Annotated in this window: 56 protein-coding genes and 4 pseudogenes (1 of these 60 cut by a window edge); 27 read left to right on the plus strand and 33 right to left on the minus strand. The window is 61.4% G+C overall.

What is annotated here, in order from left to right; all coding sequences use genetic code 11:
- Positions 1–210: 210 nt before the first annotated feature.
- The 15 genes from LB551_RS18165 to LB551_RS18235 form a co-directional block, all read right to left on the minus strand.
- Positions 211–471: a hypothetical protein gene (locus LB551_RS18165; protein ID WP_140551946.1), complete on the minus strand. Its 261-nt coding sequence runs from the start codon at positions 469–471 to the stop codon at positions 211–213.
- Between the two features lie 85 nt (positions 472–556).
- Positions 557–1,597: a CobW family GTP-binding protein gene (locus LB551_RS18170; protein WP_140551945.1), complete on the minus strand. Its 1,041-nt coding sequence runs from the start codon at positions 1,595–1,597 to the stop codon at positions 557–559.
- Positions 1,590–1,922: a hypothetical protein gene (locus LB551_RS18175; RefSeq protein ID WP_140551944.1), complete on the minus strand. Its 333-nt coding sequence runs from the start codon at positions 1,920–1,922 to the stop codon at positions 1,590–1,592. Before LB551_RS18175 ends, LB551_RS18170 begins: the two co-directional genes overlap by 8 nt.
- Before the next feature lie 175 nt (positions 1,923–2,097).
- Positions 2,098–3,312 carry a sugar ABC transporter substrate-binding protein gene (locus tag LB551_RS18180; protein WP_224660037.1) on the minus strand — a complete coding sequence of 405 codons (1,215 nt, stop codon included), beginning with the start codon at positions 3,310–3,312 and terminating at the stop codon, positions 2,098–2,100.
- Between the two features lie 30 nt (positions 3,313–3,342).
- Positions 3,343–4,353, minus strand: coding sequence for an ABC transporter permease (locus LB551_RS18185; protein WP_140551942.1), 1,011 nt, complete (start codon positions 4,351–4,353; stop codon positions 3,343–3,345).
- The gene (locus LB551_RS18190) at positions 4,353–5,327 is read right to left on the minus strand and encodes an ABC transporter permease (RefSeq protein ID WP_140551941.1); all 975 of its coding nucleotides are present in this window, start codon (positions 5,325–5,327) and stop codon (positions 4,353–4,355) included. Before LB551_RS18190 ends, LB551_RS18185 begins: the two co-directional genes overlap by 1 nt.
- A 2-nt stretch (positions 5,328–5,329) precedes the next feature.
- Positions 5,330–6,865 carry a sugar ABC transporter ATP-binding protein gene (locus LB551_RS18195; RefSeq protein ID WP_140551940.1) on the minus strand — a complete coding sequence of 512 codons (1,536 nt, stop codon included), beginning with the start codon at positions 6,863–6,865 and terminating at the stop codon, positions 5,330–5,332.
- A 318-nt stretch (positions 6,866–7,183) separates the two neighbouring features.
- Positions 7,184–8,083, minus strand: a complete 900-nt coding sequence (locus LB551_RS18200) for a polysaccharide deacetylase family protein (RefSeq protein ID WP_140551939.1) — start codon at positions 8,081–8,083, stop codon at positions 7,184–7,186.
- A gap of 41 nt (positions 8,084–8,124) precedes the next feature.
- Positions 8,125–8,889, minus strand: coding sequence for a FadR/GntR family transcriptional regulator (locus tag LB551_RS18205; RefSeq protein ID WP_224626960.1), 765 nt, complete (start codon positions 8,887–8,889; stop codon positions 8,125–8,127).
- A gap of 84 nt (positions 8,890–8,973) precedes the next feature.
- The gene (locus LB551_RS18210; protein ID WP_140551938.1) at positions 8,974–9,723 is read right to left on the minus strand and encodes an SDR family NAD(P)-dependent oxidoreductase; all 750 of its coding nucleotides are present in this window, start codon (positions 9,721–9,723) and stop codon (positions 8,974–8,976) included.
- A gap of 30 nt (positions 9,724–9,753) precedes the next feature.
- Positions 9,754–10,809, minus strand: a complete 1,056-nt coding sequence (locus LB551_RS18215; RefSeq protein ID WP_140551937.1) for an ABC transporter ATP-binding protein — start codon at positions 10,807–10,809, stop codon at positions 9,754–9,756.
- Positions 10,806–11,825 carry an ABC transporter ATP-binding protein gene (locus tag LB551_RS18220; protein ID WP_181172538.1) on the minus strand — a complete coding sequence of 340 codons (1,020 nt, stop codon included), beginning with the start codon at positions 11,823–11,825 and terminating at the stop codon, positions 10,806–10,808. The genes LB551_RS18215 and LB551_RS18220 overlap by 4 nt, the downstream gene beginning before the upstream one ends.
- A 13-nt stretch (positions 11,826–11,838) precedes the next feature.
- Entirely contained in the window at positions 11,839–12,849 is a 1,011-nt protein-coding gene (locus LB551_RS18225; RefSeq protein ID WP_210243375.1) for an ABC transporter permease, read from the minus strand.
- Positions 12,849–13,772 carry an ABC transporter permease gene (locus tag LB551_RS18230; RefSeq protein ID WP_140551935.1) on the minus strand — a complete coding sequence of 308 codons (924 nt, stop codon included), beginning with the start codon at positions 13,770–13,772 and terminating at the stop codon, positions 12,849–12,851. The genes LB551_RS18225 and LB551_RS18230 overlap by 1 nt, the downstream gene beginning before the upstream one ends.
- A 63-nt stretch (positions 13,773–13,835) precedes the next feature.
- A complete protein-coding gene (locus LB551_RS18235) occupies positions 13,836–15,497 on the minus strand; it encodes an ABC transporter substrate-binding protein (protein WP_181172537.1) in 1,662 nt (553 codons plus the stop codon).
- A 212-nt stretch (positions 15,498–15,709) separates the two neighbouring features.
- Here LB551_RS18235 and LB551_RS18240 point away from each other — a divergent pair, with 212 nt between their 5' ends.
- From LB551_RS18240 to LB551_RS18250, 3 genes are all read left to right on the plus strand, one after another.
- On the plus strand, positions 15,710–16,687 hold the full coding sequence (locus tag LB551_RS18240) for an asparaginase (RefSeq protein WP_140551933.1): 978 nt from the start codon (positions 15,710–15,712) through the stop codon (positions 16,685–16,687).
- 79 nt (positions 16,688–16,766) lie between these two features.
- A complete protein-coding gene (locus LB551_RS18245; protein WP_140551932.1) occupies positions 16,767–17,843 on the plus strand; it encodes a tartrate dehydrogenase in 1,077 nt (358 codons plus the stop codon).
- Between the two features lie 8 nt (positions 17,844–17,851).
- Positions 17,852–19,021, plus strand: coding sequence for a mandelate racemase/muconate lactonizing enzyme family protein (locus LB551_RS18250; RefSeq protein WP_140551931.1), 1,170 nt, complete (start codon positions 17,852–17,854; stop codon positions 19,019–19,021).
- Positions 19,022–19,053: 32 nt separating this feature from the next.
- Here LB551_RS18250 and LB551_RS18255 read toward each other — a convergent pair whose 3' ends face one another.
- A complete protein-coding gene (locus LB551_RS18255; RefSeq protein WP_140551930.1) occupies positions 19,054–20,136 on the minus strand; it encodes a tartrate dehydrogenase in 1,083 nt (360 codons plus the stop codon).
- 192 nt (positions 20,137–20,328) lie between these two features.
- Here LB551_RS18255 and LB551_RS18260 point away from each other — a divergent pair, with 192 nt between their 5' ends.
- The 6 genes from LB551_RS18260 to LB551_RS18285 all read left to right on the plus strand — a co-directional run bounded on the left by LB551_RS18260 (position 20,329) and on the right by LB551_RS18285 (position 27,093).
- A complete protein-coding gene (locus LB551_RS18260) occupies positions 20,329–21,243 on the plus strand; it encodes a LysR family transcriptional regulator (RefSeq protein ID WP_140551929.1) in 915 nt (304 codons plus the stop codon).
- Between the two features lie 182 nt (positions 21,244–21,425).
- Complete coding sequence (locus LB551_RS18265) at positions 21,426–22,463, plus strand: sugar ABC transporter substrate-binding protein (protein ID WP_224626954.1); 1,038 nt, start codon at positions 21,426–21,428, stop codon at positions 22,461–22,463.
- A 138-nt stretch (positions 22,464–22,601) separates the two neighbouring features.
- Positions 22,602–24,101, plus strand: a complete 1,500-nt coding sequence (locus LB551_RS18270; RefSeq protein ID WP_181172536.1) for a sugar ABC transporter ATP-binding protein — start codon at positions 22,602–22,604, stop codon at positions 24,099–24,101.
- Positions 24,102–24,137: 36 nt separating this feature from the next.
- Entirely contained in the window at positions 24,138–25,112 is a 975-nt protein-coding gene (locus LB551_RS18275) for an ABC transporter permease (RefSeq protein WP_140551926.1), read from the plus strand.
- A gap of 52 nt (positions 25,113–25,164) precedes the next feature.
- Entirely contained in the window at positions 25,165–25,923 is a 759-nt protein-coding gene (locus tag LB551_RS18280; RefSeq protein WP_140551925.1) for an SDR family NAD(P)-dependent oxidoreductase, read from the plus strand.
- Positions 25,924–26,148: 225 nt separating this feature from the next.
- Positions 26,149–27,093 (plus strand): polysaccharide deacetylase family protein, encoded by a 945-nt coding sequence (locus LB551_RS18285; protein ID WP_140551924.1) that lies wholly within the window; start codon positions 26,149–26,151, stop codon positions 27,091–27,093.
- A gap of 590 nt (positions 27,094–27,683) precedes the next feature.
- Here LB551_RS18285 and LB551_RS18290 read toward each other — a convergent pair.
- Entirely contained in the window at positions 27,684–28,301 is a 618-nt protein-coding gene (locus LB551_RS18290; RefSeq protein WP_140551923.1) for a TetR/AcrR family transcriptional regulator, read from the minus strand.
- Between the two features lie 123 nt (positions 28,302–28,424).
- Between LB551_RS18290 and LB551_RS18295 the strand changes: the two genes are divergently transcribed.
- Both LB551_RS18295 and LB551_RS18300 read left to right on the plus strand, forming a co-directional pair.
- Positions 28,425–29,624 carry a RidA family protein gene (locus tag LB551_RS18295; protein WP_224626952.1) on the plus strand — a complete coding sequence of 400 codons (1,200 nt, stop codon included), beginning with the start codon at positions 28,425–28,427 and terminating at the stop codon, positions 29,622–29,624.
- The gene (locus LB551_RS18300; RefSeq protein WP_140551921.1) at positions 29,624–30,781 is read left to right on the plus strand and encodes a M24 family metallopeptidase; all 1,158 of its coding nucleotides are present in this window, start codon (positions 29,624–29,626) and stop codon (positions 30,779–30,781) included. Before LB551_RS18295 ends, LB551_RS18300 begins: the two co-directional genes overlap by 1 nt.
- 6 nt (positions 30,782–30,787) lie before the next feature.
- Here LB551_RS18300 and LB551_RS18305 read toward each other — a convergent pair whose 3' ends face one another.
- Entirely contained in the window at positions 30,788–31,549 is a 762-nt protein-coding gene (locus LB551_RS18305; protein WP_181172535.1) for an IclR family transcriptional regulator, read from the minus strand.
- 122 nt (positions 31,550–31,671) lie between these two features.
- Between LB551_RS18305 and LB551_RS18310 the strand changes: the two genes are divergently transcribed.
- The 6 genes from LB551_RS18310 (at position 31,672) to LB551_RS18335 (ending at position 36,576) form a co-directional block, all read left to right on the plus strand.
- Positions 31,672–32,343 (plus strand): amino acid ABC transporter permease, encoded by a 672-nt coding sequence (locus LB551_RS18310; RefSeq protein WP_140551919.1) that lies wholly within the window; start codon positions 31,672–31,674, stop codon positions 32,341–32,343.
- Positions 32,340–32,990, plus strand: coding sequence for an amino acid ABC transporter permease (locus LB551_RS18315; RefSeq protein ID WP_140551918.1), 651 nt, complete (start codon positions 32,340–32,342; stop codon positions 32,988–32,990). Before LB551_RS18310 ends, LB551_RS18315 begins: the two co-directional genes overlap by 4 nt.
- Positions 32,977–33,708 (plus strand): amino acid ABC transporter ATP-binding protein, encoded by a 732-nt coding sequence (locus LB551_RS18320; RefSeq protein ID WP_140551917.1) that lies wholly within the window; start codon positions 32,977–32,979, stop codon positions 33,706–33,708. Before LB551_RS18315 ends, LB551_RS18320 begins: the two co-directional genes overlap by 14 nt.
- A 35-nt stretch (positions 33,709–33,743) precedes the next feature.
- Positions 33,744–34,532: a transporter substrate-binding domain-containing protein gene (locus tag LB551_RS18325; protein ID WP_224660038.1), complete on the plus strand. Its 789-nt coding sequence runs from the start codon at positions 33,744–33,746 to the stop codon at positions 34,530–34,532.
- A gap of 80 nt (positions 34,533–34,612) precedes the next feature.
- Positions 34,613–35,629: a succinylglutamate desuccinylase/aspartoacylase family protein gene (locus LB551_RS18330; RefSeq protein ID WP_140551915.1), complete on the plus strand. Its 1,017-nt coding sequence runs from the start codon at positions 34,613–34,615 to the stop codon at positions 35,627–35,629.
- On the plus strand, positions 35,626–36,576 hold the full coding sequence (locus LB551_RS18335) for a threonine/serine dehydratase (protein WP_224660039.1): 951 nt from the start codon (positions 35,626–35,628) through the stop codon (positions 36,574–36,576). Before LB551_RS18330 ends, LB551_RS18335 begins: the two co-directional genes overlap by 4 nt.
- A gap of 300 nt (positions 36,577–36,876) precedes the next feature.
- Here the strand turns inward: LB551_RS18335 and LB551_RS18340 are convergent, their stop codons facing one another.
- Positions 36,877–37,908, minus strand: a complete 1,032-nt coding sequence (locus LB551_RS18340) for a LacI family DNA-binding transcriptional regulator (RefSeq protein ID WP_140551913.1) — start codon at positions 37,906–37,908, stop codon at positions 36,877–36,879.
- A gap of 178 nt (positions 37,909–38,086) precedes the next feature.
- Here LB551_RS18340 and LB551_RS18345 point away from each other — a divergent pair, with 178 nt between their 5' ends.
- The 4 genes from LB551_RS18345 to LB551_RS18360 all read left to right on the plus strand — a co-directional run bounded on the left by LB551_RS18345 (position 38,087) and on the right by LB551_RS18360 (position 42,461).
- Complete coding sequence (locus tag LB551_RS18345; protein ID WP_140551912.1) at positions 38,087–39,028, plus strand: sugar ABC transporter substrate-binding protein; 942 nt, start codon at positions 38,087–38,089, stop codon at positions 39,026–39,028.
- A gap of 61 nt (positions 39,029–39,089) precedes the next feature.
- Entirely contained in the window at positions 39,090–40,622 is a 1,533-nt protein-coding gene (locus LB551_RS18350; RefSeq protein ID WP_224626950.1) for a sugar ABC transporter ATP-binding protein, read from the plus strand.
- A complete protein-coding gene (locus tag LB551_RS18355) occupies positions 40,619–41,614 on the plus strand; it encodes an ABC transporter permease (protein WP_140551910.1) in 996 nt (331 codons plus the stop codon). The genes LB551_RS18350 and LB551_RS18355 overlap by 4 nt, the downstream gene beginning before the upstream one ends.
- A gap of 10 nt (positions 41,615–41,624) precedes the next feature.
- Positions 41,625–42,461, plus strand: coding sequence for an N-acyl homoserine lactonase family protein (locus LB551_RS18360; protein WP_140551909.1), 837 nt, complete (start codon positions 41,625–41,627; stop codon positions 42,459–42,461).
- A 344-nt stretch (positions 42,462–42,805) separates the two neighbouring features.
- Here the strand turns inward: LB551_RS18360 and LB551_RS18365 are convergent, their stop codons facing one another.
- The 6 genes from LB551_RS18365 to LB551_RS18390 form a co-directional block, all read right to left on the minus strand.
- Positions 42,806–43,141, minus strand: a complete 336-nt coding sequence (locus LB551_RS18365; protein ID WP_181172534.1) for a hypothetical protein — start codon at positions 43,139–43,141, stop codon at positions 42,806–42,808.
- Positions 43,142–43,331: 190 nt separating this feature from the next.
- The gene (locus LB551_RS18370) at positions 43,332–44,216 is read right to left on the minus strand and encodes a sensor histidine kinase (protein WP_140551908.1); all 885 of its coding nucleotides are present in this window, start codon (positions 44,214–44,216) and stop codon (positions 43,332–43,334) included.
- A 431-nt stretch (positions 44,217–44,647) separates the two neighbouring features.
- Entirely contained in the window at positions 44,648–44,893 is a 246-nt protein-coding gene (locus tag LB551_RS18375; protein WP_140551907.1) for a hypothetical protein, read from the minus strand.
- Between the two features lie 119 nt (positions 44,894–45,012).
- Positions 45,013–45,498 (minus strand): cold-shock protein, encoded by a 486-nt coding sequence (locus LB551_RS18380; RefSeq protein ID WP_224626935.1) that lies wholly within the window; start codon positions 45,496–45,498, stop codon positions 45,013–45,015.
- 475 nt (positions 45,499–45,973) lie between these two features.
- Positions 45,974–46,249 carry a hypothetical protein gene (locus tag LB551_RS18385; RefSeq protein ID WP_140551905.1) on the minus strand — a complete coding sequence of 92 codons (276 nt, stop codon included), beginning with the start codon at positions 46,247–46,249 and terminating at the stop codon, positions 45,974–45,976.
- A 170-nt stretch (positions 46,250–46,419) separates the two neighbouring features.
- Positions 46,420–46,629: a cold-shock protein gene (locus LB551_RS18390; protein WP_027145347.1), complete on the minus strand. Its 210-nt coding sequence runs from the start codon at positions 46,627–46,629 to the stop codon at positions 46,420–46,422.
- 273 nt (positions 46,630–46,902) lie between these two features.
- On the opposite strand from LB551_RS18390, the pseudogene LB551_RS18395 reads away from it, so the two are divergent.
- A pseudogene (locus LB551_RS18395) lies at positions 46,903–47,040 on the plus strand (IS91 family transposase); the annotation flags it as partial.
- A 119-nt stretch (positions 47,041–47,159) separates the two neighbouring features.
- Here the strand turns inward: LB551_RS18395 and LB551_RS18400 are convergent.
- The 3 genes and pseudogenes from LB551_RS18400 to LB551_RS18410 form a co-directional block, all read right to left on the minus strand.
- Positions 47,160–47,504 (minus strand): annotated as a pseudogene (locus tag LB551_RS18400) (transposase zinc-binding domain-containing protein); the annotation flags it as partial.
- A gap of 13 nt (positions 47,505–47,517) precedes the next feature.
- Positions 47,518–47,919, minus strand: coding sequence for a tyrosine-type recombinase/integrase (locus tag LB551_RS29940; protein WP_140551904.1), 402 nt, complete (start codon positions 47,917–47,919; stop codon positions 47,518–47,520).
- 24 nt (positions 47,920–47,943) lie between these two features.
- A pseudogene (locus LB551_RS18410) lies at positions 47,944–48,725 on the minus strand (SDR family oxidoreductase).
- Positions 48,726–48,895: 170 nt separating this feature from the next.
- Between LB551_RS18410 and LB551_RS18415 the strand changes: the two are divergent.
- From LB551_RS18415 to LB551_RS18435, 5 genes are read left to right on the plus strand one after another with little or no spacing between them, the layout of a single operon-like run.
- Positions 48,896–49,402 carry a ferritin-like domain-containing protein gene (locus LB551_RS18415; RefSeq protein ID WP_140551903.1) on the plus strand — a complete coding sequence of 169 codons (507 nt, stop codon included), beginning with the start codon at positions 48,896–48,898 and terminating at the stop codon, positions 49,400–49,402.
- A gap of 25 nt (positions 49,403–49,427) precedes the next feature.
- The gene (locus tag LB551_RS18420) at positions 49,428–50,981 is read left to right on the plus strand and encodes an FAD-dependent oxidoreductase (RefSeq protein WP_224660040.1); all 1,554 of its coding nucleotides are present in this window, start codon (positions 49,428–49,430) and stop codon (positions 50,979–50,981) included.
- A complete protein-coding gene (locus LB551_RS18425; RefSeq protein ID WP_140551901.1) occupies positions 50,981–51,586 on the plus strand; it encodes a cupin in 606 nt (201 codons plus the stop codon). Before LB551_RS18420 ends, LB551_RS18425 begins: the two co-directional genes overlap by 1 nt.
- A gap of 13 nt (positions 51,587–51,599) precedes the next feature.
- Positions 51,600–52,514, plus strand: a complete 915-nt coding sequence (locus LB551_RS18430; RefSeq protein ID WP_224660041.1) for an ATP-dependent DNA ligase — start codon at positions 51,600–51,602, stop codon at positions 52,512–52,514.
- Positions 52,515–52,567: 53 nt separating this feature from the next.
- Positions 52,568–53,518, plus strand: a complete 951-nt coding sequence (locus LB551_RS18435) for a DUF72 domain-containing protein (protein ID WP_224626917.1) — start codon at positions 52,568–52,570, stop codon at positions 53,516–53,518.
- 290 nt (positions 53,519–53,808) lie between these two features.
- Here LB551_RS18435 and LB551_RS18440 read toward each other — a convergent pair.
- From LB551_RS18440 to LB551_RS18460, 5 genes and pseudogenes are all read right to left on the minus strand, one after another.
- Positions 53,809–54,327, minus strand: a pseudogene (locus LB551_RS18440) (alcohol dehydrogenase catalytic domain-containing protein); the annotation flags it as partial.
- A 30-nt stretch (positions 54,328–54,357) separates the two neighbouring features.
- On the minus strand, positions 54,358–54,825 hold the full coding sequence (locus LB551_RS18445; protein ID WP_140551899.1) for a DUF3788 domain-containing protein: 468 nt from the start codon (positions 54,823–54,825) through the stop codon (positions 54,358–54,360).
- A 71-nt stretch (positions 54,826–54,896) separates the two neighbouring features.
- Positions 54,897–55,607: an FMN-dependent NADH-azoreductase gene (locus tag LB551_RS18450; RefSeq protein WP_224660042.1), complete on the minus strand. Its 711-nt coding sequence runs from the start codon at positions 55,605–55,607 to the stop codon at positions 54,897–54,899.
- A gap of 43 nt (positions 55,608–55,650) precedes the next feature.
- Positions 55,651–56,196 carry a carboxymuconolactone decarboxylase family protein gene (locus tag LB551_RS18455; protein WP_140551897.1) on the minus strand — a complete coding sequence of 182 codons (546 nt, stop codon included), beginning with the start codon at positions 56,194–56,196 and terminating at the stop codon, positions 55,651–55,653.
- Positions 56,197–56,230: 34 nt separating this feature from the next.
- On the minus strand, positions 56,231–56,559 hold the final stretch of the coding sequence (locus LB551_RS18460; RefSeq protein WP_224660043.1) for a nitroreductase family protein. 412 nt of this gene lie beyond the right edge of the window; the window shows 329 of its 741 coding nt (coding positions 413–741); the start codon falls outside the window, past its right edge — the gene reads right to left on this strand; its stop codon occupies positions 56,231–56,233.

The raw sequence follows: 56,559 nt of genomic DNA on the forward strand, positions 1-56,559 counted from the left end.
AATATACTCGCGCATGCCGCGGTGCCACCGATGACGCTGAAGATCTGGAGCAAGCTCCCCTCCAGTAGCTAGGCGGCCTAACATTGCAGAGAACTTCGCTGCAATGTTAGACCTTTTCTGGCTTCAGCAATATGATCGCCCTGCTGGCTCCGGCCGGCGGGGCTTTTTGCGTTTCAGGCAAGCCGCGCTCGATCTCCCGCTATCCGTTGACTACCATTTCATGCTGACGCCGAGCTTGGCGCCTACGGTGTTGCTGTCGCCGAATTCATCCAGGCTGGTCCGTGCCATCGCCTCGCTGAAGACGGCATAGCGGCCGTCCGCCCCGGCATTCATGATACTGCCCCCGACACCAACGCCAAAATAGATATAGACGAAATCCCGATACTTGCGCCCCTCGCCATAGAAACTCGCCCTTGTAGTCGGCGCACCATAGATCGATGGGCCGCATCGCCTGTGACAGCTGCGTGCCACGGCCTTGTTCCAAGGGGAGTCCCTGGCCGGCGAGAATTCCCTTGCCGAAGAACTTGGCACGGGAAGCGGAGGACATTGACTTCGACTACGCGCCGGCAATCGCCATGACTTTGGGCTTGCTGGCCAAGGCGAATGCAGCGAATGAGCGCTGCACCCGTTCCAAATCGAGTCCGTCGGCAATGATGACCAGCTGCGATCTGCGGTCTTCGCTCGGCCACGCCTTCATATGTACAGGAGGATGAACGAGATGCTGCACACCGTGGATCGCGACCGGACGGTCTTCACCTGCGATGTTCAGGATGCCCTTTACTCGAAGGACGCGCTCTCCATGTCTGTTGAGCAGCATGGTGAGCCATAGGCCGAACGCAGTCCAGTCGACTTGCTCGTCCCAGATCAGGACGCAGGATACGATCGCCGCCTGATGCGCTTGTCCGTCGGCGGTCGCCAATACGGCGGCCTCCTCACAGAAGAAACCCGACTGCGACTGCAATTGGCTTGCACGGGCCACAGTGTCCTGCTCGAACAAATCTTGCGCACGAAACCCGCACCGAACATCCAGCATCGCGGCATCCGGATTGATACGCCTCAGCCGGTCGGCAAGTCGCCCGATTTCGGCGCCGTCGGCGAGATCGGTCTTGGTCATGACCAGCCTGTCGGCAATGGCCACCTGGCGATTGGATTCGATGTATCGGTCGAGGTTGCCAATCCCGTTCATCACGTCGACGGTGGTCACCACGTTTCCTGCGGTGAAATGGTGCTTCAGCATCGGATGGGATTTCAGCGTCGAAAGGACCGGAAATGGGTCAGCCAGCCCCGTACTCTCGACCACCACCTGCCGGAACGGGGATATCTGGCCGCGCTCCCGCTTCGAATATAGATCGCAGATCGCGTCGGCCAGTTCACCGCGCACTGTGCAGCACACGCAGCCGGACTGAAGCAGCACCATCGTTTCGTCAATTCGCTCCACCAGGTGGTGGTCGAGCCCGACTTGGCCGAACTCATTGATGAGCACGGCCGCGTCCGACAGATCGGGGTCATCCAGCAGCCGCTTCAGAAGCGTGGTTTTGCCCGAGCCGAGAAAACCTGTCAGCAGGTGGACTGGCGTGAACGGCGGTAGTTCAGCCATCGCGACCGGCTTCGAAGCTTGCGATGACATCGGCCTCCAACGGATCGCAAGTCCTGCCCGAAAGACGCTCCGCAGCCTGCCATAGGTGTCCGAGATCGTTGATGATCTCGGTCTTGCCCGTTCGCGTTGAAATGACAAAGGACGTGCCTTGCCAGTCCGCCAGCCGCATGCCGAAGTAGGCTAGGATGAGGTTAGCAATCCTGACGCGATTGGCGCGCTCACGGCGCCGGTCAACGTTTTCGACGTTGCGCGTGTAAACGCCGGGCCGGGCCACGGCATCGGTCCAATGTTCGTTGCTGCCTAGAACGCCGCATAGCGAGCACATGATCTGCTCCTTGGATGACCGTCTTCGGAGACCGTTTGACCCCGACAGGCATTATAGTTCCTCTGTAGGTGGTTGCCCTGCCTGGCAATGCCAAGTCCCCCTGCCTGGTCTAACGCAGGCTTCGACCAGAAGAAGAACGCGGCCCCGGAAATGCCGCGTTCTTCTGTCGAGGAACTCAAGGGGCAGGAATCGGCTTAACGTTGTTTGGCTCCAGCCAGTCCTTGGTTGGCTCACATTTGCCGCAGTTGATGCCGGGTAAATTGTCGGCGTAGGTCACGTCAGGCAGATCCTTGATGGTTGCGCCCGGCGTGGGCGTACCATCTTGCACCGACTTCAAGCTGAGTTCGGGCAGCAGATCGCCGTTCAGGGAGGTGTCGATGAAGAGCGGTGGCACCTTGTCGGCAGGGAAAGTGTTGCAGCCGTCAACGAAGGTCTCGCCCTGGCAGAGCTTCACGTCCTGCGGCTCAACCCATGGCAGCGGATATTCGATGTTGTTGGCGGTTAGCTTCTTCTTGCCGGTCACGACTTCCATCATGAGCTTGAAGGCGTAGCCGCCAACCGCCGGACCCGCGCTCGAGGAGACGCCTTTCAGGCCCTTGGCCTGCATGGCCGGATCCGCCATCGCCAGGCGATAGCCGTTGTTGGACTGGCCGGCAATCACGACCAGCTTGTCGGGACGACTGTTGATGACAGCCTGCAAAGAGCCAAAGGTGCCGTCGACCGTCCAGATGCCGTCGACGTTGGGGTGCGCGGCCAGGATCTTGGCAACCTCCTCCTGCGAGGTCGCGTCGTTCCAGTTGCCATAGAAATCGCCGACGATCTTGATGTCGGGATATTTCTTGAACACGCCATAGGCCTGTTCGTCATAGGTCTTGGTCACGGTCGTGCCGGCGACGCCGTGGTTGAAGATCAGCTCTCCCTTGCCGCCCATCTGATTCACCATCCACTGTGCCGTGTTGGCGCCGTAGCGGGCGGTGATGTTGGAGACGTTGTGCGCGCAGGACTCCGTAACCGTACTGTCGTAGGTGAACACCACGACGCCTTGATCGCAGGCCTGCTTGATGGTGCGGTTGAGCGCAGTCGGCGAGAGCGGATACAGAAGAATGGCGTTGGCGCCTGCCGCGATCATGCTCTGGAGGTCGGATATCTGCTTCTGCACGTCGGTGCCGGAGATAATGGTCTTGAACTCTACCTGCTTGTCGTAAGGCGGGGTCGAAGCCAGTGCCTTGATGCCATTGGCGGCGCTCGCCTGCCAGGTGTTGCCGCTGTAGCTCATATTCAGGAACACCTTGTAGGTATCCTGGGCATTCGCGCTGGATGTCCCCAGACCAAGCAACGTCGCGGCCACGGCTGCCCAGCCGTAAGTCAGTCTACGCGAAGCGTTCTTCATGTTCTTTCTCCCATTTGAAGCGACCGCCGACTAACGGCTTCGCAGATTGAGCCGCCCACGCTGGAGCAGCAAAGCGATGATGATGATCCCGCCCTGCACGAGATCGCGGAATCCCTGCGAGAGGCTGAGCGTGGTGATGACGGTGGACAACGTGCTGAGGAAGAGCGCGCCGGCAAGAGTTCCGAGATAGATGCCGGAGCCACCGGTGACCCGTGCGCCGCCGATGACGACGGCGGCGATGGAGGGCATCAGCAGCGCATCGCCCATGTCAAGCGTCGCGCTCGAGGAATAGCCGGCCAAGAGGATGCCGGTCATTCCGGCACAAAGGCCGCTGATGGCATAAACTGCGACGGTGAGCGCGGCGATCGGCAGGCCCAGCACGTTGGCCGCGCCAGGGCTGCTGCCAATGGCGTAGAGCTTGCGGCCTTCCGCGCTCTTGTTCTGGAAGAGCCAGGCGAACACCGCAAAGACGATTATGAAATAGACGGGATAGGGTACACCGAGCCAGCGGGAGCTCATGAACTGTTGGACCGCCGGAGCGACCGATTGTTGCGAATTGCCCGCGGTGAAACCCAGCGCCACCCCGAAGAATGTGATGCCGGACGCCAGCGTCACGATGAAGGGGGGGATTTTGGCAATCGCCACACCGATGCCGTTGATGAGACCGATGCCAAGACAGCACAAGAGGGTAAGCGGAATGGCGTACAGCAGCGCGTCGTTGCTGCCGCGCGTAAGTTCCGCGATCATCATGCCGCCGACACCGATGACCACGCCCAGTGACAAGTCGATGCCGCCCAGAAGGATCACCAGCCCCTGCCCGAACGAAGCGACCACCAGGAAGATGGCGGTAACCAGTATGGCGGTGAGCTGGTCGAACGAACCGAAATTGGGACTGACGATCTTCGTGCCGATGACCAGCAGCGCCGTGGCGGCGAACACGGCGATCGCCGGCACAAGGTCCGATGAGACAAGTGCGCGGCGCGCGCTCTGCGCTCCGTGCTCGGACGTCTGTGCCGGGGTCGTAATGTCCTTGTCGGTCATCAGGCTTCCCTTCTCGCGGAACGGCGCGCCAAATAGGCGGAGGCTTGGCCGAAAAGGATTGCCAAGATCATGATAAGTCCGTTGAAGATGTTGGTGTAAAAGTCAGCCACGCCGAGCGCGAACAGCATTTTTTGCAGCACCGTCAAAATACCTGCACCGGCCAGCGTGCCGACCACCCCGCCGCGCCCGCCGAACAGGGACGTGCCGCCGATCGCGACCGCCGCGAACATGAACAGCAAGAAGGAATCGCTGATGCGTGGATCGCCCGAACCGATCTCGGCGCTGAAAACGAAGCCGGCTATGGCATAGAACAGGCCGGCGGCCACGAAAGCCAATAGCCTGGTGGCGCGGATGTTGAGCCCGGAGAGCCGCGCGGCCGCCTGATCCGTGCCGACCGCGTACATTGCGATGCCCATGCGCGAATGCTTGAGCAGAAACCAAAAGACGAGCACCAGCACCAACAGGATCGCCGGCACGGGAATGCGCAGAATGTCGCCGGTGATGCCATAGGCGATGGATTCCACCACCTCGCCGCCAGGAGCCGGAAGGATGAGGAGCGCGATGCCCTGGCATGCGATCAGCGAACCGAGCGTGACGGCGAGCGACTGCAGTCCAAAATAGGCGACCAGTATGCCGTTGAGACCACCGACCATGAGGCCCACCAACAGAACCAGGCCGAAGCTGCCAAGGGCGCCCGCATCGCCGCCACTCACCGTCGCCACCACCACATTCGCGATGGCGATCACGCCGGGACCCGAAAGGTCCAGCTCGCCGCATAACACGACGAGCGTCAGTCCCGTGGCGGCGAGGGCGAGTACGATGGCGTTGTTGAGGAGGTTGCCGATGCCGAATAGCGAGAGTGCCGAAGGCTCGTGCGCGGCATAGACGGCGAACATGACGGCAAGCAGGCCGATGGCGGCGACCGCTCCGTTGCCCAGAATTGCCAAGCGGTCGCGAAGCGTATCGGATGCCATCGTTACGCCCCTGGCGCGGCAGGCTGCCGCGACCCGTCGCGATAACCGGATGCCAGCGACAGCATACGGTCCTGTGAGAGATGGTCGTGACCGAGCTCGCCGGCAATCGAATTGCGGTAGAGAACGAGGCAGCGATCACAGAGCTGAACGAGTTCGTCCAGTTCAGTCGAATAGAACAGGATCGAGCCGCCATCGCGCACGAACGCGCGCATCATGGCGTATATGTTGCGCTTGGCGCCGACATCGACACCGCGCGTGGGATCGAACAACAGCAGGCACCGCGCGCCCGTTATCAGCGCCCGCGCCAGCACCGCCTTCTGCTGGTTGCCGCCCGAAAGCGCGCCGATGTTGAGGGGCAGGAGCCGCTTCGAAAGGTTCACTGCCGGGGTTACCTGCTCGACCAGCCGCAACTCGGAAGATCTGTTTACAAGCCTGAATGGGCTCACCTTGTCTATCATCGGCAACGAGATATTCGCCTGCGTGGTGAGATCGTGGAACAGTCCTTCGGACTTTCGTTCCTCCGGCACCAGCACCATGCCGAGCCTGCGCGCCGCGCGAGGCGAGCCGACCGATGTCGCCTTGCCTCCGACCGAGATCGTGCCCTGCCGCAGCGTCGACAGGCCCACCAGCGACTTGAAGAGACTGGACTGCCCGTGACCCTCCAGACCCGCCACACCAAGAATCTCGCCGGGAGCCAGCGAGAAGCTGATATCATTGACGCCAGGGCCGACCAGGTGACCGACCTCCAACGCCGGCGTGGCCCCGACGCGAACCGCCGACGGCGCCTTCTCCGCGGCTTCAACCACGGAGCGACCGGCCATACTGCTGAATATCGCTTCGTCGCTCATGGATTCGACATCGCTTTCCAGCACCTTGCGGCCGTTACGCAGGATAACGCAGCGCTGGCACAGGCGGCGGATCTCGTCGAGCTTGTGGCTTATGTAGAGCACTGACGTGCCGCCACGAACAGCGGCATCGACCAGTTTGAAAAGCCATTCACGGTCGGAGAGCGCGGCGGTCGCTTCGTCGAGCACCAGCACCGCCGGGCGGTGCCGCAGCGCACGCACGATCTCGACCTTCTGGCGCATGCCGAGCGGCAGATCCTCGACCAGCCGCCGGGGCGCGATATCCGTCACGTCATGGGCTTGAAGAATCTCACCCGCCTCGCGCTCGATGTTGCGCGCCGAGACCAGACCAAGGCGGTTGAGTGCCGGGCGCGGCAGGAACAGGTTCGCTGCCACCGACAATGTCGGGATCAGGCTGAGTTCCTGGAAGGCGGTTGCTATGCCGGCCGAGCGGGCGTCCACAATGCCCTGCGGCTTGAAAGGAGCGCCGCGCAATTCGATGGAGCCGGTATCAGGTGTGACGACGCCACTCAGTATCTTTACGAGTGTCGATTTGCCGGCGCCATTTTCGCCGAGCAGACCGCACACTTCGCCGGAGCGCATTTCAAACGAAATGTCCTCAAGCGCAATCGTGGCACCGTAGCGCTTGGACACGGATCGGAAATCAAGGACGTTGTGCGTTCTATCCTTCATTCCACCTCTTCCCCAGTCTTCCCTATTTGGTCAGACCAAGATTGGAGCTAGCACGCCTTACCCGCCATGACAATTAAGAAAGCCTGCAAGAAAGCTTAAATTTTCAGCACACTTGGTCTGACCGGAAATGAATGGTCGAAAAGTGGTGCGAAGGCACCAAATCCGCCATAAATTCTGCTGTTTCCAGCAGAATTGATGGGCGCTGCCATCGGCGAGATGACACAGAAAGTATAATCAATCCGATCTATCCGGTCTGACCACTCAAGCGAACCAGGCCGAGACCGTGCGGCGGTCCCGGCATAGTGCGCCGAAGCCGCTTCAGGATTTCGGACGTGCCTTGCCGCTGCGCGGGAAGCGCTTGCCGAAATCGGCCGCGATCTCTTCCATCTTGACGAACTTCACGCCCTCGAAGCCCTTCATGTAGTCATGGAGCCGTTCGTGCATCTTCAGCACATGCGGCTTGCCCGACACGTCGGGATGGATCGTCAGCGGGAACACGGCATAGTCGTAGTTCTCGTAGACCCAGTCGAACTGGTCGCGCCACATCTGCTCGATATCGCGCGGGTTGACGAAGCCGTGGCTGTTGGGCGAGGCCTTGATGAACATCATCGGCGGCAGGTCGTCGAGATACCAGGATGCCGGTATCTCGATGAGATCGGTCTCTTCGCCTTGCGAATACGGCTTCATCCAGTTGGATGGATGCTTGGAATAGTCGATCTTCGTCCACTGGTCGCCGACCGTCACATAGTAGGGGTGATGGTCGTTGTGCATCAGGGAGTGGTCGTAGAGCAGCCCCTTCTGCTTCAACAGCTCATTTGTTTTCGAGCCGAACTCCCACCAGGGAGCGACATAGCCGCGAGGCGCCTTGCCGCAAAGCTTGGTGATCAGGTCGACGCACTTGTTGAAGATGGCCTCTTCCTGCTCGGGCGACATGGCGATCGGGTTCTCGTGGCTGTAGCCATGCATGCCGATCTCGTGGCCAGCGTCGGCCACTTCCTTCATTTCGTCCCAAAAGCTCTCGATGGAATGACCGGGGATGAACCATGTGGTCTTGATCCCCCATTTTTCGAACATGCGAAGCAGCCGAAGGCTGCCGACCTTGCCTGCGAAGGCGCCGCGAGAGATGTCGCAAGGGCTGTCCTCACCGCCGTAAGAACCCAACCAGCCGGCGACAGCGTCAACGTCCACTCCGTAGGATACAAACATTTCTTTCGGCATCTCTCTTCCTTTCGTTGTTCATGTCCCCGGCCGAAGGGCGTCTATGGTAGTTGCGAGGGTGGAAGACCGGCCCGGCTTCCCGCCATGCTGATATGTTTGCGCATGTAGTAGTTGGCGCCATCGGGATCGCCCATGGCAACCGCCTCCAGGATGCGGTCATGCTCCTGCACTGCGAACAGCAGATTGCCCCGCCGCTCGGTGGGCAGGCGCTGGCTTTCCAACAGCACGCTCGCGAATGTCTGGTGCATGTCCACCAGGAGTTTGTTGCGCGAGATGCGCATGATGAGGTTGTGGAAATCGAAGTCCGCTTGCGCGTAGGCATTAAGGTCCTTCTCGCGCGCCGCGTTGCGAAAGGCGGTCGTGCATCCCTTCAGGTCGGCGATCTCCTGATCGGTATGGGTCAGCGCCGCGAGCTCGGCCGCGTAGGATTCGACGATGTAGCGGAACTGAAAGACCTCGCTCAGCGAATAGCGCGCCGCGAAGCGCCAGGACGGAGTTGCCGGTGCGCCGGAAGGGTCGGCACAAACGAAGCCGCGCCCTCCCTCGCGCGCAACAATCTCCCCGATGGTGGCGAGGATCGACAGAGCCTCGCGCAGGGTGGCGCGGCTCACATTGAGGTCGCGTGCCAGGTCGCGCTGCGGCGGCAATGTATCGCCTGGTTGCAACCTGCCGTCCCGGATCATCGACTGCAGGGCGGCCACCGTTGCCTGGGCCACACCGCCGCTGGGTTCCCGGCGCTCGCGCCGCAGGTCGGGCGGCTGTGAAGCCGCCGTCTTTCCGTCATCATTGAGATTGAGTTTCATCATGGCTAGGCCCCAGCGTGAGCAAGAATTGTCGCCACATAGCTAGAACAAGATACATTTGGATGGAACCATTCAGCCCGCGGTTGATCAGAGCATGACATCGCCGCCGTTCGGATTCATGGTTGCGCCGATGTAGTAAGCGCCCTCCTCCGACGCCAGCAACACGGCGGTGGGAGCGATTTCGTCGACATGGCCGGCGCGGCCGATCGGCAATTCGCCGAGCTTGCGCTTCTTCCATTCCTCCGGCAGCGCCCTGAACAACTCCGTCTCGATGGGGCCGGGACAGATGGCATTCACAGTTATGCCGTCGCGTGCCACCTCGTAGGCGAGCGAGCGGGTGAAGCCGATGACGCCGGCCTTGGCGGCCGCATAGTGCGCCATTTCCGGCGCGCCCTTGTGACCGAGTTGCGAGGCGATATTGATGATGCGGCCGAACTTGCGGGAAATCATCGGCTTCAGCACAGCGCGCGTGCAAAGAAAGACGCTGCGCAGGTTCACGGCCATCATCTGGTCCCACATGCCGGTGCTCATTTCGGCGACAACGGACGTCGTGTCGATGCCGGCGTTGTTGACCAGGATGTCGATCTGGCCGAGCGCCGCCTCCACCTTCTTGACGGCTGCTTCGACCTGCGCCTCGTCGCTGACATCGGCCGCGACGGCAAAGGTCTTCACACCGAAATCAGCAAGGGCGGAGGTGCGCGCCTCGGCGGCCTCGAGTTTCAGGTCGAGAACGGCCACGTCGGCGCCCTCGCGCGCGAACGCCGTGGCAATCGCGCCACCGATGCCGCGTGCGCCTCCTGTGACCAGTGCTTTCTTCCCCGCGAGACGTCCTGACATGCTTGGTTTTCCATTTCGTGGTTGACTTGACTATTGAAGCGAAGACGCGAGATCACCGGGCGCCGGCCGGCCGAGGATGCGCTCGGCCTCCTTCATGAACACGTTGAAGGTGTCGGAAGCCGGCACCGAAGCGGCGACGTCCTTGTGGCGGAAGCAATGGACCGTGTGCCGCTCGCCGACCGCCTCGGCCGGCGGCATCTCACGGCGGCAGCGATCGATGACGAACGGGCAGCGCGATGCCAGGAAGCAGCCCTGGGGCAGATTGATCGGGCTCGGGATCTCGCCCTTGAGGCTGACGCTGCTTTCGATCTTAAGATGCGGATGCGGCAGCATGACCGACGACAGCAAGCCACTGGAATAGGGATGTTGCGGGCGGTTGAAGACCGTTTCGGCGCTGCCCTGCTCAACGATCATGCCGAGATACATCACCGCGACGCGGTGGCTGATGAAGCGCACTGTGGAAAGGTCGTGGGAGATGAACAGATAGGCGGTGTTACGTTCACTCTGGATACGCCGCAGCAAATCGATGATCTCGGCGCGGGCAGTCGGGTCGAGCGCCGAGGTCGGTTCGTCGAGGACGACGAGTTCGGGCTCCGTGACCATGGCGCGCGCGATGCCGACGCGCTGCTGTTGCCCGGAAGGCAGCTCGGAAGGATAGGCGTCGAGCAAATCGGTATCCAGCCGTACCAGACGCAAGGCGTCGGCGGTGCGGCGGCGCCTCGTTTCGCGGTCGAGCTTGAGCGGCAGGAGCGGCTCGCTGATCGTGTCGCCGATCTTCATGCGCGGGTCGAGCGACTCGTTCGGCTCCTGGAATACGAGCTGAATCTTACCAGCCAGCATGCTCTTGTGTTGGTGGCGCTGGGCTAGGTCGGTGCCGCGGAAGTGGATGTTTCCGGCGGTCGGCTCGATCAGGCCGACGATGCAGCGGCCGACCGTGGTCTTGCCTGAGCCGCTCTCGCCCACGAGCCCCAGTGTCTCACCCGGCTCGATGGTCAGGCTAACGCCGTTGATCGCCTGCACCACCTGCTTGGAGCCGGCAATGGGGAAGCGCTTGTAGAGGTTGTCGATCGTCAGGACGGCGTTCATGCGTGCCTCACGGGGAAATGGCAGCGGACGAAATGTCCTGGGCTGATCTCGGCGAAAGGTGGCCGCTGTGCGCGGCAAACCGGCTGAGAGAGGGGACAACGGTCGGCATACTGGCAGCCGGTGGTCGGTTCGAGCCGCCGGCCAGTGTCCGGCACGCTCCAGCTGTCGCGCAGCCTGGGGCTATGGGAGAAGGCTGCAAGCAGCATCAGCGTGTAGGGATGCGCCGGCGCGAGGAAGAGCGCCTCGCGCGGCGCGATTTCGACGATTTCGCCCGAGAACAGCACAGCGATGCGATTGCAGAAATGCGCGGTGATGCCGACGTCGCGGGTGATGAACAGCATGGCGCTGCCATGCTCCGCGGCAAGCTTGGTCAGCAGGGCCAGGATTTGCGCCTGCACTGTGACGTCAAGTCCGCTGGTGGCGTCATCCGAGATGATAAAGGCCGGGCTGCAGATCAGCGCCATGGCGATGACGACGCGTTGCGCCATGCCGCCGGACAGTTCGTGAGGGTAGGCATCCATGCGCCGTTCCGGGTCCGGTATCTGCACGTCGTACAGGATCTTCAGCGCCATGCGCCGCGCCTCCTTGCCGCCGACGCCGAGATGGATCTTCGCCATCGCGGCGATCTGATCACCGACCTTGAGCAGCGGATTGAGCTCGGCGCGGGGATTAGGCACCACGACCGAGAGACGGCGGCCGCGAAGACGGCGGAGTTCGGATTCGGACAGGCTGAGAATCTGGCGGCCCTCGAAGTGGACTTCGCCGCCGGCGATGCGGCCCGGCGATGGCGGCAGCCCGAGGATGGAGCGGGCGAGCGTCGTCTTGCCCGCGCCACTCTCGCCGACCAGGCCAACGATCTCGCCCGGCTGTACTGCAAGGTCAATGCACTTGAGCACCGTCTTAGGTTCGGCGCTTCCCGACGGGAACGTCACGCGCAAGTTCCTGATGTCGATCAACGGCGGCTTGTTGCCGCCGTAGGCGTTGCGCGTTTTGCTTATGATTTCTGCTGCGCCCAATGACATTCTCACGTTAATTGCTGATCCGCGGGTCGAGCAGGAAATAGATGAGGTCGACCGCGATGTAGACGATGAGGGAGAAGATGGCGGAGAAGAGTACAAAGCCCAGAACCGGATAGATGTCCGAATTCAGCACACCTTGCACCGCGTATTGCCCCGCCCCTCCCCACGAGAACACGATCTCGACGAGCACCGCGCCGCCGATCAGGAAGCCGTAGAGCACGCTGATGATGGTGACGATTGATGGCAATGCATTGCGCAGCGCATGGCGCACGACAAGGTTCTGCGGCACCCCACACAAAACTTCAAAGCGGCTGAAATCAGATTCCAGCATCTTCTCCATCGTGGCCTGCGTCATCTTCAGTATGGGACCGGCATTCAGGAGCCCGAGCGTCAGCACAGGCAGCACAAGATGCGCGCAGGCAGACCAGAAGGCCTGCAGGTCGCCGGCGAGAAGCGCGTCGATGGTGAGGGCTCCGGTGACCGGCGCCGGCGGTATGACGATCATGTCGATACGGCCGAGCGGCGCAGGCGCCCAGCCGAGCACGGTATAGAAGATGAAGATCAGCACGAGGGCGAACCAGAAGTCTGGTAGCGCACCGGCACTCAAGCCATAGAGATCGGACAGGCGCGCGATCCAGCCATTTGGCTTACGCGCTGCATAGACGCCCAGCGTTACCCCAACGATGATGGCCAGGAGGAGCGAAAGCGTGACGAGTTCGAGGGTCGCCGGGAAGCGCTGAAGCAGATCCTCAAGCACCGGCCGCGTCGTCTGCCAGGAGGTTCCCAGGTCGCCATGCAGGAGATTGCGCACATAGATCAGGAACTGCATGTAGAGAGGCTGGTCGAGCCCGAGCTGCTGGCGCAGTGAGGCGATGGCCGAAGGCGTAGCTGTGGGGCCAAGCATCAGCACAGCGGGGTCACCCGGAATGCTCTTCACCAGCAGGAAGCTCACGAGCACGATGCCCAGCAATTGCGGGATCACGAAAATCAGGCGCTTGGCGAGATAAGCCAGGATGCGCATCAGGCGCCCTCCGCCGGCAGGTCGGCGCGACGGCGATGCTCGCGTGCATCGCTCAGCAGCTGCCGGCGCTTGGACGGATCGGCCAGGACCTCGATGGACGCGCCGACCAGCGAGAAGCCGAATACGGTGATCGCGAGCATCGCGCCGGGGAACATGGACGGCCACCACTGGCCGGTCACCACGTTCTGAAAGCCCATGGCGATCATGCTGCCCCATTCAGGTGTCGGCGCACGCACGCCGGCACCAACGAAGGACAGCGCCGAGGTCAGCAGGATGCCCCAGCCGACATTGACCGACAGCTGCGCCAGCACCGGTGCCATCGCATTGGGGATGATGTGGCGCCGAATGGTCTGCATGTCCGACAGGCCGTTTACCTGCGAAGCCTCGACATAGCGCATGGAACGGATGCTCAGCACCTGCGAGCGCATGAGACGCAAATAGATCGGCGCATTGACGAAGGCGATGGCCAGAACCACCGTCTGGATGCTTTGACCGAGGCTGGCAACCAGGGCGATAGCGAAAACGAAAATGGGAAATGCCTGCAATACGTCGGCCGCGCGCATGACAGCGAAGGACAGCCATACGCGAATGCCGCGCCCGCTGCTGTAGAAGCCAACAACAGCACCAATCGAGCCGCCGATTAGCGCCGACAGGAGCGTGCCCAGTATGGCGATCGTCAGGTCAATGCGCGGCGCGTATATGGAACGACTGAAAATATCCATGCCGACATTATCGGTGCCAAAGAGATGGGCGGTATCCGGCGGCTGCAGGAAGCTGGCCGAATCCGCCTCGGTCGGCGAATAGGGTGCGATGGCCGGCGCGAAGATCGCCAACAGAGTGATCGCGATGACGATCAGATAGCCGATCGCAAATCTCGGCCGGATGACCGCCAGCCTCAGGAGAAGGCTAAGCTTCGATGACATCTAAGATCTTTCCGATACTCTAACTTGTCCCCGGAGGCGGCCGCCTCCGGGGACAAGACCTCATCAGCCGCGGCTGAAATCCTGGAACCGAAGGTTATTGGACGTGTAGTAGGTATAACCCTTGAGGTTCGCCTTACGTGCCAGCGTGTATTTCGGGTAGGCAATGAAGCCCCAGGGCGCTTCGTCCATCAACGTCTTCTGGACCTGCGAATATTTTTGCTTGCGTACATTGTCATCGAGCGTAGCAAGACCGTCCTTGATCATCTGATCGACGTTCTTGTTGTCGTAGTTGGAATAGTTCACATAGCTTTCGGAGTTGAAGTAGAGGTAGGTCGAGTAGCCCGGATCCGGCGTCCACGGAGAGTCCAGATAGAAGATCATCGGCTTGGCGCGCTTGGTGACGTTCTCGTAAAACACGCCAGCCGGCAGCTTCTCCAGCGTCAGCTCCACGCCGATCTGCTTCAGCGCGGTCTGGATCAGCAATGCGATCGGCTCCTGCGTCGGGTCGCCGGCGTTGTAGGACAAGGTTGTCGCCAGGTTCTTGGCGCCAGCCTTGTCAAGAAGCTCCTTGGCCTTGGCAAGATCATAGGCATAGGTGAAGAAGCTTTCGTCTGCCATCGGGTAGATATAGGGCATCGGCGCTTTCTGCTCGTCGGCATAGCCGTAGTAGATCGTGCGGATGATCTCGTCGCGGGGGATAGCGAGGTTGATGGCGCGGCGCACATCGACATTATCGAATGGAGCGATCTTGGAGTTGAGCTCCAGCCAGATCATGTAGGACGAATTGACGGCATCCACGGCCACGTTCTGCTGCTTCTTCAGCGCCTCCAACTCGCGCGGCTGCAGGAACTGTGCGATATCGACCGCCCCGCCCTGCAGCAGCGAGAAACGACTGGCTGACTGCGGCACTTCGCGCATGATGACACGCTTCATGAAGGGCTTTTCATCCCAGTAGTCTTCGCGCGCCTCGAATACGGCTTGTTGACCGCGCACGAGCTGAGCAAGGCGATAGGGACCAAAGCCTGCACTATCGTTCTTGAGGAAATTGACCGCCCACGGGTCGTCGGAGCCACCGGCTTCGGCGCATTTGGTGGCGTCGTAGATCGGGTTGGCGAGGTTACACTGCTGCTTGAGAAGCAACGGATTGGGCTGCTCAAGATTGAAAGAGACCGCATGATCGCCTTCCACCTTGATCTGGTCAGGCGTCTTGAGACCGAGCACCGCAGTCTGGAACAGGCCTTGCCCTTTGAGATTGAACTTGCGGTCCCAAGTCCATTTCACGTCCTTGGACGTGAACTTGTTACCCCAGTTGGAGACGACACCCTCCCGTAGCTTGAAGGTCGCCTTGCGGCCATCGGGAGCCACTTCCCAGCTTTCGGCCAGCCGTCCGCGCAGCGCGAGGTTGTTCGGCTTATCGGTATGGACGCCGGTATCCTCCCGCAGCACGCCGGGCGCATTGGGATCATCCATCTTTTCATAGCCAAGCATGTACTCGTAGAGCGCACCGAGGGAATCGATGGAGCCCAGGCTCACGTCGAACTCGATGTCGAGGCCCTGGGGCGTCGCGGGCGCCGCGATCACCAGCGTAGTGTTTGCGTCCTGCGCGAAGGCTTCACCGAAACGGCCGGTCGATGCGGCAAGCACGGCGCCACCCATTGCGGCAGTCGTCTTCAGGAACTGACGGCGCGTGGGCGCCAATCGAATTCTGGTAAAATCATCACCCATATCTCGTTCCCCATTGGTTGCGCGAGAACGCTTCGTTCTCTTTCCGCTTTTGGACAGACCAAAGAGCGCAATGAACATTAATGGACAATTTGGCCTGACCGTCAATCACAAAAAAATGCGAAAAATTCGTGCATTTCGTGCACAAAAAATAGCTTCTTGATTTCTCGGTCTGACCAAATTATTCAACTTCGGGTACGCGACGAGGGACCGAAATGCGAAAAATCTGTCTGATGACAACAGGAGGGACGATCGCATCCAAGCTGGAACCCAAGAGCGGACATGTCACCGCCAGCGTCACAGGATCGGAGTTGCGCGCCATGCTGCACGATCCGCTCGATGGCATTGACATCGCCATCGACGAGTTCTGCAATGTCGGCAGCTATGCCATCGACCTCCCACTCGGCTTTGCACTGGCCCAGCGGATTTCACACCACCTTCAAGGTGACTTCGATGGAGTGGTGGTGACCCACGGGACCGATACGATGGAGGAAAGCGCCTTTCTGGCTGATCTCCTGGTCACGACGGACAAGCCGATAGTCTTCACCGGCGCACAGCACGCGGCCGATGAGGCGAACCCCGACGGCCCACGCAACCTCACGGATGCGATCCGGCTGGCCGCGTCCGAAACCGCGCGGGGCCTGGGCGCGATGATCTGCTTCGAGCAGGAATTCCATGCTGCACGTGACGTGAGCAAGTCGCACAGTTCGCGCACCGATACCTTCATCTCCTACGAGCACGGCAAGCTCGGAGAAGTGGACGGCGACCGCATCATATTGCACCGCAAGCCGGTTCTGCGCCGCACCTACGACGCAAAAGATATTGTCGCTGATGTCGATCTCATCAAGCTGGTCATGGGGATGGGCGACCGCTACATCCGCTTCGCCGCCCAGGATGGTGCCAAGGCCATCATTCTCGAGGGTTTCGGGCGGGGTAACGCGACGCCCGCCGTCACTGCCGCCGCGACGTCGATTGTCGCCAACGGCACTCCCGTTGTCATGACCAGCCGTTGCCAGCGCGGCCGGGTCAAGCCGATCTATGGCAATGGCGGCGGCAAGACACTCTCCGATGGGGGCGTGATCTTTGCCGGCGACTTGAGCGGCCAGAAAGCACGAGTGCTCGTGGCCGTTCTGCTCGGTATGGGCATCAAGGGCGAACGCCTGCGCCAGGAGATCGAATATTTCGGCGGCTGATGCACGCTCTTCCATCGCCTGATTTCTTTAAGGCGGCCATCCATCGCAGCCATCCTACTCCTGCAGCCGAGGAACCATCATGTCAGCAAAGAAGCACAGGATCGCGGTCATTCCCGGCGACGGGATCGGCAAGGAGGTCGTCCCCGAGGGACTTCGCGTACTGGAAGTGGCGGCAAGGCGCTTCGGCATCGACCTGCTGTTCGACCATTTCGACTTTGCGTCATGCGACTACCATGCCAGGCACGGCCGCATGATGCCGGAGGACTGGAAGTCCAGGATCGGAAGCCATGATGCCATCTTCTTCGGCGCTGTGGGCTGGCCGGCCATGGTTCCCGATCATATCTCGCTTTGGGGATCGCTGCTGCAGTTTCGCCGCGAGTTCGACCAGTACGTCAACCTGCGCCCTGTCCGGCTGATGCCGGGCGTGCCGTCGCCGCTCGCCAACCGCAAGCCCGGCGACATTGATTTCTACGTCGTGCGCGAGAACACCGAGGGCGAATATTCATCTATCGGCGGCAGGATGTATCCGGGCACGGAGCGCGAGATCGTCATCCAGGAAACCGTGATGTCGCGCGTCGGCGTCGACCGGATCCTACGTTATGCATTCGATCTGGCGCAAAAGCGTCCGCGCAAGCACCTCACGTCGGCCACCAAGTCCAACGGCATCTCGATCACCATGCCGTACTGGGACGAGCGCGTCGAAGCGATGGCCGCCCAATACCCTGACGTTTCTTGGGACAAGTACCATATCGACATTCTGGCAGCCCATTTCGTGCTCAATCCGAACCGTTTCGACGTCGTGGCGGCCTCGAACCTGTTCGGCGATATTCTCTCGGATCTCGGACCCGCCTGCACCGGCACGATCGGCATCGCCCCGTCGGCCAACATCAATCCGGAAGGCCGTTTTCCGTCCTTGTTCGAGCCGGTACACGGTTCGGCTCCGGACATCGCCGGAAAGGGCATCGCCAATCCGATCGGACAGATCTGGACGGCCGCCATGATGCTCGACCATCTTGGTTACGAAGAGGCTGGTTGCGCGATCGTGGAAGCTATCGAGGCCACGCTGGAGAACGAAGCCACCCGCACCGGCGATCTGGGAGGCAAGGCCAATACCGTCACCTGCGGCAAGGCGGTGGCAGAGGCACTCGAAGGATAGGACCAGGCATGCGCATCGTCGACATCAGGGAAAAGACGGTCTCGATCGCCTCCCCCATCGCCAACGCCTATATCGACTTTTCGAAGATGACTTGCTCGGCCGTCGCCGTGATCACCGACGTCGTGCGTGACGGCAAGCCGGTGGTCGGCTACGGCTTCAACTCGAACGGCCGGTACGGACAGGGCGCGCTGATGCGCGACCGGTTCCTCGCGCGCGTCCTTGAGGCCGATCCCGAAACGCTGATCGACCATGAGAACGACAACCTTGACCCGTTCGCCATCTGGAAGACGCTGATGACCAATGAGAAGCCCGGAGGCCACGGCGAACGGTCCGTGGCGGTGGGCACCATCGACATGGCCATCTGGGACGCCGTCGCCAAGATCGCCGGCGTCCCGCTGTGGCGCCTGCTGGCGGACCGTTACCGGGCGGGCGTGGCGGACGAGAAGGTTTGGGTCTACGCGGCGGGCGGCTACTATTATCCCGGCAAGGATCACTCGAAGCTGCAGGCGGAGATGCGCAGCTATCTCGACCGCGGCTACAAGGTCGTGAAAATGAAGATTGGCGCGGTGCCTCTGGATGAGGATCTGCGCCGCATCGAGGCCGTGCTGGAGGTGGTTGGTGAGGGCCAGTATCTGGCTGTCGATGCCAACGGACGCTTCGACCTGAAGACCGCCGTCGCCTATGCCAAGGCGATGCAGCCATACGGCCTGTTCTGGTACGAGGAGGCCGGCGATCCGCTGGACTATGCGTTGCAGGCGGAACTGGCGAACCACTACGGTGGGCCGATGGCGACGGGCGAGAACCTGTTCTCGCACCAGGATGCGCGCAACCTCCTGCGCTATGGCGGCATGCGGTCCGACCGCGACTATCTTCAGTTCGACTGTGCCCTTTCCTATGGCCTGGTGGAATACCTGCGCACGCTGGAGGTGATGAAGGCGCTTGGCTGGTCGTCACGGCGCGTGGTGCCGCATGGCGGCCACCAGATGTCGCTCAACATTGCCGCAGGGCTGCAGCTGGGCGGCAACGAATCCTATCCCGACGTTTTCCGGCCCTTTGGCGGCTTCGCCGACAACATCGCCGTCGAAGATGGCTATGTCGGGCTGCCGGATATTCCCGGTGTCGGCTTTGAGAAGAAAACCGAACTGTTCAAGCTGTTCCGACAATTGCACCAGCCTTGAGCGAGACGCCGGCCGTACCGAAACGGCGGTTTTCAGTTCGTCAGGACGTTTCGCCTGCCTATGGCGTTGCAGACCGCTTCGGCGACTTCGCGCGTCGTCGCCTTGCCGCCGACATCCGGCGTCATGATGCCGGCTTCACAGACACGCTCGATGGCGTGCATGAGTTGATCCGCCGCCGCCTGCTCGCCCAGATGGCCGAGCATCTGGACCGCCGTCCAGAAGGCGGCGATTGGGTTGGCGATGCCCTTTCCGGCAATGTCGAATGCCGAGCCGTGGATGGGCTCGAACATAGAGGGAAAACGCCGCTCCGGGTCAATATTGGCCGTCGGCGCCACGCCGATGCTGCCGGCCAGCGCGCCTGCGAGATCAGACAGCACGTCCGCGTGGAGATTGGTGGCCACGATCGTGTCGAGGCTCTGCGGCTTCAGCACCATGCGCACCGTCATGGCGTCGACCAGCATCTTGTCCCAGGTCACGTCCGAGAACTCGCGCGACACCTTTTCAGCGATCTCATCCCACAACACCATGCCGTGACGCTGCGCATTCGATTTTGTGACGACCGTCAGGAACTTGCGCGGCCGCGACTGCGCCAACCCAAAGGCGTAACGCATGATGCGCTCGACGCCGACGCGTGTGAAAACGGATACTTCCATGCCGACTTCTTCTGGCAGTCCCTGATGGACGCGCCCGCCGGCACCGGAATATTCACCCTCCGAATTCTCTCGCACGATCACCCAATCCAGGTTTCCAACCTCGATGCCGCGCAGAGGAGACGCGATGCCGGGCAGGATTTTGGTCGGTCGGACGTTGGCGTACTGGTCGAACCCCTGGCAAATCTGCAGGCGCAACCCCCACAAGGTCACATGATCGGGAATGTCGACCGCGCCGACCGCGCCGAAGTAGATCGCGTCGAACTTCTTGAGCTGTTCCAGCCCGTCGGCCGGCATCATCGCGCCATTGCGCTTGTAGTAATCCGAACCCCAGTCGAAGACGTTGAAATTCAGCCTCAGGTCACCGCGCTGTTCGGCCAGCATGCTGAGTACGGCGATGCCGGCGTCAATGACCTCAGGCCCGATTCCGTCAGCAGGAATCGCGGCGATCGAATATTCGCGCACTGTCAGTCTCCCTACCATACCCGGCGCGGGGACGCGCCAGATTTGAGGCGGCCTACCCAAGCCGGGCGGACAGTCCCTTGGGCCGTCCGGTTCCGCCGGCCTTGGGTTTAGAGGCCGAGTTGTGTCTGGTTCAATGCGCTTCCGATTATATAAAAATGTGATTTAATCCGGGCCTCGTACAGGAGTTGGCGATTGGACTTGCACCAATTGAGATGCTTTGTCATGGCAGCCGACGAGCTGCATTTCGGCCGGGCGGCGCAGCGCCTGGACATGCTGCCGTCGTCTCTCAGCCGGCACATCCGCATGTTGGAGGAGGATCTCGGCGTGCGGCTGATGATGCGCACCACGCGCAATGCAGTGCTGACCGAGCATGGATCCTTCCTGCTGGAACAGGCAAGGGCGCTGCTTGCCCATGCGGGCGATCTGGAGAGCAGCATCCGCGAGAAAGGCCGAGACCGTGCGGCAGTACTGCGGCTGGGCGTGATCGACAGCGCGGCGGTCGGACTGGTGCCGCGCCTCCTGCACGACTTCAAGGAGATTGCCTCTGATGTCACCGTGCAAGTCATGGAGGACAAGACAAACCGCCTGTTGCCGCGCGTGCTTTCAGGGCGGCTCGACCTCGCCTTGATCCGGCCGTCCGGCGCACCGAGCCGTCGTCTGGAACTGCTCTTCCTGCTCTATGAAACGGCCGTCGTGGCGGTACCCTCCAGCCATGAGCTGGCGCATCGGACAAGCGTGTCGGTGCTCGACCTGGTCGACCAGACCCTGATCGTGCCGGAGCGGCGGTCGCGACCGCACAGTCACGACCTGACGATGAGGCTTTTCAGCGAAAACGGCCTCTCTGCCAAGGTCGTGCATCTGGCCGACGAGAAGCAGACCATCGTGAACCTCGTGGCGGCCGGAATGGGTATCGCCATCGTACCGCGCTGGGCTTCCCGGATGCAGGTCGAGGGCGTGACCTACGTCGCGCTCGACTCGCCAGGGGCAGACGGATTGAAGAAGCTGCCGTTGGCCGTTGCCTGGACCGGGAGCACTCGCGATCCCGTGCGAGACATGCTGGTCGAGCTGCTGCGCAGCAGGATCGATGTCTATTCAAAAGACGCATGAACAGCTTGTTGCTGGCTAAATCAGGCTCTTTCCAGGCTGCTGCCGATCCTCGCCGCACCCACAGCGGCGCTGCATTTTGCGATTATTGCAAATTTTAATATAATTGACGCTCTTCTCCGCTGCGATCAACATCCGTTTTCCACGGTTGGCTTGGGGCCAACCCAAACTCTAAGGGGAAAACAATGCGCAGGCTCGTCACAACCGCTCTCAGTTGCACCGCCATCGTTCTGTCCGCATTGCCAGCGTCGACGCAAGACAAGAAAGCCATCATCGGCATGAGCGTGCCGGCGCTGCAGAACCCGTTCTGGCGCTCGTTCGCCGACTTCGGTACCGACGCGGCCAAGGCGCTCGGCGCGGAAACCGTCGTCGTCGACGCCAATCAGAGCGACGCCAAGCAGCTTGCCGACATCGAGGGTCTGGTCGCCCAGGGCGTCGGCTGCCTCATCATCACGCCCAACACATCGGCCATCGCCAAGGCGCTGCTGAACAAGGCGGAGGCGGCCCAGATACCGGTCGTGTTCGCGGAGCGCTATCCTGGGTTTGGCCCACAAGACTACGACGGCAAGAGCTATGCCGGCTTCGTCGGCGTCGACAATAAGCTCGCCGGATACAATATCGCGAAGTCGCTCTATGACGGGGGCGTGCGTGAAGTGGTTGCCATCGGCGGCGCTCCGGGCGGCGCGGTCGCCGACGAAAGAAGCGCGGGCCTGCACCAGTTCCTCGACGAGCACAAGGACATGAAGCTGCTGCAGGAACTGCGCAACGGCGAGTTGCGCCAGGATGGCTACACCGACGCGCAGAACTTCCTTTCCGCCATGCCCGGCCCCGGTTTCCAGGGCCTGTGGACCTACAATGACGATACGGCGCTGGGTGCTATCAAGGCGTTCAAGGACGCCAAGGTGATCGACGAGATCAAGGTCGCCTCCATGGACCTGATCCCCGAGGCTGTCGAAGCCATCAAGGCGGGCGAAGCGCTCTATTCGACCGGCGGCCAATGGGCTGAAAGCGGCGAGGCAGCGGTGATGTGCTACGATGCGCTCAACGGCAAGACCAACAATCCGCCGGTGAACCAACTTTCGATCCCCGGCGTGACAAAGGACAATGTCGATGCCTACGCCAAGCAGTTCATCGATGCGACCCCGACGTACGACTGGAAATCCCTGTCGCAGGTTCACAATCCGAGTGCCAAGACGACCGACTTTGTCATCGCGGTGAAATGAAAGCCTCCCGCCGCGTCGGCCTGGAACCGGCGCGGTACGATCATTTGACCGCAACGCGCGGCTGGCGTCGAGACCTCCCCGATGCCAGCCGCGCAGAATATCCAACCACACGCTTGGCGTGGAGCTGTCTCGGACATCATGGAAGTCTTCCGGATCTCGGCGATACGAAAATCCTTCGGTGCGGTTCGCGCCTTGCAATGGGATGAGGGCGAAGGGTGCATCATCGAAAGCGGGCAGGTCTGGGCGTTCGCCGGTGAAAACGGCGCCGGCAAATCGACGCTGGCAGCAATTCTATCAGGCGTGATCGCAGCTGATGCAGGCACGATAACACTTTGCGGGCAAGCCTATGCACCTTCGTCCGTCCTGGAAGCGCGAGCGGCCGGTGTTCAACTCGTTTTCCAGGAACCCGCTCTCGTCCCGTCCCTGACAGTCGCAGAAAACCTGCTCCTTGGACGCGAGGCGGAATTCACGCGGTTCGGCTTGCACCGCAACGGGTTGATGAACCGCGAGGCCCGCCGGATGCTCGCCGACATCTGCCCGCATGTCGATCCCAAGGCGGCGGCACGTGATCTGGCGCTCGAAGACCAGAAACTGGTCGAGACGGCGCGCGCGGTTTCGACCAAGCCCCGTTGCATCATCTTTGATGAAACCACCGCCGCCATGTCGAGCCGCAACACGCGCCTGCTTCTCGACCTCATACGGCGTCTGAAACCCGACACCGCCGTCATCGTCGTCACTCACCGTACAGAAGAAATATTCGAGGTCACTGACAAGCTGCTCGTGCTTAAGGACGGGCGGTTTGTGGCGGTCAGGGACACGCAGAAAACCGTGCCGGACGAGCTTTCCAACTTGATGGTCGGGCGCGAGGTGAATCTCAATCTGCGTGGAGGCATGCCGGCTGCCGCCGACGGGCGGCATGAAATGCTGCTGGATGTGTGTGGCCTCACGGTCGATGGCGGCGTCAGCGACTTCTCGCTGCGCCTCGACCGCGGCAGAATCATAGGGATCGGCGGTCTTGCGGGTGCGGGACAGGAGCGCATCCTGCGCGCCCTTTACGGGATCGACAGGGCATCGGCCGGCACCGTCCTCGTCAAGGGCGCTGCCTACCAGGGTCGTTCGCCGCGCCGCTCGATACGCCGCGGCATGCTCTACAGTCCCAAGAACCGCGACCGAGAGGGGCTGATCATGCAGCAGAAGGTCCGTGAGAACGCCGTTCTCTCCATACTAAGCCGGCTGTCCAAATTGGGAATCGCCAGCAGGCGGGCTGAAACCGGCGTGTCGAAAGCGCTGAAGCAGCGCCTGAATATCAAATGCCGCACGGTCGAGGAAAGCTGCCGCAACCTGAGCGGCGGCAATCGGCAAAAGGTGGTGCTGGCGAAACTGCTTGCGACCGCGGGGGATATCTTCCTGCTCGACAACCCGACGCGCGGCATCGACATCGGGGCGCGCGCCGAGATCTACCGGCTGATGAACGACCTCACCGCCAAGGGCAGTGGCATCGTGCTGGTCAGCGACGAGTTGCAGGAACTGCTGCAGATGAGCGACGACATTGTCCTGATCCGCGACGGCAAGGTCTCCAGGACGTTCAAGAGGCAGGACAACCCGCAGGAAAGCGATCTGATCCGCTACATGATCTGAGCCGGTCGAAAAGACCCGAGTGGAAGCGAGACGAGAATGAGTGCAAATCCCCAGGAGCCGATTCGTTCCGCCACCGGCGATGGATCGCCCGGCTTTTCCATGCCAAGCATGCGGGCGTTGGTGCCTTATGTCGCGTTCATCCTGATCTTCGCTTTCTTTTCGGTCACCGCTTTCGAGCGCTTCGACACATTTCGCAACTTCAGCACCATTCTGCAGCAGGCGACTGTGCTGGCCGTCGTCGCCTTCGGCATGCATTTCGTCATCACCGCTGGCAGCATCGATCTTTCGGTCGGCTCGACGCTTAGTCTGGCTGGACTGATCGGTGCCGCCGTTTCAGTGTCCTGGGGCCTGTGGGGCATCGCGGCGGCACTCGCGGTGGGGGCCGTGATTGGCCTCTTCAACGGTCTTGTCTTCACCTATATGAAAGTGCCGTCCTTCATGGTGTCGCTGGGCACACTGCTGGCAGTGCAGGGACTGACGATCGTTTATTCGCGCTCGAACCCCATTCCGGTGGGGGACGTCATCATGTCGCTAGGCGTGTTCCCCAACATCGTCTATGTGGCCGCGGCAATCTTCGTCATCTGCTTTATCCTTTACAACTACACCACCTTCGGGCGCTACTGTACCGCGATAGGTGGCGACGAACGCGTTTCCGATATCTCGGGCCTGCCGGTCAACACCGTCAAAGTCTCTGTTTTCATTGTCTCGGGGCTGCTGGCAGGTCTAGGTGGCATCGTCATGGCCGCAAGACTGGGAGCGGCGACGCCGACAGCCGGAACATCCTTCGAACTCAGTGTGATTTCGGCCGTCGTGCTTGGCGGAACGCCGCTGACCGGCGGCGTCGGCGCTATCCAGAACACGGTCATCGGCGCCCTCATCATCGCTATGCTGGGCAATGGCCTGATCATTCTTGGCATCTCGTCCGAGACGCAGAAGATCATCACCGGCCTAATCCTCATCCTTGCGGTGTTTCTTTCACTGGAACGCGGCAAGATCGGTGTCATCAAATGATGCGCCTCATGCCCACAATCGCATCGAACCGCGCAGCATCCGGGAGATCGTCATGACCAAGCCTACCGTAATCATCAGCGGAGCCGGCATCGGCATCGGCCGCGCCACGGCCTTCGCTTTCGCCAGGGGTGGCTACAGAGTCTGCGTGACCGACATTCTCGAGGCAGAAGGCAAGCAGGTGGCCGAAGAGATCAAGGCGGGCGGCGGCGACGCTTATTTCCGCAAACTCGACGTGACCAAATCGGATCAGGTCGACGACGTCGTGGGAGAAATCGACAAGCAGTATGGCGGCGTGGACGTCGTGGTGGCCAATGCCGGCATCGCCCACAAGGTGCCGCTGGCGCAGATGAGCGATGCCAAGTGGGACATCACATTCGACATCGACCTGAAGGGCGTGTTCCGGATGGCACGCGCTGCCACCCCGCGCATGCGTGAGCGTCGCAAAGGCGCCATCGTGGCCGTGTCGTCGATTTCGGGCATGAGCTATGGCTGGGCCGAGCATGTCCATTATTCCGCCGCCAAGGCCGGCGTTCTGGGTTTGGTGCGAGGCTTGGCCGCCGAGCTCGGCGGCGACGGGATCCGCGTCAACGGCGTCGCGCCGGGCTACATCCGCACGGCACAATCCCTCTCCGAGGAGCACTCGATGGGTGAAGCGCGGCTGGTGGCTCAGGCTCCTTCCATTCCATTGCGTCGCATCGGCGAACCCGACGATGTGGCGGATGTAATCCTGTTTCTGGCTTCCGGCGCAGCGCGATACGTAACCGGCCAGACCTTGCTGGTAGACGGCGGGCTGACGATCAAACAGGGCTAGACACCACGATCTTCTGCCTGCTTGCTCGGGCAATAGGTCGACCTCTGTGCCCAAAGCCAGGCGTCCCACGAGATGCGCATGCACAAAGACGAGTTGCGTCCGCTTGGCGGCGCCGTGGTGAAGGCCTATACGTCTCGACCGACTGGTTGCGCGACCTGCTTGACGGCGAGTTCGCCCTGAGAAGCCGATCCGCCGAATCGCACTCCAAGCCCGTAGGACCGTCCCATGCCGCTGAGCCCTCGCGAACGAATAGACTATCAGGCGATCATCGATAGGCAGCCGCTGAAATTGCCAGGCGGCGTCAGGATGCCGGTGTGGCTCATCGTCAATGTCGAACATTGGGATGCGAGGCGGCCGATGCCGCGCACCGTCCTGCCGCCGCCGATGGGCATGCCGCTGCTACCCGATATTCCGAACTGGTCGTGGCACGAATACGGCATGCGGGTGGGCTTCTGGCGTATCCACGAGAGCCTGACATCCCGAACAATTATTCCGACGTTGGCCCTCAATGGATCAGTGTGCGAGGTCTATCCTCGGATCGTGCATGCCGCGCACGGCGCCGGATGGGAACTGATGGGTCACGGTTGGCTGCAAGGGCCGATGCACAATCTCGAAGACCAGCGCATTGCTATTCGGCGCACTATCGACGCGCTGTGCAAGATTTCGGGCAAGCCGCCGGTAGGATGGGAAAGCCCAGGACTTACGGAGACGTCAGACACGGCCGACATCCTCGCTGAAGAAGGCATTCGATATGTCGCCGATTGGGTGATGGACGACCTGCCTTGCGAACTGAAGACGACGGCCGGCCCGCTGGTGACACTCCCTTACACGGTAGAGATCAACGATGTCGCCATAATGGCTGTAGCGCAGCACTCGTCGGCGGAGCTGCTCGAACGTGGCAAGCGCCAGTTCGACCGGCTGTATCAGGAGAGCGCGACCTCGCCACGGATCATGTCCATCAGCGTCCATCCTTATCTCAGCGGTGTTCCGCATAGAATCGGCTATCTGGAGCAATTGCTGGATTATATCTCATCGCATAGCGACGTGGCATTCTGGACGGGCGAGCAGATCTATAATTGGTACACTTCCGCGCAGCTCGCTGCAGGGTCGGTAGAGATTTCTGGCACGATAGGTATCTCGATGGGCGACATGCAGCCGAAAACGACATAGTAACCGAAAGGCGAACGGAACTGGAAAGCGTACGAGGAACGCGAGACCAATACCGGATCGCTACATGGGATTTGAATCGAACTCTCCGCCGATATCCGTGTGCGCCGAACTATGATGTGGCCGAAGAATTATCCGCGGAATTCCGCTATCGGACCACAAGGCACCAAGGTGGCCATAACGCCGATTTTAGACCAAGCCCGTTCCTCTTTGCCATTCAGAATTATCCGTCGCCGTCTGGAATTAAACCGGGCTCCGGAGGTCGTGCCGGCGCTCTTGCAGAGTTCCCGATCGGCCATATCGTTGGAAGCTAGGACCTTGATCGTGTGTTGGGCTCGGGCAACCTTATTCGCTCCCATGACGTCTATGTGCCCATCCTGGTTCTTGTGCTCCTCGGGGGTGCACGAACAACGAAGGAAGCGCCAAGAGAAGCCAAGACCAAGTAAGATGTCCGTAAAACGTTCCCCAACTTGGCCAAAATCCTAGCTAAGGATGATTGGGTCAGAAACCGAGAATGAAAAGTAACCGAAGCAGACGACTAATTCTCGGACAGAATGTCAGATGAAGCGAAGCCTCATTACTATGATATGAGGTTAACATTGTCTTTGGCATGAGTCAGATTTGATCATCCGTATCAGGCTGCGATAGGTTTTCTCCAGCGCATCAAAGCCGCCTTCGCCCAGCGTGATTGGCGCGGCGTTGTCGGCGATCGCCGCAAGCAGCAGGGCTGCATCGCCGGGCACGATATTCAGCGCCAACTCGCCGCGCCGGCCCGCAGCCGATAATGCATCGGCAAACAACGCCGAGAGTTCCGCGCTGAAATGGCCCAACATCTTCTGGCCCTCGACATCAAGGAGGTCGGCATCCTGCCGCAATCTCGAAATCAGGCTCCAGTTGTGTCCTTCTGTACCGGCTGGGTTGAAGTGCCGGAAGCGGGCGCGGCTGTAGGCGATCATCGCCTCGACCTGCTCGGCGAGGCTCGACCCCTCATGCGACCACACTGCCCGCAAGGCGCTCAGCGTCTCCTGCATGTAGTCGCCCAGCACCTCGTCGACCAAGGCCTGCTTGTTGCCGAAATGGTAGTGAATGTTGGCGCGCGTCGTTCCAAGCGCCGCCGAAATATCGCCGAAGCTGGTGCCACGATAGCCATGGCGCACCAGAAGCTCCAGCGCCGTATCCTTGATCGCCTGTCTGGTGTCGGTCTCGTCCATGCTTCCATCATAGCCAAATGCGTTGGCCTTGGACGCCGAAGCTTTGCGGCATCCCCAGCATTTGACGGAATACTGACTTGCAGGTAAGTAAGTAAAAGATCAGGGGGAGGGTACGTGGTGCGGATGCAGACATTCAGCGATATCGAAGGATCGGCGCCGCAGGCCGTCCGCGCCGGTGACCTGGTCTTCATCGGCGGGCTGATGGCGACGGACGCGAACGGCGACATTGTCGCCGCCGACATTGCCGGCCAAGCGCGCGTCATCTTCGAGCGGCTGGCGGCACTTCTCGCCCAGGCCGGCGCCACAATGGCCGATGTGGTCAAGCACAATATCTATTTCAGTTGTGACGCCAATGCCGTCTGCGCCTTCCTCGACGAACTCGATGCCGTGCGCGCCGGCTATTTCACCGCCCCCGGCCCGACCACCACCGAAATCCGCTGCGGCCTCGACCGCGAGGGCGCGCTGCTGATGGTCGACGCCTGGGTGGTGGTCGGCGGCAAGCGCGAACTGCTCGACCCGCCGGGTCACTGGCGCTGGCGCAGGGAGCTGCCCTTCGTCCATGGCTGGAAGGTCGGCGACATGCTGTTCATCGGCGGCCAGCGCTCGCTCGATGCCGACGGCAAGGTGCTCGGGCTCGGCGATATCGAGGTGCAGACCGAGGAGGCCTTCCGCAACCTCGACACCATGCTGCGGCAGGGTGGCGGCGATCGCCACAGCCTGATGCGCCAGAACACCTATTTCCGCTTCTTTGGCGAAGGCCGCGAGGTCACCGACTACTGGGAGAAGATGACCAGTGTGCGCCGCCGCTACATGTCGGTGCCTTCGGCGGCCGGAGCCGGACTGCGCATTCAGGGCATGGGCAATGCCGACGAACTGATCCAGGTCGAGGGCATCGGCATGCTCGGCGACGACAAGCAGCGCCTGCAGCCGGCCAACCATTGGGACTGGAGCATCCCCAACACCCAGTTCACGCAAGGTTGGAAGATCGCCGGGCTCGCCTTCATCGGCGGCCAGATCTCGGCCGACGACAAGGCGCAGGCCGTCGGCGAAGACATGGAGACGCAGGCCCGCAACGTCTTCGAGTTCATCCGCCGCACGCTGGCCGAAGGCGGGCTCGACGAAAGCGACGTCGCCAAGCTCTATATCTACTATCATGCCGAAGGCAGCTGGGCCGGGATCGAGGCGACGCGCGCGGTGATTGCCCGTGTGCAGCGCGAATTCTACCCCGAGCCCGGTCCGGCGGTGACCGCGATCCGCGTCGCCGGCTTTGCCTTCGAGAACCTGCTGGTCGAGATCGAGGCGATGGCGGTGACGCGAGGCTGATGTCGAAACACGATTTCACCGCCGCCGAGTTCGCCGATCGGCTGGCGCGTGTCTGCGCCGCCATGGCCGCACGCGACCTCGATTGGCTGGTTGCCGTCCACCCCGCCTCCATCCATTGGCTGACCGGCAGCGACGCCAAGAGCTACCAGGAATTCCAATGCCTGCTGGTCGGCGCGCGTGACGAGCCGCTGGTCGTGCTGACACGCCAGGGCGAGGTGCATGAATTCGAGACGGACGCCCTTGCCGGCGAGGTACAAGGCTATGGCGGCGGCGAGAACGAGGATCCGGTCGCGGCCTTCGCCGGGATGGCGCGACGCCACGGCGTGCTCGGCAGGCGCGTCGGCCTCGAAGTGCCGGCCTACTATCTTCACCCGCATCACTATCTCGGCCTTCGCGCCGTCATCGGCGACGCCCTGGTCACCGAGGCGACCGAGCTGATCGCCGGCATGAAGCTGGTGAAGTCGCTGGCCGAGATCGACTATATCAGGCGCGCGGCGGCCCTTGCCGACCTTGGCATGGAGCGCTTTGCCGGCGAGCTCGCGGCGGGCCTGTCGGAACTGACGCTGGCCGGCGGCATCCAGGAGACCTTGCTGCGCAATGGCAGCGGCATCGCCGCCAGCCCGATCAACCTCGTCTCCGGCCCGCGCTCCGCCTACAGCCACGGCGCGCCGACCGCGCGCCGGCTTGAACATGGCGATTTCGGCAACATCGAATTCGGCGCCACCTTCAACCGCTACACAGCCACCATCGGCCGCAATTTCGCACTGGGCAAGCCGACGCCGCGCATGGCCGAATTGCACGACATCGTGCTGCGCGCCGGCGACGCCATGATCGCGGCCATTCGCGACGGCGTGCCGGCATCCGTGCCGCACCAGGCGGCCCGCGCCGTCATCGGCGAGGCCGGGCTCGAAACCTGCCGTGTCCACACATCCGGCTATGCGCTGGGGCCGGGCTTTCCGCCGAGTTGGGCCGAGCCGCTGCACATGATCGGCGACAGCCCGCATATTCTGAAGACCGGCATGGTGGTCACCATAGAGCCGCCGGTCTATATCGGCGCCGAAGGCCTTGGCGCCCGCATCATCGACAATGTGCTTGTCACCACGACCGGTGCGGAGGTGCTGTCCCGCACGCCGCGCGACATCATCATCGCGGGCTGAGCGTCCCTACCCTCCAAGCTCATGCGCGATCTCGGCGCAGGCGAGCTTCAGCCGCGCCAGCATGGCCTCGAAATTGGGCGCGGCACTGCGTCGGCTGACCGCCGCCACCGTCACGCAGGCCACAGCGCGTCCGTCGCCGGCGATGATCGGACAGACGACGTCGGTCACGCCGATGATGTCGCGGCTCTCGTGGATGATGGCACCACGCTCGCGCACGGCGTCGAGTTCGGCGGCGAGCGTCGTCGGGTCCGGCGGCTCGCGCATCAGCATCAGACATTCGGCGATCATCCGGTCACGCACGGGCTTGGGCTGGAACGCCATCAGCACCAGGCCGGAATGGGCATCCGCCAGTGGCCGGCGATAACCGAGCTTGAGCGAGAAGTTCATGTCCGCGCCACCAGATGCCGCGGCGATGATGACCGTTTCGCCGCGATGCGCAACGACGAGGTGCGCTGCCTGGTGCACCTCCTCGGCGAAGCGCTCGACGATGGGTGCAGCCGTGCTGACCAGGTCGCGGGCGCGCGCCGTCTGCATGCCGAGCCCGAACAGCTTGTTCGACAGCATTAGCCCCTCGCCGCCCTCAACGCGCTGGATGTAGCCGCGCGCAAGCAGCACATGGACCATGCGGAAGATCTCGTTCTTCGATCGCCCCAGTTCTTCGGCGATCTGGCGCGTGCCCATGGGCTGGCCGGCATTGGCCAGCAATTCGAGGATATCCAGCCCCTTTTCGAGGGCCGGCGCGCTGTAATTGAGCTTGTCGTCCGTCATTTGCACCCGCTTCATAGATGACGCTTGACGTCACATATGAAGCGACGATAGCGTGGTGTCCAGCAAATCCGAGTGGAAAATAGCGGTCTGCCTGGAGTTGCATAAGGGGACGCTCTGCATCCATGAGCTATAATTTCAAATTTGATGTCCTGCTGCGCTATATCCCCGAGATCGTGCAAGGCGTGCTGCTGACCTTGCAGTTCTCGGTCGTTACCATGCTCTGCGGCCTTGCCATCGGTTTGATCGTCGCCATGGCCTCGATCAGCCCGTTGATGCTGCTGCGCGCCTGCGCCCGCGTCTATGTCGAGGCGCTGCGCAACACGCCGCTGCTGGTGCAGCTGTTCATCGTCTTCTTCGGCCTGCCTTCGATCGGCATCAAGCTTGGCGCCAACACCGCCGCGCTGATCGCGCTGTCGATCAACATGGGTGCCTATGGCGCGGAAATCCTGCGCGCCGGCTTCCAGTCGGTGCGCCAGAGCCAGGTCGAGGCCGGCCGCTCGCTTGGCCTCACCGCCGGCCAGACCTTCCGCCATGTCGTGCTGTTCCAGGCGGTCAAGACCATCTACCCGGCGCTGGCCAGCCAGTTCGTGCTGATCATGCTGACCACCAGCGTCGTCTCCTCCATCGGCGCCACCGAGCTGTTCCACCAGGCCGCCTTTATCGACTCGCGCACCTACCGCTCCTTCGAGACCTACACGCTGATCACCGTTTCCTATCTCGTGCTGACGCTGGGCTTCCGGGCCTTCTTCGCCGGCGTCTACTGGATGGTCTTCGTCAGGAGGCCGCGCCGATGATCCGCGAATTTGGCGGCACCGATATCGTCTACCTGATCGAGGCCGCGCGCTGGACGCTGCTGCTGGCGCTCACCGCCACCGTGGGCGGCGGGCTGCTTGGCATCGTCGTCGCCGTCATGCGCGTCATCCCGTTCAGGCCGCTCAACTGGTTGGCGGTCGCCTGGATCAACCTGATCCAGGGCACGCCGCTGCTCGGCCAGCTCTTCGTCTTCTTCTTCGGCCTGCCGCTGGTCGGCCTCTCGGTCGACGCCTGGACGGCGGCGGCACTCTCGCTATCGATCTACGCTTCAGCCTTCTTCGGCGAGATCTGGCGCGGTAGCCTGCAATCGGTGTCGCAGCGGCAATGGGAGGCAGGCGCCGCGCTGGGCCTCACCTATGCACAGCGCCTCGGCCATGTCGTGCTGCCGCAGGCGATCCGCATCTCCGTCGCGCCGACCGTCGGCTTCCTCGTCCAACTGGTGAAGAACACCTCGCTCACCGCGCTGATCGGCTTCGTCGAACTGACCCGCGCCAGCCAGATCATCAGCGGCGCGACCTTTGCCCCGCTGCCGGTCTACCTCACCGCCGCCGCCATCTATTTCGTCATCTGCTTTTCCCTCTCCCAGCTCGCCCGCATGCTGGAAAGGAGACTTCATGTCGCTCGTTGAAATCGCCGATATCCGCAAGCGCTTCGGCGCGCTCGAGGTGCTGAAGGGCATCTCGCTCAACGTGGAAAAAGGGGAGATCGTAGCAATCATCGGCCGCTCGGGCTCGGGCAAGTCGACCATGCTTCGCTGCATCAACGGATTGGAGAAGGTGCAGGCCGGTCGTATCGTCGTCGATGGGATCGACGTCACCGCCCCGAGGGCCGACCTCAACCTTCTGCGCCAGCGCGCCGGCATGGTGTTCCAGAGCTACAATCTGTTCCCGCACCTCAATGTCGAGCGCAATGTCACGCTGGCGCTGAAGCTGGTGCGCAAGCTCGACACACTGGCCGCCCGCGAAGTCGCCCGCGCCGTGGTCGCCAAGGTCGGCCTCGCCGACAAGCTGCTTGCCTATCCCGACGAATTGTCCGGCGGCCAGCAGCAGCGCGTCGCCATCGCGCGCTCGCTGGCCATGCAGCCGACCCTGATGCTGTTCGACGAGATCACCTCCGCCCTCGACCCGGAACTGGTCGGCGAAGTGCTGCGCGTGCTCGAAAGCGTCGCCAGCGAAGGCATGACCATGATGCTCGTCACCCATGAGATGAACTTTGCCAAGAACGTCGCCGACCGCGTGATCTTCATGCACGAGGGCCGCATCCACGAGGATGGGCCAGCGCGTGAGACCTTGCTCGAGCCTCGTACGGCCGAACTCAGGAGCTTCCTGAGCGCCGTCCTTCACTAAGAAAAGAAAGTCCAACCAGAAAAAGGGGAAATTCCATGTTCAAGCATCTCACCAGGATCGTCACAGCCGTGCTCCTGGCCGGCGCCGTCTCGGCAATGCCGGCGCGAGCGGCCGACCTGCAGAAAATCCTGACCGCCGGCACGGTGCGCATTGGCGTGCCGATCGACGTGCCGCCCTTCGGTTCGGTCGACGCCAAGAACGAGCCGGTCGGTCTCGATGTCGACATGGCCAAAAAGATCGCCGAGGCGCTGGGCGTCAAGCTCGAACTGCAGCAGATCACCGGGGCCAACCGCGTGCCCTATCTGGTCACCGACCGCCTCGACATCGTCATCGCCGCCATGGGCGCGACGCCGGAACGCGCGCTGCAGATCGCCTTCACCTCGCCCTATGCGGCGCTATCGATCGGCGTCTTCGGCCCCGACAGCATCACGGTGAAGAGCCCGGCCGAACTCAAGGACGAGACCATAGCCGTTGCGCGCGGCACGACGCAGGATCTCGAACTGACCAAGGCCGCGCCCAACGCCAAGATCGTGCGCTTCGACGACGACGCCACCGCCGCGGCAGCTTTCACCTCCGGCCAGGCGCAACTGCTGGCCACCGCCGATGTCGTGGCCAAGGATTTGATGGACAAGGGCGCCAAGGTACAGCTGAAGCCCAAATTCATCCTGCAATTCTCGCCCTGCTACATCGGCATCCAGCAGGGCAGCCCCGAGCTGCTGCGCTGGCTCGACACCTACATCCATCTCGGCATGCTCGACGGCTCGCTCTCGGCGCTGTCGCAGAAGTGGATCGGCACCACCCTGCCGACCCTGCCGCCGATCTGAGCTTTCGGCGGCGGGGGCCTTCCGCTCCCGCCGCCTCTCCCTCGCCCGCTCCCAACCCCGCAGAGTTTCAAAGAGAGAACATGGCCCGCATGTCCACCGCCCGCACCACCATCGATTTCGACCGTTCCGGCAAGCAGATCGGCTTCGTCGACATTCCGCATTCGCCGCATGACGACGCCTGGGGCGCGACCCGCATTCCGCTCGCGGTGATCCAGAACGGCAACGGCCCGACCGTCATCCTGCAGGCCGGCAACCATGGCGACGAGTATGAGGGGCCGATCACGCTCGGCGAACTCATCCGCGATCTCGACCCGGGCATGGTCAGCGGCCGTATCATCTTCCTGCCGGCGATCAACCTGCCGGCCGTGCTGGCCGGCCGCCGTACCTCGCCTGTCGATGGGCTGAACCTCAACCGCACGTTCCCGGGCGATCCGACCGGCACTATTACCCAGCAGATCTCGGCCTATGTCAGTGACGTCGTCATGCCGCTTGGGCATGCCTATGTGGATCTTCACTCCGGCGGTTCCTCGCTCAACATCCTGCCCAGCGCCATCATCGAGCCGGCGCCCGACGCCGCCCACCGCAAGCGCAACATGGAAGCGGTGCTCGCCTTCGATGCTCCGCTCACCGTCGTCATCGACAATCTCGGCGAGCCGCGCACCTCCACGGCCACGTCGGTGCGGGCCGGACTGACCACCGTCGGCACCGAGATGGCCGGCGCGGGCACGGTTTCACTCGATGCGCTCGGCATCTGTCGCAAGGGCGTGCGCAATGTGCTGAGCCACCTCGGCGTGCTGCCGCCGACCGGCAAGCCGCCTGCCGCGAGGCCCGAAAACATCCTGCGCATCCCCGGCCATGACGGCTATGTGCTGGCAACCGTCAACGGCGTGTTCGAGCCGTTCCATGCGCTGGGGACGAAAGTGAACGCCGGCGAGGAAGCCGGCCGCATCCACAATCTAGCCGATCCCGGCCGAACGCCGGAAACTGTGCGCTATCTGTCCGACGGCATTGTCTATGGCCGCCGCCAGCCTGGCCGCGTCGCTGTCGGCAATTGCTGCGTCACCGTCGCCACCCGCTATGAAGGAGAGCTGGCGTGATCTCGCTCGAGGACATTCGCGCCGCCGCCGCCCGCATCGAGGGCAATGTCAGGCACACGCCGATGATCGCCGCCGGCAACCTCAAGACGCCGCTTGCCGGCGGCGTCAATCTGATGCTGAAGCTGGAACTGCTGCAGGTCACCGGATCGTTCAAGGCGCGCGGCGCTACCAACAGGCTGCTCTCGCTCGGCCCCGCCGGGCTGGAACATGGCATCGTCACCGCGTCGGGTGGCAACCATGGCATAGCTACCGCCCGTGCGGGCTTCATGGCCGGTGTGCCGACAACCATCTTCCTGCCGACCAACGCCTCGCCCGCCAAGATCGAGAAACTGCGGGCCTGGGGTGCGGCCACCCGTATCGTTGGATCGGCATGGCACGAATCCAACGAAGCGGCGCAGGCTTTTGTCAGCGAAACCGGTGCCGTCTACTTCCATCCCTTCGCCGACCCGGCGGTGGTCGCCGGGCAAGGCACGGTGGGCCTCGAAATCCTCGACCAGATGCCCGATGTTACGACGGTGCTCGTCGCCATGGGCGGCGGCGGGCTGGTCAGCGGCGTGGCGACCGCGATCAAGGCGCTGGCGCCGCATGTGCGCATCGTCGGCATCGAGGCGACGGGCTCGCCGGTGCTGCTGCGCGCACTCGAAGCCGGCCGCAATATGGCGCTGGACAAAGTGACGACCTCTGTGGCGACGATGGCCTGTGCCAAGACCGACGACCGCATCTTCGACATTGTCCGCGACAAGGTCGATGAGATTGTGCTGGTCGACGACGACGAGATGCTGCGCGCCGCAAAAAACCTGTGGTTCGAAATGGGCCTTGCGGCCGACCTCAGCGGCGCCGCCGCGATGGCGGCGCTTGCCGAACACCGGGTGCGCCTGAACCAAGGCGAGCGTATCTGCGTGATCGTCTGCGGTGCCGGCCCGGACGCTATTATACAGGTCAGCTAGACTAAGCCTGTGGACTGAAAGTCACAAACACGCCAATTGGCGGCACTGTGATGTCCGCAATTATCTGTCGTCGTCCGGAATTAAGTGGGGCCGCTGACGTCGTGTGCGAAGTCGTTTCGGCGATCGTGTAGAAGCTTGAGCGCGTTCCCCGTTTATTCAGCGGTCGGATTATGGACTACGTGATGGCTCTCAGCGTGAAATTTGGTCTTCCAAACTATGGTCAATCTCATCGCCTGCCACCGCGCCGGTATCTTACTCCCCATCCGCCCTTGCTTAGGCTGCATGATCTCATTCGTTGCGTCAGAGTTCGCTGCCTGCGAGCAAATTTGGTCTGATTGGCGAACAACTTTCCCCCACAACGAGCGCTGGCTGGAAGACCACGTTGCGTCCAGGCAAGGCGACCTTTCCTTCGATACGGTCGATTAGCATGCGGAGTGCCTCATTTGTCATGTCAGTGACCGGATGCTCTGTTCGGGTCAAGCGCGGCTTCAACCCCCCTGCTCCCGCGACCGTATCAGTTGAGGCGATGGAGATGTCCTCGGGACAACGGAGTCCGAGATCGGCAATGGCGCGCATCACGCCGATTGCCATTACGCCATTGGCAACGTAAAGCGCCGTTGGTCGGTCCGGTTGTCCCAGCAGATCGCGCGCGACCGAATAGGCGGTGTCTTCGCGGAATTCGCCGGAACGGACATGCCCGTTTTTCGGGGCGAGTCCCCGTGCCGCCATCGCTTCGAGCATCCCTTGCAGCCGGCCGCTGCCCGTCGTCAAATGCATGGGCCCGGTGATCGAGCCAATGTCGCGGTGGCCAAGATCCAGCAGGTAATTGGTCGCCTGCTTGCCGGCAGACAGATTGTCGATCGTGACGGTGTCCACGCCGGCGCCACCGATCGAACGGCCGAGCAGAACAACCGGCATGCCGCCCTCGAAATCCCGTCGCTGGTAGTGGCTTTCGGCGCGCACTGGAACGACCACCGACCCATCGCACCCTAGTGTTCGAATGCGCGAAAGAATGCGTCTTTCGATGTCGGGCTTCTCGTCGCTATTGAACAGCACAAGCGAGTAGCCCCAGGCGGCGACCGCCGACTCCGCCGCCGTGACAATGCGGGCATAAAACGGGTTTGCCAGGTCCGCCACGGCAAGCGCGATCAGCTGGCTGCGGCCGCTGCGCAGATTCCGCGCCACCAAGGAAGGTGCATAGCGAAGATCGCGCACTGCGGCGAGCACGCGGCCACGCAATTCCGGACTTACATAGGCCGTGTCGTTGACGACGGCGGAAACCGTCGCCGTCGACACACCGGCGGCCCTTGCGACGTCTTTTATGGTGGCCATCTGCCCTCTTAGCTAATCGTTTAGCTGACCCTTGACGCGAATCCTTTGCCTATTTTATGCCTCTTTGCACGAATTTTCTTGCGAAGCCGCCTAAGATCGGAAAATCTGCCGAAACGGTTAGGCGGTCATCGGCATTGAATTTGAAGGTGCGCGTCCAACCTCACAGGGAGAGAGAACCATGAAAAACCTGACGTTCGGCATTTTCGCCGCAGCCCTGGCATTGTCCGGCGCGCGGGCCAGCGCGGCCGACAAGCCGCTGCTCGGCATCGTGTCGATCAGCGCCACGGAAGCCAACAATGTCCGCTACATCCAGGGCGCAACCAAAGCGGCCGACGAACTCGGCTGGACAGTCACCGTCGTAGACGCGGCGGGCAATGCAGACCAGGCCAACGCAGCCATTCAGAATTTCGCTCAGTTGGGCGCGCACGCCATTGTCGACATGGTGTTCCCGTTCTCGTCGATCGGCGCAGGGCTCGACGCTGCGGGTTCCACAGGCATTCCGGTCGTCACCTGGGGCGGCGGCCTAGGCGGCACCGTTGCCGCCACCAACGGCTCGGGCGGCCCGATGGCCATCCCGGTGGTGGACCTGATGCTCAAGAACATGAACGGCAAGGGTTCCATCCTAGCGCTCACCTATCACACCGGTGAAGTTTGCCGGAATCGCGAGCAGGTCATGGATGAAATGGTCGCCAAATACCCTGATATCAAAGTGACCAAAAACGAGGTGCGCATTCCCGGCTACTTTGAAGATGGCGCGCAGTACGCCAATGCATGGCTCGCCTCGCATCCGGCGGGCGCCGAGAACCTGGCGATCTGGGGCTGCTGGGACGATCCGGCGATCGGCGCGATCGGCTCACTGCGTGCCCAGAACCGCACCGATGTGATGGTATATGGCATCAACGGAAATGCCCAAGCCCTTGAAAATATCAAAAACGGCTTCATGACCGCAACGGCATGGCAAGACAGCTATACCGAGGGCTATAACATGGCAAAGATGATTGAAGAGATCACCGCCGCCGGGAAGAGCTGGACGCCCAAGGCCGCCGAAGTGCCGGCCGTGCTGGTGACCAAGGATACGGCGGCGGATTTTCTGGCCAAGCATCCCGACGCGATACAATAGGTGCAGCCAGCTTTTGACCGATAGGGTGGCAGGAGATACGGCAATGGAGGCGGGGGTACCCATGGCGCCTCCATTTCTTGTCGTGCGCAACATCAGCAAGGCCTTCGGCGGCGCGCAAGCGCTGCGAGGCGCTTCCCTCGACGTTGTCGCGGGGGAGGTTCACGGGCTGGTCGGCGCCAATGGCGCGGGCAAGTCGACGATGATCAGGATCCTTGCCGGCCTCAACCATCCCGATAAGGGTTCGATCGAGATCGATGGGCAAACCGTCGGCATCGAGACGGCGCACCGCGCGACGGAATTTGGCATGAGCTTCATTCACCAGGAACTGGCTTTCGTTCCGGGCATGACTGTCCTCCAGAACATTATGCTCGGCGTGCCAAAACGGTCGCGCTTCGGCTTGACCGATTGGGCAGCCGTCGCCCGCGATGTCGAGCCCATTGCGAGACGCGTCGGCATCACCGCCCCGCTCAACGCAAATGTGAAAGGGCTGTCGACCGCTGAAAACTGGTTGATCAACATCTGCCGCGCGCTGGTCCGCAAATCGCGGCTTATCGTGATGGACGAGCCGACCGCCTCGCTCTCCGCCGCCGAGAGCGAGAAGCTCTTTCTTATCATCAAGGACCTCTCGGCCTCGGGCGTAGCTGTGCTTTACGTCTCGCACCGCCTGGATGAGATCCTGAAACTCTGCGATCGGGTGTCGGTACTGCGCGACGGCGATTCCGTCGCCGAATTCACCCGTGCCGGATTGGACAGGAGAACGTTGGTCGAGGCGATCGTCGGTGCAGACCATGCCAGCAGCGACAGCGGGCCTGGATATTCGCCGCAAAACCATGACATCGTTCTGCGCGTCCAGAACCTTGCACGCCTGCCCAAGGTGCGAGGCGTAAGTTTCGAACTTCGCCAGGGCGAAGTCCTGGGCATCGGCGGTCTGGTCGGCGCCGGACGCAGCGAACTGGTGCGGCTGATCTATGGTGCCGATCGCGCCGACTCGGGCAGCATGACGCTCAGAGGCAAGCCCTACGCGCCGAAATCGCCGGAAGCCGCAGTTGCCGCCGGGCTCGGCCTAGTTCCGGAGGAACGGCGTACGGAAGGGCTTTTCCTGTCGAAGAGCGTCGCCTTCAATCTTGGCCTGGTCAATTTGGACAAGCTTGTGCTCGGTCGCGGGGTACCGCTTCTCAGCCGAAAATCGCAGTCCTCGCTCGCTCGCGAGACGATGAAGCTGCTATCGATCAAGACGGCAAGCATGGACACCCCCGTTGGCCGGCTAAGCGGCGGCAACCAGCAGAAGGTGGTCATCGGCCGCTGGTTGCGGCGCGCGCCGCACATCCTCATTCTCGATGAACCGACCCGCGGGGTCGATATCGGCGCGCGCGCGGAGATCCACCGCCAAATCCGCGAGCTCGCCGCGGCCGGCATGGCGGTTCTCGTCGTCTCCTCCGAACCCGATGAGCTGCCGGAGCTTTGCGATCGCGTGCTGGTGATGGCGGAAGGCCTTGTCGTTCGCGAACTGAGCGGCGCATCGATGTCGCGCTCGGCTATTATCGAGGCAAGCTACGGTGGGCGGGAGCCCTCTACCGAGGGGATGATCACATGAGCGATGTCTCGAGGTACAACAGGCGCCTCACCCCACGCAGCAAGGCTGCGCTCGGAATGTTCGCGCGCTACGCGACCATCCTCGGGCTGCTGGCGATGATCGTCGCCTTTTCCATCCTGTCGCCGAGGGCCTTCTCGACTTTGGGCAACTTCACCAACGTCCTCAACCAGGCCTCGCTTGCGATGATCATCGCAGGCGGCCTGACATTGGCGGTCGTTGTCGGCGAGCTTGACCTGTCGATCGGCTTTGCCGCCAGTCTGCACGGCATTCTCGTCACCGGCTTCATCGTCCATGACAAGCTGCCGATCCCTCTGGCGATTTTTATCGTGCTTGCCCTTGGCGCGCTGATCGGCCTCGTCAACGGTTTCATCGTCACCAAAATGAAAGTCAATTCGGTGATCGCCACGCTGGGCGTCGGTACCATCATCACGGGCATCGCCTTCGCCTACTCCGCGGGGGTACCCATCGTTGCCGGCGTACCGGAGGCCTTCCTTCAGCTTTCGCTCGGCCGCTGGCTCTTCGGCATCCCCAACAACATCGTCGTCATGATTTTCGTACTGGGCATCCTGTGGGTGCTGGTCGAGCGCACCTCCATCGGCCAGGAGATTCAGGCAGTCGGCGGCAACCCTGCCGCGGCACGGCTGGCCGGCATCAACGTCGATCGTATCAAGACGCTTGGCTTCGTGATTTCCGGGATGTGCGCGTCCCTCACCGGCATTCTCCTGGCGTCGCGGCTGGGCAGCGGCACGACCAGCGCGGCGGATTCCTACCTGCTGACGGCGTTCGCAGCGGTATTTCTCGGCTCGGCAACCTTGCGCGACGGCGAGTTCCATGTCCTGGGAACTTTGGTCGGCGCCCTGATCATTGCTTTCGGCTTCAACGGCCTCAACATTTTCGGCGCCCCGACCTTTTCCCAATACGTGTTTCAGGGCGCCATCCTGATCATCGCGGTCGGGCTTTCCAGCCTTGGCCGCTCACTAGCGGAAAGCTGAAGAGGATCACATGGCACAGGCTGAGCATTGGGAGATCTATGTCATCGAGTTCGCGCGGTCGAAGGACCAGCCATGGGTAGATCTGGTCAACGGGATGTACGACGACGGCCCCACGGACCTGCCCTTTTCCTTTATTCTGGCGCGGTGCGGCGACCGCAACGTGCTTGTGGACACCGGCTTCATGAAGGACGAAACCGGCCCCAACTTCTCCGATAAATTCGGCATACCTTGGTGGATTTCCCCGGTTCGCATGCTTGCCGAACTGGGGCTGGCGCCGGACGACATCACCGACATTATTGTCAGCCATGCGCATTTCGATCACATGGGCTCGATTGATCAGTTTCCCAAGGCCCGCCTCTATCTTCAGAAGCAGGAGTTGCTGTCCTGGCACGAGGCGATGGCGCTGCCGCCGCAATACGGCTACCTGACCGCCATCATCGATCCGGACGATCTGCGCGCCGCCTTCGATGCCTCCGTGGAACACCGCCTCACACTGGTCGATGGTGACCGGGACGATCTCCTGCCAGGCATCCACGTTCGGCTGGGACAGGGCCACACGATGGGTCAGCAGTTCGTAATCGTTGAGACTTCGCGAGGTCGCATCGTCCTTTCGGGCGATTGTGTCTACTCATCTCGGCAGATCACTGGCCACAAGCACGACGGTATCTACCAGCCGCTCAACAATGCCGTCGGCAGCGTTTGGGATCAGCTCAAGACCATCGACCGCATCAACACCGAGATAGGAGGCAACCTCGACCGGCTGATTATCCTGCATGATTCCGATCGCTGGAAAGGCCTTCCGGTGGTCAAGGAGGTTGAGGGGTTCCGGATCGTCAAGGCGGCATGATCATATCTCATAGTGTGAAAGTCCCATTTTACATTGCCGCATTTTCCAAAGACCCAGACGTTCCGAAAGCTGCCAGTCTGCTCGTGGACCTAAGCGGAATGAAGGCTCTTCGCTTTCGATAGGTGGTGAGCAGCGTCGAACTCACAGATGATCAAGGCGAAGGTCGTCAACGACATGGCCGACAAGCCGGTCGGGCACGTCCGCGGGGGTTGAGCTTCGTCACCATCATCTCCTGCACCATTTTCGCTACAGTCTCGGACTCCTCGTGGAACAAGGGGCTCAATACGATCTGCCGGACGCCCATGAGCGGATCCTCGGGCGTTTCAAAGGGACGCCCGTGCAAATCAAAAGGGATCCCGTGGATTACTTCCGCCGTGAAGGGTGCCGACCTTGTGATCACTCGTGCGGCCCTGGCTATCGATTGCGACGTTTTCACCGGAGAGGGCGAGCTGCGCCCGATAGCCGTCGAACTTCATCTCGAAGAGCCAGTTCGTTCCCACCGGAATGCCGTCAGTCAGGGTGCAGAGCTGGAACGGGCGAAATGCTGGCAGCGAATATGTAGGGGTAGATTCTGAGTCCCGACGCCGTGGGCCTTTTTGCTGGAGGACGACCTCTACGACCGGCATGCGGAACTCGAATACGTGGCTCGATTCAATACCCTGAACGAGATTCGGTTCCAAATCGGCATTTCAAGACATTGAACCGGAAGAGTCTGGCTGCGTAAACCGCTTTCGCTTCATCAGTCCGTCCTTCGATGAAGGCCCGGACTCTAATCTCAGATGGAGGAAATTCTCAGTGGCAGGCAAGCTCCCAAAGGGCCCATCGGTCCGACTGAGACCAACCGGGATCATTCCACTCAAGGCCCTCCCATCATGTTGCCAGTTTGGCTGCGTTCATTGTGACCCTCACGATAATGCCGTCGTCCGACCAATCAGTCACGATGGAACCTCCAAGTTGGCCCGTCACGCTTCGTTGGAGCAGCTTGCTTCCATAGCCTTCGGGCCCGGCATGGGCGACCGACGGACCACCTCGCTCCGTCCATACTACACAGACCTCCGTCTCCGTGGACTCGCCCGAGATATCGAGGGTCCCCGATGTAACAGAGAGGGCGCCATACTTTAGGGAATTCGTCGCCAGTTCATGAATCACCAAGGCCAAGGTTGTTGCCGACTGCTCTCCGATTCCCATACGCGGAACAGCGACGCGAACGCGCCCACTGAAGGCGCCCGAATCGTCATAGGGCGCCAGGAGCACGGCTATGAGATCGCCCAGCAATGCCGCCTTCCCCTGGTTCCTGGCGAGGGGACGGACAACGTCGTGAGCTCGGCCGAGAGCTGTGAGGCCCTGTGTAAGCTCCCTCGCCATTTCCTCCACCGAAGAGACGGATCGAGAAGTCAGAGTGGTGAGACTAGCAGCGATGGCGAGGAGGTTCTTGACGCGATGGCTCATCTCTCCAGCCAGGAGTTCATGCCCCTCTTCCGCCTGCTTGCGGCCGGTGACGTCCAGGAAGACGCCCGACATTTGACCTTCGTGGAGGCCCTCGTCATTGCCCAGGCCGCGCGCGGAAATCCATCGGATGTGCTCGCCTAACAATATTCGGAAGTCGATTTCATACGCCCCCACCAAAGCCCGCGTTGCGGTAAATGCAGCACGCACCCTGTCCCGGTCCGCAGGGTGAATGCGAGACGAGAGGTCTTCGAACGTAACCTTGTTGGCCTGCGCCAATCCCCAAAGGGCGAAACCCTGCTCGTCCATCGCGAAGGCGTCCGTTTCTACGCTCCACGACCAGAGGGCGACCCCCGCCGCATGAAGAGCGCGCAAGGTTTTTTACCTGCCAAAGAGGATGATTCTCGTCGCTAAAGGGCATGGTCTTCCTCACTGTATGCGAGATTGCATAGGCGCGCATCGTCCTATGTGCTGGCGCGTACGCGTTGATGTACCGATAGGTTTGAGACGCAGGTATCATACTAAACCAGCGCTAAGATGTCCTCTGAAGCGGACGATAACGGCTAACGCCTACCAACGGGAAGGGCCAACGACCGGCCTGCTCCCGGCCACCTTTGCGCGCCGACCCCGGTCCCGCGCCAACTTACCCACATTGCGATGCCGTCGATCTCGCTTAATTGCCAGCGTCTAGCCGACACTCGATTCATTGGCGTATCGTTCAATCCTTGTGGCCGGATCTGTCACCCTGATCCTCGTTCGTTTTGCCAGGCCTTTTCGACACTGTTCTGTTCTTCGCCACCGTCCGGCCGGTTCAGCGTGACCGTGCAGCGGATTAGCGTGTTCCAGTCGGGTCCGTGCTCGATGATCAAGTGCAGCTCGGTAATCTCTTCGAGGAAATGTTCGATGCTGATGGGCCCATTCTCGTGCTGATATTCAAGCACGGCTTTCCACCGCTTGTCGCCGTGCAGCGTCACCACATTTGTCATCGGACACTCCCCGTCAGCGACACCGACTCATTAAATCTTAAAAATCTTATACCGATTCCCTGGGTACGCCGCCGCAGTCTTGTCCTGCTAGACGCAGGTACCTGGATGCAGCGTATCGGTCAGCACGCCCGAATTGTTCGCGCCTCAAGCCCCTTATGGCCTCGACTGTAAGTGATGATCACCTTCTGGCCGACTTCCAGGTTTGCCACGCCGCTGCGGGTCAAAGTAGTCGCATGGACAAACACGTCCTTCTCCCCGCCATCCAACGCGATGAATCCGAAGCCCTTGTTCAGATCGTATCGCTTTACGACGCCAGCGGCTTCCTGCTCTTCGCGTTCCAGTGCAGGACCTGCGGCTTCGGCGGATCGCTTCGCAACCGTCGGGGAGGACGCACCGTCTCCTACGCTTACAGAGACAACTTCGACAACCTGGGCCCCTTTCTGGCCGGGTTCGGTTCGGACCTTCAGGCGTGCCCCCTCGGGAACGCTGTCATATCCCGCGGCCTGCAACTTCGAGAGGTGAATGAAGGCATCAGAACCATCGCTGAGCCTCAAGAAGCCGAAACCCTTCTCGGCGTTTAACCAGAGTACCTCAGCATCATGCAAGAAGGTCGTCCCTGACGAAAGCCGGGTTGGTGCTGGCCTGCGGTCGAAATAACTCGGTTCCGAACTCTCATGCTGGCTATCGCGCTCGAAGCCCTGGCTTCGCGACTGACGGTGTTCCCGATATTTGCCCATTCCAGCAACGGCCCTAGAGGAAAAGATTGCATTATCACCGGGAGTGAGCAGCGAGCAATATCAATCCGGTTGCTGAGGTGGTGCACTGGAAAACTTCACCGTCGAAGGTGGGTGAGCAACTCAGTTCAATGGATCGGTCGGGCATCAGCCGGATCTGGGGCATGGCTGAAACCCGCGTGGAGGATTATGCTTTCTCTAAAGGTGTGCAAGCACTTCAGGCGGGCTGATGCATGTGCCCGGAAATAAGCGTCGGATTTCGCAACAATTACATGAAAGGTTAAATTTCAAACGTGCGTTAATGCGCAAAGGCCAACAAGCCGTTGTCGCGAAGGCTGGCTTTGCCTCAGACCCGATTGAAGGTGAAGGATGTCAGAAGCGTGGTGACGAAGTTGCTTGCCTTCTCCTTGACAAGAACCTCGGTCCATTCGTCGGTCCCTCGAAGCCTCAGGTCCGTGTAAATACTGTCGACCGCAGCTTCTTCGATGCGCTTGATATGTGACTTGAACGCAGCTTCACCGTCCGTCCTGTAAATATCCCGCACAATCATTCGCAGGATCTCCTGGATGGCGATCTGCCAGGCGGTATTAATCGTCTGAAGCTCGCTGGATTTTTCGGACATCCAGATCTCCTTGGTCTTGACAGCCATCGACAAGAGGCGGCGATACACGCCAAAATTAGCCGGTCGGTGGGCCGGAAATAAAAAAGGTCAGGCTATTTCAGCCTGACCTCGCTTGGTCTCACGCTTTCATCAGTGCCAGTACATCCGTGGTCAAAGGAAAGCTGAACCAATCAAACGGCCTGCAGGTTGCAGGCAGACATCTTGCCCGACTTGTTGTCGCGCTCCATTTCGTAGCCGATCTTCTGGCCTTCGACGATTTCGCGCATTCCGGCGCGCTCGACGGCAGAGATGTGAACGAAGGCGTCTGCGCCGCCATTGTCAGGCTGAATGAAGCCGAAGCCCTTGGTGGAATTGAACCATTTAACTGTGCCAGTGGTCATGATGAACCCTTTCATAGCAAGATTGTACGACGGCGACGCGAGAGCGCTGCCGATTTGTGATGATGACGATTTTGAAGGGAAGGTTCGTTCAGGGCGCGGTGCCAAACGCGCGATAACCAAAGCTCAGCAAGCAATATCGACGCGTAAATTCATACGCTACCTCAAAGGCGACGTCAACTTTTGGTTTTGGAAATCGTTACCTCAACTTTTTGTTGCCGACCTGGAGATGCCATCGAGGTCCCGCCCTAGAGGGAAGCGACTGGGATAGAAGCAGACGAACCGGAGGACTTCCGACCGCCATGCCCCTGCTGTGGCGGACGAATGATCGTCATCGAGGTTTTCGAACGGGGGAGGAGGCAGCCGCGGGGACCTCCGAACGCATCGGCACCGATCCGGGAGACCGCTCCATGAACCGGCATGCCCTGATTCAGCCTCCAGCCGCAGGCGCTCAATCTGCGGCGATGGACCCACGCGCGCCCATGGTGTCCAGCCGCGATCGTCAGCATCGCCTCCGATGCCGCCTTGAACTACAGGTCGTAGACCAGCGCCTTGTTGTGGAAGGCAATGGCGGCGACCTCGGCGGGCAGCGTGAACACGACATGGAAGTAGCCGACCGGCAGCAGGTCGGCCTCGCGCTAGGCCAGCCATGTACGCACGGCCGCGCCCTGGCACCTGGGACAGTGCCGGTTGCGGCAGGAGTTTATAGGCGATCCGCCATTGGCCGCAGTCCTCACAGGGCTCGACGTGACCGCCGAGCGCCGCGGTGCGGCAATGCTCGATCGCCGACATCACTTTGAGCTGGGCGAGGCTCAGATGCCTGCATGGGCGGCCCGATAGGCGGGGCCGGCAGCACGGAAGATGTCGGCAACCTCGATCGAGGCGCACGGCTCAGGCGGGCGGCGTCTTGCTTTCCATCAGCGCCATCAGCCGGTCGAGCCGTCCTGCGACCGCATGGATCGTCCGCGTCGAGACCTTGGTGTAGAGCGCGGTGGTATCGAGCTTGCTGTGGCCAAGCAGCACCTGGATGACGCGGATATCGACATCCTGTTCGAGCAGGTGGGTGGCGAAGCTGTGGCGCAGCGTGTGCGGGCTGACGCGCTTGCGGATGCCGGCGGACCGCGCAGATCGGGGCACACGATGGTGCGATTTGGCGGCTACCAATGGCGCGACACGGTGCCAGTTGCATAACTGCGCTGATGGCCATGCAGCAGCTGCAGAACAGGACGACCGGAACCGCCCTGACGGACGCCAACACCGCCCACATCGATGAAGTTTGAGGCCGTTGAACATGCCGGGGGCAACCCGATGAACTCGTCAAGCCACTCCCTTGCCGCCGGTAATACCGTACACCTCTCCATTGATTGAAGCTTGCCTCCTGCGAGGCAAGCAGCACGAAGACGGGTGCCAGCTCCGCCGGCCGCCCTGGCCGGCCAAAGTCGCTGCCCTTGCCGAAATTCTCGACCTTTTCGTCCGGCTGTCCGCCGCTCGGTTGCAATACAGTCCACACCGGCCGGGCGCCACGACATTCGCGCGAATACCCCGCTCAATTAGCTGCTTTTCGAGTGCTTTGGTGTAGGCGACGATCCCAGCCTTTGGTCGTGGCATAGTCCAAAAGGATCGGTGAAGGCTGATAGGCCTGGATCGAAGCCGTCGTGATGACAGAGGCGCCGGCCGGTAGATGGGGAACTGCCGCCTGCGCGATCCAATGCAGCGCATAGAGGTTGGCCTTCATAGTCTTGTCGAAGTCGTCGGTCGACAGTTCCTCAATCTTCTCCCGGTACTGCTGCCGGCCGGCGTTGATGACCAGAATGTCCAGACCCCCGCTTGGCGTCCGCCTCTTCTTCCGGCAGATAGGAAATAGCGACGTCCGCGCCTTCGGGCAAAAGCGATCGCAGCGGCAAGGCCGATTCCTGAATCGCCGCCTGTCACCAGCGCCTTGCGCCCTTGCAGCCGACCAGAGCCGCGATAGCTCTCCTCGCCATGGTCGGGTACCGGATCCATTTTTCGGGCGAGGCCCGGCATGGCCTGCGGTTGCTCGGGAAAAGGCGGCGCCGGGTATAGCTTTCTGGATCTTGAAGGGACCAGCGATCGGTCATGGGGTCTTCCAACATTGGGGAGGCCGGGCTTTCGTTTGCCCGACAAGCCGCAACGGTGGACGGACGCATTCGTTCTTGTGACATTGCCGATCGATCACGGCGACCGGAACGGCTGGTAGATCCGCGCGTTCTCAACAGATCTTCCAGAAACGCGAAACCAGGAGCGCGCCGTGGGGCTGTTTACGAAAGACATCAAGACGATGGACGATCTGTTCCTCCATGTACTGCAGGACATCTATTATGCGGAGAAGCAGATCCTGAAGGCCCTGCCCGACATGGTCGAAAAGACAACCAACCGGGATCTGACGGCGGCTTTCAAGGCGCACCTTGATGAGACGGAAAAACACGTCCAACGCCTCGAGCAAGCGTTCGAGCTCATCGGCGAGAAGCCCAAGGGGACGACCTGCCCGGCGATAGACGGCATCATCAAGGAAGCAAACGAGATTGCCAGCAACGTTGCCGAGAAAAAGGTGCTCGACGCCGCCTTGATCACTGCGGCGCAAGCAGTCGAACACTACGAGATCACCCGCTACGGAACCTTGATCGCGTGGGCGCAGGAGAGCGGCAATGCGGCTGTCGCCCGCCTTCTCACCACAACGCTCAACGAGGAAAAGGCGGCCGACAAGAAGCTGACCACGATCGCCGAACGAAAGGTCAACCAGAAGGCATCCGGCTGACCGGCAGTGGTCCGAAGGTATCGGCATGAACGCGCTTGACGAACAAACCCGATCGCTCTGGATGAATGTGGACGTCTATCCTGACGCGCCGCGATTCAGCGGCAAGGAGAGCTGCGACACCGTGATCATCGGGTCCGGGATCGCCGGGCTGTCAGTGGCCTACGAGCTTGCCAGCGTCGGTCAAAAGGTGATCGTCATCGATCGCGGCCCGATCGCCGGCGGCATGACATCGCGGACCACGGCGCACTTGGCGCCGATTTGCGACGACGGCCTGAGCGCGCTGATCAACTTGCGCGGCGAAGAGACGGCAAGACTATTTCAGAAAAGCCAGGAGGCAGCGGTTGCGCGCATCGAGCAGAACGTCGCCGAGTTGGGGATAGATTGCAATTTCCGCAGGCTGGACGCCTTCCTGTTTCCGGCGATGGGGGTGGACCCCAAGGAGGCCCGCGATCAGCGACAGGAGGAATTCGAGGCGGCACAAAAGGTTGGCGCGGCCGCTAAACTGGTCACCGGCGTGCCGCTCAAAGGTTTCGAGAAGGCGCCTGTGCTTCGTTACGCCAATCAGGCGACCTTCCATCCGCTGCGATATCTCCGCGGTTTGTCCACGGCAATCCGCGACAAACGCGGACGCATCTTCGCCAACAGCCCCGTGATCTCCGTTGAGGAATTGCCGGAGGGCGGCGTGCGCGTCTCGACCGAAAACGGTGGTGTGATTGAAGCGGCGACTACCGTTGTCGCCACAAACTCGCCGATCAACGATCGCTTCGAACTGCACACCAAAATGTCGCCATATCGCACTTATGCGATGGCGTTCACCTTACCGCGCGGCGATCTGCCCGATGCGCTGTTCTGGGATACCGGCGACCCCTATCACTACGTACGGATCAATCCCGGTCCGGGCTCAGTCGATTATCTGATCGCCGGTGGCGCCGATCACAAATCGGGCGAAGCCGACGATGGCGACATACGCTTCGAGGCGGTCGAGGCATGGATCCGTGCCATCGTTCCGACCCTCGGCAAAAAGGTGAACCGCTGGTCGGGGCAGGTCCTCGACACGATCGACTACTGCGCCTTCATCGGGCTCAATCCCGACAGCAAGTCGGTCTATGTTGTCACCGGCGACTCCGGGCAGGGCATGACGCATGGCGCGCTTTCCGGCCTGCTCGTCAGGGACCTAATCTTGGGTAACGAGAACCCGTGGACGTCGGTTTATGCGCCATCCCGCAAAACGCCCTCCGGCGTAGTCAACTATGTTCGGGAAAACCTGTCCGCAGTCAAAAATTTCGGCGGCTATCTGCTGCCGGGCGAATTGAAGTCACCGGGCGAGCTGGCGTCTGGACAAGGGGGGATTCTTCGCCAGGGCCTCCACAAAATCGCCGCCTGCCGCGACATGGGCGGAAAGCTTCATCTTCATTCAGCCGTCTGCACGCATTCCGGATGCGAAGTGGGCTGGAATTCCACCGAGCAGTGCTGGGACTGCTCCTGTCACGGGTCGCATTTTGCTTCCGATGGGACCGTACTCAACGGCCCTGCGGTCGCCCCTCTGCACCCAGTCGACGCGCCGGCCGGAGAGACATGATGCCCATACTCGAAAGCGCAAAGAAGATCGTCGAGAAGATGACGGGCTGGCAGCGGCCCTCGAGCGACGATCTCGATCGGTTGGTCCGCTCGCGCAAGGCGAACACTTTCGGTTTCGAGGATGACGGCATCATTCCCAACCACCCGTTCTGGCCGCTGATCGTCTATCGCGGCGTGGCGATGTTGCCTGCCGATTTCGATCCGGCCGCAATCTTTGAGGACCTCTTCGCACGCAATGGCTGGCAAGGGTCCTGGCGAAACGGCATCTACGACTATGTGCATTACCATTCCCGTATTCATGAGGTCCTTGGGATCGCGCGTGGAACGGGGAAGGTGCAGTTCGGCGGCAAGCGTGGGCGCTCTCTGACAATCAAGGCAGGCGACGTCGCCATCTTGCCGGCGGGCACGGGCCACGAGTGTCTCGACGCCAGCGACGACTTTTTGGTCGTCGGCGCCTATCCGCCGGACGGGACCTACAACGAATGCAGCAGCAGCGAAGACCATGCCTGCGCGGTCAAGACCGTTCCGAAAGTCGCGAAACCCCGACAGGATCCCGTCTACGGTGGCGACGGTCCGCTTATCGACCTTTGGAAAGCACCTCGCTGAGCGCGGACGACAGATGAGCACCTCGGCCCCATTTCCCCTGTCGACCGACACAGCTCCCATGGAAGCGAAACGTGCTGACGCCATCCCGGATGATCAGGGTGTCTGGCAATACGAGCCCAAGTGGGACGGATTTCGCTGCCTGGCGTTCAAGGCCGGCGATGCGGTCGACATCCGCGCCAAGTCCGGAAAGCCGCTCGCACGGTATTTTCCTGAGCTTGTCGAATTCTTACGCGACCTGTCGGGGACGCAAATCGTCATCGACGGCGAGATCCTGATCGAATGCTGCGGCGAGTATTCCTTTGACGCCTTACAGATGCGTCTTCATCCGGCCGAAAGCCGCATTCGCAAACTTGCGGTCGAGACGGAGGCGTTGGTCAAATCCATAGGAAACGCGGGAATCGAACTTTCTCCTGCGACTTTGGACTTTAAACAGGCCCAAAAGTGGCTGGGGGACTCAGGCGGCAAGACCGACGGTGTGGTCGCGAAGCAGCTCGACGGTCCGTATCTGCCTGGCGAGCGAGCCATGGTGAAGGTTAAGCGGATGCGGACGGCCGACTGCGTCGTCGGCGGCTTCCGCTATCTTGCGGAGAGGCGCGAAGTAGGATCCTTGCTGCTCGGTCTCTATGACGAGGACGGCAAGCTCGACCACGTCGGCTTCACCTCCACTATTTCCAACGACGAACGGGCCGCGCTGACCGGCCGTCTGGAGGCATTGCGCGAATCGCCAGGTTTCACGGGCAACGCGCCTGGCGGGCCGAGCCGCTGGAGCACGCAGCGCAGTGGCGACTGGGAGCCGCTGCGGCCGGAACTGGTCGTCGAGGTCCGTTTCGATCATGTGACAGGCAACCGTTTCCGGCATGGCACAAAGCTGCTGCGGTGGCGACCGGACAAGGCGCCTCGCCAGTGTACGTTCGACCAGTTGAGGTAAGACAACTCGGAGCTATTGGCCCTATTCCCCGTTGAGAGGGCAGAGGTCATGCAATGGACATCAGCGCCCCGAAGAGAGAAATTGGGCTCGAAGAGCGACGCGAGCGCCGCCGGCTGCGCCGTGAAAAGCAGCGCGCCGACAACATTGGGCGCGCGGAGAAAATGCACCTCGCGCGCTTGGCGGCGAAAGAGCCGGGCAGCTCACCTACGCAACTGGCGAACTCGTATTATGTCGGCTGCTCCGGATGGTTCTACTGGAAATGGCGCGGGAATTTCTATGCGGCCGAGATGTCGACATCTGAATGGTTCAATCATTATGCGCAGCAGTTCGAAACGGTCGAGATAAACGCATCCTTCTATTCCTGGCCGACCGTCGCAAACGTTAAAAGCTGGCTTCGTCAACCAGGATCGCGCACGTTCGTCTACACCGTAAAGGTCTGTGAGTTGATCACACATATCAGGAAGTTCGAGGACACCGAGATCCTGGTCAAGGACTTTGGACTGATTGCTGACATCCTTAGCGAACGGATGGGCTGTTTCCTATTCCAACTCCCGCCGAGCTATCGTTTCACCGAGGAAAGGCTCATCGCTATTCTCGGCCAGCTCGATCACACACGCCGCAACGTCGTGGAGTTTCGTCATAAAAGCTGGTGGAATGAGACCGTCTATTCCGCTTTCCGGGAGAAAGGCACGATATTCTGCTCTTGCAGCGCTCCCCGACTTCCGGACGTTCTGGTTCGCACAGCCGACGATATCTACGTGCGAATGCACGGCCCGGAGCGCTGGTACCGGCACGACTACACTGACAGCGAGCTGATCGAGTGGGCCGAGCGGATACGCGACAGTGGGGCGCGGAGAGCCTGGGTTTATTTCAACAACGACTACGAAGGCTTCGCACCCAAGAACGCTTTGACCATGCGACGACTGCTCGGACAGGCAGGCTTCGATAATGGGCGATCCGATTCCTACATCGCGTCCGCCGATAACCCAGTCACCACGGTGTGAAATCAAGTATCCGGACGGACCCGTCGACAATACTAACAAACCAGCCGGATGGTCGCTTCCACGTCATCCATTTAAATTACTTCGAAGCGCGTGTGCATATGTAGCGCAGGGGCACCGAGCGGAGCCCCGTCGCCACGCCGCCCCGATTGGTATGGACCAGACGCGCGTCGGTCGGGCTTTGTCCCCATAGGCCTGGAGCTGGTAAAGGATTCCGTCCTCGTCCGCTGCGGCTTTCAGCAGGTCGAATACGACGGGATTGGTGTGCCGATGACATAGGCGCCAGCCTCTCATACGAGCTGCGTTACCATAGAACCGACTGCGCCTGCCGCGCCGTGCGCAAGCACACTCTGGCCTGCCTGAAGGCGGCCGTGCTGGAACCGTCCCTGCCACGCGGTCAGACCTGAGATCGGCAGGCTCGCGCCAACCGTGAAGTCGACATCGCCAGGCAGTGGCGCGAGGTTGCGAGCCTCCATGGCCACATATTCTGCCAGCGTGCCGTCGCGGTGACAGTCGGCGAGTCCGAACACCCGCTGCCCCAGCGACAGCCCCGTCGTGCCGTAGCCGAGAGCGATGACCACTCCAGCCAGCTCGTGACCCGGAATCGACGGTGTTCGTTCACGGTTGCTGCGATCGGTCCAGGTCGAGGGCCACGCCAACTCAGTTCCGACGAATCCCGAAGCATGAATCTGAACGACGACATCGTTTATCGCCGCCTGCGGCTCGGGCCGCTCCACCAGCTTCATCCCGGCGGTACCTGCCGCCTGGTCCGTCACTACGGGGTAAATTGCTGCTCTGGTCGTCGGAGCCATTTGCGCCCCAAATCCGGATTTTTGTGACCATCAGCCGCGCGGCTTTGGCGGGCGCTTCATTATAAGAAGCTCCTTCACATCATGCAGATCGTCTGCCGACGATATGGCGATCGTCAGCCATTTTCCGTCGATGTATGACTTGGCTTCGTCGTAGAGGTTGATCAGTTGCGGACGCCAGATATAGCGTTGCTCCTCAAACTTCTCTCGCTCCGCTCTGCCCATGACCACGACGGCCGAAAGCCGTCGGTATTCCGGCACCAGGGTGGTGAACGCCTTGGTCTTCTTGTATCGCAAGGACCAACCGCGCTTCTTACCGCCGTAGAGCCAGTCCGGCGTAAAAACTGCGGGGTAGAATTCGTCGATCCAGTTCCGCAGCTCGGCCCAATGCTCGAACGTCCCGGGTCCGATCCATTTGCGGACGGCACTGTCATCGGGCGGTGTTGATTTGTCGGTGATCCTGTCGCCGATCTGGGGAAGCGTAGCACTAGGTAAAACCATCGAAAGACCTCGTTAAGCCAGGCTAAGGGCGGCGGATTAGAATGCGGACGTGCCAAGAGCTTGCTGCGCCGTCAGAATACGGTCGGTGCGACGCTTCCCGGGGCCGCATGCGCTTCGCAATGTAATCGACCGGTACTTGCCAGCACTGCACTCCAAGCATCGACGTCCCCAAGCTCTCGCACGACCGTCAGGTCGATGACCGCGAGGGCCTTCTCCCTCGCCAGCGCGGCTTGCTCCCGGTCCATGAACCCGGTTCCCTCTACTGAGAGGAACTGCAGGGTTTTCAGTCCGATGGAGTTGAGTACCAGCGACAGATACGGCATGAGAAAATCGGGCTGGTTTGCTCGCGGGCCGGAGAAGACGCCCCCTGAAGCGACGCCGATGAACACCGGACAGTCCCGAAGCATTCCCACCTTTCCGGCGCGCGTCGACTTCATGGTGCGGCCAACGCGCAGGATCTGGTCGATCCACGCCTTGAGGGCCGAGGGAATGGTGAAGTTGTGCATGGGCGTTCCGATGACGATCACATCGGCGGCCTCGACCTCCTCGATAAGCGCTTCGGAAATATCCAAGGAACCCTTTGGTGGAGACGCCAAGGTGGCCGGCGTCGACAGTGCAAACGCGTACTCGGCCAGGGTGTGGGGCAAGGGTTTGACGCCCAAATCACGGCGACTGATGCTCGCCCCCGGTGCAACCTCGAGAAGCCTTTCGACGATCGCCGCCGAAAGCTGACGGCTATGCGATTCTGATCGCGGACTGGAATCAATATGGAGAATATTCATTTGATAGTTCCAATGGCTTCGTGAGGTTGCGAGAGGACCGAGCTCAGATCGAGCCGGCCGGCGCGACGGCCGGAAAGTCGTTGTCGTGATCGAACACGTTGTTGAAGAAGTTCGTCAGCGAGTACATGGCCACGAGCGCGACGATCTCGATGACGTTCGCATCCGTGTAGCCGGCATCGCGGACGGCTTTCAGATCGGCGTCGTTGACGTGGCCGCGGGTCTCGATGACTTGGCGTGCAAACTGGACGGCGGCGTCCCGCTTCGGGTCTTTGGCCCGGCCCTTTCGGGCGAGGATGATGTCATCGGCCGGCAGCTTGGCCATATGCTCGGCCGTGAAGCTGTGAACCGTCAGACAGTAGTTGCAGCCATTCACTTCGGAGACGGCGAGGCCGATGCTGTCGCGTGTCTTCACATCCAGCGCCTTGCTTAAAGCACCGAGCAGGGTAGCCCAGGAGTTGAACGCGATAGGGCTCTGCGCGAAGGCCGCCATCATGTTGGGGGTGAAACCGATGTTCCTCGTGAAAGCATCGAGCGTCTGCTTCGATGCCGCCGGCACTTGTTCCTGCTTCAGAGCAACAGTTCTAGCCATTGTAGTCTCCATAAGGTCTTAAATTGATTTTGAATTATGCAAAGTCCAGGACATCGGCCACGGGCATGCGGGGCTTCTGCGGCCAGTTGCCGGTTCGCTCCGGCCCTACGGTCAGCAGCATGACCGGCACTTCGTCTTCGGCCAGGCCGAACTCGCGGTGCACCGCCTCGGCGTCGAAACCGATCATCGGCGTCGAACCCAGGCCCAGCGAACGGGCCGCGTAGATGATCGCCGCAGTGCCGAAGGTCGCCGAGCGCACGGCTTCGTCGCGCTGGCGCTGCGGCTGATCGTCATACAGACCGCGAGCGGGGATCTCCCATTCCGGCACCAGCTGCGCCGGCATGATACCGGCTTCCACCACGG

This window comes from Mesorhizobium sp. BR1-1-2 (genome assembly GCF_020165435.1).
Taxonomy (GTDB): Bacteria; Pseudomonadota; Alphaproteobacteria; order Rhizobiales; family Rhizobiaceae; genus Mesorhizobium.

Bases quoted from the DNA above. Each gene is read 5' to 3' on its own strand.
- LB551_RS18320 (WP_140551917.1), top strand. From the start codon at position 32,977: ATGTCGCTCGTTGAAATCGCCGATATCCGCAAGCGCTTCGGCGCGCTC.
- LB551_RS18325 (WP_224660038.1), top strand. From the start codon at position 33,744: ATGTTCAAGCATCTCACCAGGATCGTCACAGCCGTGCTCCTGGCCGGC.
- LB551_RS18240 (WP_140551933.1), top strand. From the start codon at position 15,710: ATGCGAAAAATCTGTCTGATGACAACAGGAGGGACGATCGCATCCAAG.
- LB551_RS18285 (WP_140551924.1), top strand. From the start codon at position 26,149: ATGCCGCTGAGCCCTCGCGAACGAATAGACTATCAGGCGATCATCGAT.
- LB551_RS18215 (WP_140551937.1), bottom strand. From the start codon at position 10,809: ATGAACGCCGTCCTGACGATCGACAACCTCTACAAGCGCTTCCCCATT.
- LB551_RS18235 (WP_181172537.1), bottom strand. From the start codon at position 15,497: ATGGGTGATGATTTTACCAGAATTCGATTGGCGCCCACGCGCCGTCAG.
- LB551_RS18210 (WP_140551938.1), bottom strand. From the start codon at position 9,723: ATGTCAGGACGTCTCGCGGGGAAGAAAGCACTGGTCACAGGAGGCGCA.
- LB551_RS18195 (WP_140551940.1), bottom strand. From the start codon at position 6,865: ATGAAGGATAGAACGCACAACGTCCTTGATTTCCGATCCGTGTCCAAG.
- LB551_RS18205 (WP_224626960.1), bottom strand. From the start codon at position 8,889: ATGATGAAACTCAATCTCAATGATGACGGAAAGACGGCGGCTTCACAG.
- LB551_RS29940 (WP_140551904.1), bottom strand. From the start codon at position 47,919: ATGTTCAACGGCCTCAAACTTCATCGATGTGGGCGGTGTTGGCGTCCG.
- LB551_RS18265 (WP_224626954.1), top strand. From the start codon at position 21,426: ATGCGCAGGCTCGTCACAACCGCTCTCAGTTGCACCGCCATCGTTCTG.
- LB551_RS18175 (WP_140551944.1), bottom strand. From the start codon at position 1,922: ATGTGCTCGCTATGCGGCGTTCTAGGCAGCAACGAACATTGGACCGAT.
- LB551_RS18310 (WP_140551919.1), top strand. From the start codon at position 31,672: ATGAGCTATAATTTCAAATTTGATGTCCTGCTGCGCTATATCCCCGAG.
- LB551_RS18185 (WP_140551942.1), bottom strand. From the start codon at position 4,353: ATGACCGACAAGGACATTACGACCCCGGCACAGACGTCCGAGCACGGA.
- LB551_RS18350 (WP_224626950.1), top strand. From the start codon at position 39,090: ATGGCGCCTCCATTTCTTGTCGTGCGCAACATCAGCAAGGCCTTCGGC.
- LB551_RS18445 (WP_140551899.1), bottom strand. From the start codon at position 54,825: ATGGTTTTACCTAGTGCTACGCTTCCCCAGATCGGCGACAGGATCACC.
- LB551_RS18170 (WP_140551945.1), bottom strand. From the start codon at position 1,597: ATGGCTGAACTACCGCCGTTCACGCCAGTCCACCTGCTGACAGGTTTT.
- LB551_RS18370 (WP_140551908.1), bottom strand. From the start codon at position 44,216: ATGGACGAGCAGGGTTTCGCCCTTTGGGGATTGGCGCAGGCCAACAAG.
- LB551_RS18425 (WP_140551901.1), top strand. From the start codon at position 50,981: ATGCCCATACTCGAAAGCGCAAAGAAGATCGTCGAGAAGATGACGGGC.
- LB551_RS18250 (WP_140551931.1), top strand. From the start codon at position 17,852: ATGCGCATCGTCGACATCAGGGAAAAGACGGTCTCGATCGCCTCCCCC.
- LB551_RS18345 (WP_140551912.1), top strand. From the start codon at position 38,087: ATGAAAAACCTGACGTTCGGCATTTTCGCCGCAGCCCTGGCATTGTCC.
- LB551_RS18200 (WP_140551939.1), bottom strand. From the start codon at position 8,083: ATGCCGAAAGAAATGTTTGTATCCTACGGAGTGGACGTTGACGCTGTC.
- LB551_RS18430 (WP_224660041.1), top strand. From the start codon at position 51,600: ATGAGCACCTCGGCCCCATTTCCCCTGTCGACCGACACAGCTCCCATG.
- LB551_RS18190 (WP_140551941.1), bottom strand. From the start codon at position 5,327: ATGGCATCCGATACGCTTCGCGACCGCTTGGCAATTCTGGGCAACGGA.
- LB551_RS18275 (WP_140551926.1), top strand. From the start codon at position 24,138: ATGAGTGCAAATCCCCAGGAGCCGATTCGTTCCGCCACCGGCGATGGA.
- LB551_RS18315 (WP_140551918.1), top strand. From the start codon at position 32,340: ATGATCCGCGAATTTGGCGGCACCGATATCGTCTACCTGATCGAGGCC.
- LB551_RS18330 (WP_140551915.1), top strand. From the start codon at position 34,613: ATGGCCCGCATGTCCACCGCCCGCACCACCATCGATTTCGACCGTTCC.
- LB551_RS18450 (WP_224660042.1), bottom strand. From the start codon at position 55,607: ATGAATATTCTCCATATTGATTCCAGTCCGCGATCAGAATCGCATAGC.
- LB551_RS18390 (WP_027145347.1), bottom strand. From the start codon at position 46,629: ATGACCACTGGCACAGTTAAATGGTTCAATTCCACCAAGGGCTTCGGC.
- LB551_RS18280 (WP_140551925.1), top strand. From the start codon at position 25,165: ATGACCAAGCCTACCGTAATCATCAGCGGAGCCGGCATCGGCATCGGC.
- LB551_RS18385 (WP_140551905.1), bottom strand. From the start codon at position 46,249: ATGTCCGAAAAATCCAGCGAGCTTCAGACGATTAATACCGCCTGGCAG.
- LB551_RS18420 (WP_224660040.1), top strand. From the start codon at position 49,428: ATGAACGCGCTTGACGAACAAACCCGATCGCTCTGGATGAATGTGGAC.
- LB551_RS18270 (WP_181172536.1), top strand. From the start codon at position 22,602: ATGGAAGTCTTCCGGATCTCGGCGATACGAAAATCCTTCGGTGCGGTT.
- LB551_RS18180 (WP_224660037.1), bottom strand. From the start codon at position 3,312: ATGAAGAACGCTTCGCGTAGACTGACTTACGGCTGGGCAGCCGTGGCC.
- LB551_RS18295 (WP_224626952.1), top strand. From the start codon at position 28,425: ATGCAGACATTCAGCGATATCGAAGGATCGGCGCCGCAGGCCGTCCGC.
- LB551_RS18245 (WP_140551932.1), top strand. From the start codon at position 16,767: ATGTCAGCAAAGAAGCACAGGATCGCGGTCATTCCCGGCGACGGGATC.
- LB551_RS18305 (WP_181172535.1), bottom strand. From the start codon at position 31,549: ATGACGGACGACAAGCTCAATTACAGCGCGCCGGCCCTCGAAAAGGGG.
- LB551_RS18230 (WP_140551935.1), bottom strand. From the start codon at position 13,772: ATGTCATCGAAGCTTAGCCTTCTCCTGAGGCTGGCGGTCATCCGGCCG.
- LB551_RS18290 (WP_140551923.1), bottom strand. From the start codon at position 28,301: ATGGACGAGACCGACACCAGACAGGCGATCAAGGATACGGCGCTGGAG.
- LB551_RS18300 (WP_140551921.1), top strand. From the start codon at position 29,624: ATGTCGAAACACGATTTCACCGCCGCCGAGTTCGCCGATCGGCTGGCG.
- LB551_RS18455 (WP_140551897.1), bottom strand. From the start codon at position 56,196: ATGGCTAGAACTGTTGCTCTGAAGCAGGAACAAGTGCCGGCGGCATCG.
- LB551_RS18340 (WP_140551913.1), bottom strand. From the start codon at position 37,908: ATGGCCACCATAAAAGACGTCGCAAGGGCCGCCGGTGTGTCGACGGCG.
- LB551_RS18225 (WP_210243375.1), bottom strand. From the start codon at position 12,849: ATGCGCATCCTGGCTTATCTCGCCAAGCGCCTGATTTTCGTGATCCCG.
- LB551_RS18355 (WP_140551910.1), top strand. From the start codon at position 40,619: ATGAGCGATGTCTCGAGGTACAACAGGCGCCTCACCCCACGCAGCAAG.
- LB551_RS18360 (WP_140551909.1), top strand. From the start codon at position 41,625: ATGGCACAGGCTGAGCATTGGGAGATCTATGTCATCGAGTTCGCGCGG.
- LB551_RS18375 (WP_140551907.1), bottom strand. From the start codon at position 44,893: ATGACAAATGTGGTGACGCTGCACGGCGACAAGCGGTGGAAAGCCGTG.
- LB551_RS18435 (WP_224626917.1), top strand. From the start codon at position 52,568: ATGGACATCAGCGCCCCGAAGAGAGAAATTGGGCTCGAAGAGCGACGC.